Origin of the sequence: Streptomyces sp. NPDC004542 (assembly GCF_040610035.1) — a bacterium.
Lineage (GTDB): Bacteria > Actinomycetota > Actinomycetes > Streptomycetales > Streptomycetaceae > Streptomyces.
The window spans coordinates 57,672-114,256 of sequence record NZ_JBEXLP010000014.1 but is presented as its reverse complement, the minus strand read 5'-3'; the positions used below and the strand labels follow the sequence as shown (position 1 = coordinate 114,256).

Here is a 56,585-nt window from a genome sequence, read left to right as displayed (position 1 = left end):
CGGCCGGCGCCAGACGTACGCGTGGCAGAAGAAGGCCCGCCCCGAGAGCACCACTTGATCCGGCCGGTTCCGGCCCAGGTCACCGGGGCCGGGCTGCCGCACGGGCGCCACGGCAGGTAACCTCCAGCTCATGTCCCGCCATGTCGCCATCGTCACCGATTCAACGGCCTACCTGCCGCAGCGGACGATGGAGCGCCACGGCATCACCGCGGTACCCCTCACCGTGGTCCTCGGCGACCGGGCGCTCGAGGAAGGCACCGACATCTCCACCCGCTCCCTGGCCCAGGCCCTCCAGAAGCGGCGCCCCGTCACCACCTCGCGCCCCAGCCCCCAGGTGTTCGCCGAGACCTACCGCAAGGTCGCCGAGTCCGGCGCGGCCGGCATCGTCTCCCTCCACCTCTCCGCCGAACTGTCGGGCACGTACGACGCGGCGGTGGTCGCGGCACGCGAGGCGCCGGTGCCGGTGCGGGTGGTGGACACCGGCATGGTCGCGATGGCCCTCGGCTTCTGCGCCCTCGCCGCGGCCGAGTCGGCGGAGGCGGGCGGCACCGTGGACGAGGCCGTCACCGCGGCGGAGAAACGGGCCGCGGGCACCTCCGCCTACTTCTACGTCGACACGCTCGACTATCTGCGCCGGGGCGGCCGGATCGGCGCCGCGCAGGCCCTGCTGGGTTCCGCGCTCGCCGTCAAGCCGCTGCTGGAACTGGACGGCGGCCGCATCGAGCTCCTCGAGAAGGTACGGACGGCGTCGAAGGCGATCGCCCGCCTCGAGGAGATCGCGGCCGAACGGGCGGGCAGCGCCGAGGTCGACATCGCCGTGCACCATCTCGCCGCCCCCGACCGCGCCTCCGCCCTCGCCGACCGGCTCCGGGCACGGGTGCCGGGGCTGGCGGACCTGCACGTGAGCGAGGTCGGCGCGGTGATCGGGGCGCACACCGGGCCGGGGCTGCTGGGAGCCGTGGTCTCGCCGCGGTGACCTGTCGTCAGCCGTATCGCTCGTGCGGGTGGCGCGGTTGTCCACAACCGGCGCGTCCTCCACGGAAATCGGGCAAGATCATCGCGAAGTGACGGGATGTCGGATCCTCGTCGCATGGCACTTCGAGCACGCTCCCGCACAGCACCCGCGACCAGCGGCCCCGGTCGGGCCCCCGCTTCCGACGGCCGCGTCCGGTACCGCCGGCCACCCGCTCGCCGCCCCACCCGGCACCACCCCACCCGCCACCACCGCGCACCGGCGGAGGAACTGCGCCGGCGAGCGGAACTGCTCTTCGCCGAAAAATCCCCTCGGCCACAGGAGTCGGGACACGGACCGCCACCGGGCCGGCCACGAGCGGGACAGCCACCAGCGGGCCGGCCACGAGCGGGCCGGCCACGAGCGGGCACGGCGAGCGGGGTGGGCACGACACCTGGCATGACGAGGGCGCCGGGGAGGCGCACCGCACCCGGCATGCGCACGCCGGTAATGCGCACGGCGCCGGTGGTGCGCACGGCGCCGGCCGCCGCGCCCACGGACGCCGTGCGGACCGGCTCTGACGACGAGCGGTCGAGTCCCGACTGGCGAGGACGGGCCGGGCTCGCGCTGCGCGAGCGGATGCCGGTGTGGTTGCAGGCGCGGTGCGGCCTGGAGCGGCGGGGCGTGATCGCGCTCACGGTGCCGCTGGCCGTCGCGGCGTTGTTCGCCGCGCAGCACTTCTGGACAGGCCGCGCCGAGTCCGTCAGCGCACCACAGGTGGTGCGGGCCGAGGCCCCGTACACGAACGACAAGAAGACGGAACCGGCAGGCAGCGGTGGGCACGGGCAGGGCACGCAGACCGCTCCCGGGAGCACCGCCAAAGCCGCCCCGGGCACCGGGACCGAGATCGTGGTGGACGTCAGCGGCAAGGTCCACGACCCCGGGATCCACCGTCTGCCGGCCGGTTCACGGGTCGCCGACGCGCTGCGCGCGGCGGGCGGGGTGCGCCCGGGCACCAGCACCGAGGGACTCAACCGGGCCCGCTTCCTCGTGGACGGCGAACAGGTCGTCGTGGGCGGCCCCGCACCGGCACCGGGCCCCGCACCGGCACCGGGCCCGGCGCCGGGAGCCGGCCCCTCGGCACCGGTTTCCCTCAACACCGCCACCGCGGACCAGTTCGAGTCCCTGCCCGGCGTCGGCCCGGTGCTGGCCCAGCACATCGTCGACTACCGCACCCGGCACGGCGGCTTCCGTTCAATCGATGAACTGCGCCAGGTCAACGGCATCGGCGCCCGGCGCTTCGCCGACCTGCGGAACCTGGTGCGGCCATGACCCGGACACCCACCCGGCCGGCGCGTTCCGGCCCCCTCCCGTCCGCCCGGGCGCCGAGCGAGGCCCCGTCGCCCGACGACGGCCGGCCGGGGCGACTCGTCGCCCGCCGGGCCGTGCACGCCGCCTCCGGGAAGCGACTGGGCGCCGCACACCCCCGACAGGAGGGACCGACGGACCTGCGCCTGGTCCCGCCCGCGCTCGCGGCCTGGGGGACGGCGGCGCTCACGCTGGACATCCCGCCGGCCCGGACCGCCGGCCTCGTGATCGGCTGCCTGGTCACCGGCGTGATCCTGCTGTACGGGCGGTGGACTCAGGCCCCGCCCCGGTCGGCCGCCCGGCCCCGCGTCACGGCCGCCGCCGTACTCCTCTGCGTCGCCGCGTCCGCCGCCTCCGCCGGGGCGCACGGCGCGGACCTGCGGCGCGGGCCGGTGCCCGAGCTGGCCCGGCGGCACGCCACGGTGACCGCCAAGGTCGAGGTCGGATCCGATCCCTGGCTCAGCAGACCCCGGGTCACCGGCGATCACGCGGCCCCGGTCGCCGTGCTCGTCCGGGCGGAGGCGCGGCGGGTCGAGGACGCCGACGGGTCGGTGACGAAGACCCGGACCCCCGTGCTGGTCGTCGTCGACGCGGGCACGCCGGGCCCGCGTCGAGTTCCCGAGGAGCGCGCGACGGGTACGCGGGCGGCCTGGCTCGGCCTGCTGCCCTCGACGCGGATCCGGGTGGACGGGCGACTGGCGCCGACGGCGGGCGGTGACGGGATCGCGGCCGTGCTGCGGGTGCGGGACGGGCAGGTGCCGCAGGTCGTGGGAGGACCGAGCGGGCCGCAACGGCTGGCGGGCCGGCTGCGGGCCGGGCTGCGCGAAGCGACCGACGGGCTGCCGGGTGACGCGCGGGCACTGCTGCCGGGGCTGGTCGTCGGGGACACCTCACGGATCACGCCGGAGCTGGACGAGGCCTTCAAGGAGACGGACCTGGCGCACACCCTCGCGGTCTCCGGCAGCAACCTCACCGTTCTGCTCGCCCTGCTCATCGGGCCGCCCGGGCTGGCCCAGCGGGCCGAACGCCGTGGGCCGGCACCACGCCTCGGTCTTTCGCTGCGGGCGACCGCACTGCTCGCCGCGGCGCTCACGCTCGGCTTCGTCGTCGTGTGCCGGCCGGACCCGAGCGTGCTGCGGGCCGCGGCCTGCGGCGCCGTCGCCCTGCTCGCGCTGGCCACGGGGCGTCGCAGATCGCTGGTTCCGGCACTGGCGACAGCCGTCCTGCTGCTGGTCCTGTACGACCCGTGGCTGGCCCGCAGCTACGGTTTCCTGCTCTCCGTGCTGGCCACCGGCGCCCTGCTGACGCTCGCGCCCCGCTTCGACGCGGCGCTGCGGCGGCGCCGGGTGCCACCGCGGCTCGCCGAGGCGCTGGCCGCCGCTGCCGCCGCACAGGCCGTGTGCGGGCCGGTCGTCGCCGTGCTGTCGGCGCGGGTGAGCCTCGTGGCGGTGCCGTGCAACCTGCTCGCGGAGGCCGCGGTCGCCCCGGCCACCGTCCTGGGCTTCGCGACGCTGGCGACCGCCCCGGTGGCGATGCCGGTGGCGAAACTCCTGGCCCGGCTCGCGAGGTGGCCGGCCGGATGGATCGCGGGTGTGGCACGGGCCGGGGCCGGGCTCCCCGGCGGGGGAGTCGACTGGCCGGCCGGCTGGGCCGGGGCGCTGCTGCTCGCCGTCGCCACGGTGGCGGTGCTGCTCCTCGGGCGCCGGCTGGTGCGGCACCCGTGGTGGTGCGGTGTCTGCGGACTGCTGCTCCTGCTCGCCGTGGTGCGCCCGGCGCCGCTGACCCGAGTGGTCACCGGCTGGCCGCCGCCCGGCTGGCGGCTGGCGGTGTGCGACGTCGGACAGGGCGACGCGACGGTGCTCGCGGCGGGCGGCGGCAGCGGGGTGGTGGTGGACGCGGGTCCCGATCCGGCACTGGTGGACCACTGCCTGCGCAAGTTGGGCATCGTCCGGATCCCGTTGGTCGTGCTGACGCACTTCCACGCCGACCACGTCGCGGGACTGCCCGGGGTGCTGCGCGGGCGGCCGGTCGGCGGGATCGAGACGACGGGCTTCGAAGAGCCCGCCGACCAGGCCGAGTTCGTACGGAGGGAGGCGGCCGCACGGAACATCCCCGTCACCCGCGCGGCCGCCGGCGAACAGCGGCGGACGGGACCACTGTCCTGGCAGGTGCTCTGGCCGCCGCCGCCCGGCCCGGCCGCCCGGGACCCGGACGGGCCGAACGACGCCAGCGTGGCACTGCTCGTCCGGTCGGCCGGGCTGCGGCTGCTGTTGCTCGGGGACCTCGAACCTCCCTCCCAGCGGGCGCTGTTGGAGTCACCGGCGGTGGCCGGGCTGGGCCGCGTCGACGTCCTGAAGGTCGCCCATCACGGCTCGTCCTACCAGGACCCCGACCTGATACGCCTGGTGGCCCCGCGCGTCGCCCTCATCTCCTGCGGCGCGGACAACCCCTACGGCCACCCGGCGCCCGGCACCGTACGGGCGCTGCGGGACGAGGGCGCGGTGGTGCTGCGCACGGACCGGGACGGGGCGCTGGCGGTCGCGGGGACCGGCGGGGCGGACGGGGAGGTGCGGGTGGCGGGAGACTGAGGACATGAACTCCGCACAGGCCGACGCCTACCTCCGCCGCCTCGGGGTCGCGCACCCGGCGCGTCCCACCGCCGAAGCACTGCGTGAACTGCACGAGAGCCATCTGCGGACCGTCCCCTTCGAGAACCTCTCGGTGCACCTCGGAGAGGAGATCGCGCTGGAGGACGAACGGCTCTTGGCCAAGCTGGTGGACGCGCGGCGGGGCGGGTTCTGCTACGAACTCAACGGCGCCTTCGGGTCGTTGCTGACCGCGCTCGGCTTCGGCGTCGCCCTGCTCGCGGCGCGGGTGTACGGGGACGGGGAGCGGCTCGGTATCCCGTACGACCATCTCGCGCTGCGGGTGCGGACCGCGGACGGGGGCGACTGGCTGGCCGACGTCGGGTTCGGGGCGCACAGCCACTACCCGCTGAAGCTGGGGGACCGGGGCGAGCAGCCGGACCCCGGCGGCACCTTCCGGATCGCCCCGGCCGGCCCGGACCCGGCCGGGGTGCGCGGGGGCGCCGACCAGGACGGGGCGGCGGACCTCGACGTCCTGCGGGACGGCGCGCCCCAGTACCGCCTGGAGACGCGGCCCCGGGCTCTCGGCGACTTCGCTTCGGGGGCCTGGTGGCACAGCACCTCGCCGCGGTCGCACTTCACGCGGTCCCTGGTGTGCTCACGCAGCACGGAGGACGGGGGACGGATCACCCTGAGCGGCCGCAGGTGGACGGTGACCGCCGCCGACGGGACACGGGAGGTGCGTGAGCTGGAGTCGGACGAGGAGGTGCTCGCGGTGTACCGGGAGCGGTTCGGGATCGAGCTGGCCACCGTGCCGGCCGTGGGGGTGCCCGCCGTGCGGGAGCCGGCCGCGGGTCGCGGAGAATGACACCGTGAGCGATGTGAGACATGTGCTGGTGCTGCCCGACCGGGAAGCGGCGGAAGAGGTGGCGCGGGCGCTCGGAGAGCGGTTCGGGGTCGCGGAGGAGCCGGAGCTGGTGCGGGAGGCCCTGGCCGGCGAGGACGACGCCGAGGACGCCCAGTGGCTCGTCGTCCTGCGGGACGAGCGGGAGCGACTGGATCCGCGGGAGCTGGACGCGCTGGCGGGGGAGTGGGACGGCTGGCGGGAGGAGCCGTAGTCCCGCGGGGCTCGTCGTCCGGGCCCGGGTGCCGTCCGCGGCGGCGTGCCGTCCGGCCGGGGGCGGCTGCGCGTATCGGTGTCAGTGGCGCGTGGGATGCTTGTCGCGATGGCCAGGAAGACTGCGAACGACGACCCTCTCGCCCCGGTGACCCTTGCCGTCGGCCAGGAGGACCTCCTGCTCGACCGTGCCGTGCGGGAGGTGGTGGCCGCCGCCAGGGCCGCCGACGCCGACACGGACGTGCGGGACCTGACCCCGGACCAGGTGCAGCCCGGCACGCTCGCCGAGCTGACCAGCCCGTCGCTCTTCGCGGAGCGCAAGGTGGTGGTCGTACGCAACGCGCAGGACCTGTCGGCCGACACGGTCAAGGACGTGAAGGCGTATCTCGGATCGCCCGCCGAGGAGATCACCCTGGTGCTGCTGCACGCGGGTGGCGCCAAGGGCAAGGGACTGCTCGATGCCGCGCGCAAGGCGGGGGCACGGGAGGTGGCGTGCCCGAAGATGACCAAGCCGGCGGACCGGCTGGCGTTCGTACGCGGGGAGTTCCGCGGGTTCGGGCGGTCGGCCACGCCCGAGGCCTGCCAGGCGCTGGTGGACGCGATCGGGAGCGAGCTGCGGGAGCTGGCGTCGGCGGTGGCCCAGTTGGTCGCCGACGTCGAGGGGACGATCGACGAGGCCGTCGTCGGACGGTACTACACCGGGCGGGCCGAGGCCTCCAGCTTCACGGTCGCGGACCGGGCGGTCGAGGGGCGGACGGCGGAAGCCCTGGAGGCGCTCAGATGGTCGCTGGCGACCGGGGTGGCGCCGGTGCTGATCACCAGCGCGCTGGCCCAGGGCGTACGGGCCATCGGCAAGCTGTCGTCGGCCCGCGGTGGCCGGCCCGCCGACCTCGCCCGGGAACTGGGCATGCCGCCCTGGAAGATCGACCGCGTGCGGCAGCAGATGCGCGGGTGGACCCCGGACGGGGTGTCGGTCGCCCTGCGGGCCGTGGCCGAGGCGGACGCGGGCGTCAAGGGCGGCGGGGACGACCCGGAGTACGCGCTGGAGAAGGCGGTCGTCACGATCGCGCGCGCGGCCCGTTCCAGAGGACGCGGCCAGTGAGCCGGCCGGACTGAGGGCGACTCAGCGGCACGGCACGCCGAAGGCCCCGTCGCGCCCCCTGGGGAAGGGGGAGCGACGGGGCCTTCGGTTCAGACGGTCGGATCCGCGCCCGCGTGGCGAACGCAGGCCGCGCGCGGACCCTGGGGGGCCGGTCGGGAGCGGATGAGAGAGGGCCCGCTCTGGGTCCTTCCGGCGGTCAGATCAAAGAAGGGGTTCAGCCCTGGAGGGTCGCGACCTTGGCAGCCAGCGCCGACTTCTTGTTGGCGGCCTGGTTCTTGTGGATGACGCCCTTCGAGACGGCCTTGTCGAGCTGGCGCGCGGCAGCGCGCTGGTACTCGGTGGCCTTCTCGACGTCACCCGCGGCAGCGGCCTCACGGGCCTTGCGGATCGCGGTCTTCAGGGAGGACTTGACGGCCTTGTTGCGCAGCCGGGCCTTCTCGTTGGTCTTGATCCGCTTGATCTGGGACTTGATGTTCGCCACGAATGAGCCTTTTCAGGTTCTGGCACGGGGCCGCGAAGGTCCCGTGCCGGTGATTTCTTGGGTTGTGCCTCGCGTTGAGAGGACATGAGACACAGCCGCCCACCCTACCAGCGGCCCGGCGAGTGGCCCAAACCGGTCGCCGGTCCCCGCCCGTGGGACCATGGAGACTACGTATCGATCCGACCCGAGGCATAAGGCGCCTCAAGAGACAGGACCCTGCGTGCCCGCGACCCCTAACCATGTGCCCGAGCCGAGCCGTACCGACCCGGCTCTGATCCGCAACTTCTGCATCATCGCGCACATCGACCACGGCAAGTCCACGCTCGCCGACCGGATGCTCCAGCTGACAGGTGTGGTCGAGCAGCGGCAGATGCGTGCTCAGTACCTCGACCGGATGGACATCGAGCGTGAGCGCGGTATCACGATCAAGTCCCAGGCGGTGCGGCTGCCGTGGGCTCCCACCCACGACCCCGGCAACACGCACATCCTCAACATGATCGACACCCCGGGGCACGTCGACTTCACCTACGAGGTCTCGCGGTCGCTCGCCGCCTGCGAGGGGACCGTCCTCCTCGTGGACGCCGCCCAGGGCATCGAGGCACAGACCCTCGCCAACCTGTACCTGGCGATGGAGAACGACCTCACCATCATCCCGGTGCTGAACAAGATCGACCTGCCGGCCGCCCAGCCGGAGAAGTTCGCCGAGGAGCTCGCCAACCTCGTCGGCTGCGACCCGGACGACGTGCTCAAGGTCTCCGCCAAGACCGGCCTCGGCGTGGAGGCGCTGCTCGACGAGGTCGTCGCCGAGATCCCCGCCCCGGTCGGCGTCAAGGACGCCCCCGCGCGCGCCATGATCTTCGACTCGGTCTACGACTCCTACCGCGGCGTCGTGACGTACGTCCGCGTGATCGACGGGCAGCTCAACAAGCGCGAGCGCATCAGGATGATGTCCACCGGCGCCACCCACGAGCTGCTCGAGATCGGCACCAACTCGCCCGAGATGCTCCCCGCGGACGGCCTCGGCGTCGGCGAGGTGGGCTACCTGATCACCGGTGTGAAGGACGTCCGCCAGTCCAAGGTCGGTGACACCGTCACCAGCCAGGCCAAGGGCGCGACCGAGGCGCTCGGCGGTTACAAGGACCCCAAGCCGATGGTCTTCTCCGGTCTGTATCCGCTGGACGGCTCCGACTACCCCGAGCTGCGCGAGGCCCTCGACAAGCTCCAGCTCAACGACGCCGCGCTCGTCTACGAGCCGGAGACCTCCGCCGCCCTCGGCTTCGGCTTCCGCGTCGGCTTCCTCGGCCTGCTGCACCTGGACGTGATCCGCGAGCGCCTGGAGCGCGAGTTCGGGCTCGACCTGATCGCCACCGCCCCCAACGTGGTCTACCGCGTGGTCATGGAGGACGGCAGCGAACACACGGTCACCAACCCGAGCGAGTTCCCCGAGGGCAAGATCAGCGAGGTGTACGAGCCGGTCGTGCGGGCCACCGTCCTCGCGCCCACCGAGTTCATCGGCTCGATCATGGAGCTGTGCCAGACCCGGCGCGGCACCCTCCTCGGCATGGACTACCTCTCGGAGGACCGGGTCGAGATCCGCTACACGCTGCCGCTCGCCGAGATCGTGTTCGACTTCTTCGACCAGCTGAAGTCCAAGACGCGCGGCTACGCCTCGCTGGACTACGAGCCCACCGGCGAGCAGACCAGCTCCCTGGTCAAGGTCGACATCCTGCTGCACGGCGACAAGGTGGACGCGTTCTCCGCGATCACCCACCGGGACCAGGCGTACGCGTACGGCGTGCGGCTCGTCGCCAAGCTCAAGGAGCTGATCCCGCGGCAGGCCTTCGAGGTGCCGGTGCAGGCCGCCATCGGCTCGCGGGTCATCGCCCGCGAGACCATCCGCGCCATCCGCAAGGACGTCCTCGCCAAGTGCTACGGCGGTGACATCTCCCGCAAGCGGAAGCTGCTCGAGAAGCAGAAGGAAGGCAAGAAGCGGATGAAGATGGTGGGTTCCGTGGAGGTTCCGCAGGAGGCCTTCATCGCGGTCCTGTCCAGCGATGACAGCGCGGGTTCGGCCAAGGGCAAGAAGTAACCGCCGGTAATAACGGCCGGCGTCCGCGAAACAGGTGCAACAGGGGCTCGTCGCACGAAAGTGTGGCGGGCCCCTGCGCGTGCGTAGCGTCGCCATCTGTGGGAAGTGACATGCCGCCGCCTCTTACGCGTCGGCCCGTAGCGCTTTACTCTGATCCCTGCTCGATAGTTACTCGCGAGTTAAACAACTGGCCGAACCATCGCCGTGAGTCACCCAAGCCGCACCTGCCAGCCGCACCGTCGCGGGCCCCGGAGGATGTCGTGAGCGACACACAGACACTGATCGAGAACCGTCCGCCGTCCGTCGCGGCCCTCTTCCTGGAGCGCGTGGACGCCACCCCGGACGCCGAGGCGTACCGCTACCCGGTGCCGCCGGCCTCGGGCCAGGGGCCCGACGACTGGAAGTCGCTGAGCTGGGGACAGACCGCCGAGCGCGTCCACGCGATCGCGGCCGGCCTCATCGAGCTGGGCGTGCGGCCGGAGCAGCGGGTGGCGCTGGCCTCCTCGACCCGGGTCGAGTGGATCCTCGCCGACCTGGGCATCCTGTGCGCCGGGGCGGCCACGACCACGATCTATCCGCAGACCAACGCCGACGAGTCGGCCTTCATCCTCTCCGATTCCGAGAGCCGGGTGCTGATCGCGGAGAACGCCGGCCAGCTCGCCAAGGCCGTCGAGAAGCGCTCCGAGCTGCCCGAGCTGCACCACGTGGTGGTCATCGACCCCGCCGGCGTCGAGACCGGCGACTGGGTGCTCACCCTCGCCGAGCTCGAGGAGCGCGGGGCCACGTACCTGGAGAAGCACCCCGAGCTGATCAAGGAGCGGGTCGGCGCCATCACCAAGGACCAGCTGGCGACGCTGATCTACACCTCCGGCACCACCGGCCGCCCCAAGGGCGTCCGCCTGCCGCACGACAACTGGTCGTACATGGCGAAGGCGATCTCCGCGACCGGGCTGATCAGCTCCGAGGACGTGCAGTACCTGTGGCTGCCGCTCGCGCACGTCTTCGGCAAGGTGCTCACCTCCGGGCAGATCGAGGTCGGGCACGTCACCGCCGTCGACGGCCGCGTCGACAAGATCATCGAGAATCTGCCGGTGGTGCGGCCGACCTACATGGCGGCCGTCCCGCGCATCTTCGAGAAGGTCTACAACGGCGTCGCCGCCAAGGCCCGGGCCGGCGGACCCGCCAAGTACAAGATCTTCCAGTGGGCCGCCGGGGTCGGCCGCGAGTACGCCAAGGTCACCCAGGACAACTTCCGCCGCACCGGCACCCACTCCGCGCCCCTCGGCCTCGCCGCCCAGCACAAGGTCGCCGACTCGCTCGTCTTCGCCAAGATCCGCGAGGCCTTCGGCGGCAGGCTGCGGGCGTGCGTGTCCGGGTCGGCCGCCCTCGCCCCCGAGATCGGCTACTTCTTCGCCGGCGCCGGCATCCACATCCTGGAGGGCTACGGCCTCACGGAGTCCTCGGCCGCCTCCTTCGTCAACCCCGGCGAGGCGTACCGCACCGGCACGGTCGGCAAGCCGCTGCCCGGCACCGAGGTGCGCATCGCGGACGACGGGGAGATCCTCCTGCGCGGCCCGGGCATCATGCAGGGCTACCACGGGCTCCCCGAGAAGACCGCCGAGGTCCTGGAATCGGACGGCTGGTTCCACACCGGTGACATCGGCGAGCTGTCGCCCGACGGCTACCTGCGCATCACCGACCGCAAGAAGGACCTGATCAAGACCTCGGGCGGCAAGTACATCGCGCCCGCAGAGGTCGAGGGCCAGTTCAAGGCCGTGTGCCCGTACGTCTCCAACATCCTCGTGCACGGCGCCGACCGGAACTTCTGCACCGCCCTCATCGCCCTCGACGAGCCGTCGATCCTCGAGTGGGCCAAGGAGAACGGGCTCGGCGGCAAGCTGTACGCCGAGGTCGTCGCGGCCCCGGTCACCGTCGAGATGGTCGACGGCTACGTCCGGCAGCTCAACGCCGGCCTCCAGCGCTGGCAGACCATCAAGAAGTTCCGCCTCCTGCCGCGCGACCTCGACGTCGAGCACGGCGAGATCACCCCGAGCCTGAAGCTGAAGCGGCCGGTGGTGGAGCGGGAGTACAAGCACCTGATCGACGAGATGTACGCGGGCTCGCGCGAGGCCTGAGCCCGGCGGCACGGGCGGTGCCCCACGGGACACCGCCCGCCCGCACGGAGCTCGGATGCTCGGAATCGTTCCGTTTTCTGTCCGTCTTCGCGTGCAAGCGTGCCCGTGTTGTCACCCATGGCGGCCCACTTCGGTAACTCGGCGCTTATGGACGCAGTCGGTCTGTCACCCTGTTCGCAGTCATCGAGACGTATTCGTCTGACGTTCGTCCGATCTGCTCGGGGAGTCGGCCATGGGCGCCATACCGACGCAACGGGAGACCGTCTCCCGTGTCTCTGATGTGCCCGCACACGGGGACGCGGGGGAGCGTGCGGCGGTTCGCTCGGTTCTCCCGGGCAGCCCTCTCGCGCCCGGATCCGCCCGCGCGCTGCTGCGCGCGGCGCTCACCGAGTGGACCGGCCTCGGCCTCACGCCCTCGCAGCGGCTCGTCGACGACGCCGTCGTGGTGGTCAGCGAACTCGTCACCAACGCCGTCGTGCACGCCGGCACCGATGTCGAGCTGACCTGCCGGCTGGAGGAGAGCGGCGCGCTCGTCGTCGAGGCCTGCGACCACCACCCCTCCCGGGCCCCGCGCCGGGGCGGCGCCGAAACGCCGTACGAGCCCCCCGACTACGGGCGCGGCCTGCGCCTGGTCGCCACGCTCGCCGAGGCCTGGGGCGTCACCTACCGCACGGGTGTCAAGACGGTCTGGGCGCGCCTGCCCGCCGAGGACCGGCCGGCCGCCGAGGAGCCCGAGGCGCACGCCGCGGCAGGCGGGGCGGCGGCCGCCGACATCCTCGCCCACGAGCCGCCCCCGCTCTCCGCCGCACTCGAGCAGGGAGACCCCCACCGCGCCGAACGCGACCGCGAATGGCTCGGCCACGGCGCCCTGTCCTTCCTCGCCGAGGCCTCCGACCTGCTCGCCGGGCAGCTCGACGAGAACCTCGTCGCCGCGCTCGCCGGACAGCTGCTCGTGCCCCGGCTCGCCGACTGGTGCGCGGTGTGGCTGGAGGACGAGTCGACCGGCCGGTGGGGGCCCGCCCGAGCGGGCGGGCCCGACAGCGGCGGAGCCTGGGGCGACGGGACGGGGGCGCCGGGACCCCGGCTGGCGCGGGTGTGGCACGGCAGCGAGAACCGCAACGAGGAGCTGCGCCGCGCCCTGGAGAAGGACCCGCCGTGCCCCCGGGACGGCTTGCGGTCCGGCCCCGAGCCCTACCCCTGGCCCGGCGAGGCCCTCGGCCCGCACGGCACGGACGGCACCGCGCTGGCGTACCGGCTGATCGCGGGCGGCCGTCCGCTGGGCACGCTGGTGATCGGCCGGTGCGGGCCCCTCGCCTTCCCCGACGAGATCACCGGACTGGTCGAGGACCTCGGCCGCCGGGTGGCACTGGCCATCGGCGCGGCCCGCCAGTACGCCCGCCAGGCCACCATCAGCGCCGTCCTCCAGCGCGGGCTGCTGCCCGGGGCGGTCGCCCAGATCCCCGGAGTGAGCAGCGCGCTCGTCTACGAGCCGTGCGACAAGGGCGGCCCCAGCGGCGACTTCTACGACCTGTTCCCGGCGGGCGACGGCCGCTGGTGCTTCGCGGTGGGCGACGTACAGGGCAAGGGACCGGAGGCCGCCGTGGTGATCGGCCTCGCCCGCCCCTGGCTGCGGCTCCTCGCCCGCGAGGGCTACCGCGTCGCCGACGTCCTCGACCGCCTCAACCAGCTCCTCCTGGACGACGCCACCGAGGCCGCCGACGCCGCCGCCCGCGCCCTGGTCGCCGCCGGCGGCCGCCCCGTCGCCCCCGGCGACGGCCCGCAGACCCGCTTCCTCTCTCTCCTCTACGGCGAGCTCGCCCCCTTCGACGGCGGCGTCCGCTGCACCCTCGCCTCCGCCGGGCACCCCCTGCCGCTGCTCCTCGGACCCGACGGCCGGGTCCGCACGGTCGCGAAGCCACAGACGCTCCTCGGGGTCGTCGAGGACGAGACGTACACCAGCGAGACCTTCGAGCTGCGTCCCGGAGACACCCTGCTGTGCGTCACGGACGGGGTGACCGAGCGGCGCGACGGCTCCCGCCAGTTCGACGACGGCGACGGGCTCGCGCGGGCCCTCGAGGGGTGCGCGGGGCTCGACGCCGAGCAGGTCGCGGAGCGCATCCGCCGGCTGGTGCACGAGTTCGGCGGCGGGGCGCCCGAGGACGACCTGGCGCTGCTGGTGCTCCAGGCGGAGTAGGGCGACCGGCGGAGACGGTCCCGGCGGGCGGGAGGAGACGGTCCGGGCGTGCGGGACAATGGAGGGCATGCCCTCCGCACTCCCCGACGGCGAGCCCGTCCCCGCCGACGGCGCCCTGCCCGCGTCCGCGCTCGCCGGGGCCGCCGACCGCCCCCTCGGCTTCTACCTGCACGTCCCGTACTGCGCGACCCGCTGCGGCTACTGCGACTTCAACACCTACACCGCCACCGAGCTGCGCGGCACCGGCGGCGTGCTCGCCTCCCGCGAGAACTACGCCGACACCCTGACCGACGAGGTCCGCCTGGCCCGCAAGGTGCTCGGCGACGACCCGCGCGAGGTCCGCACGGTGTTCGTCGGGGGCGGTACGCCCACGCTGCTGGCCGCCGACGACCTGGTACGGATGCTGGGGGCGATCCGGGACGAGTTCGGCCTGGCGGCGGACGCGGAGGTCACGACCGAGGCGAACCCGGAGTCGGTGGACCCGGCGTACCTGGCGCGGCTGCGGGAGGGCGGCTTCACCCGGATCTCCCTCGGCATGCAGAGCGCGAAGCGGCACGTGCTGCGCGTGCTCGACCGGACGCACACCCCGGGCCGGCCCGAGGAGCGCGTGGCTCAGGCGCGCGCGGCGGGCTTCGAGCACGTCAACCTGGACCTGATCTACGGCACCCCCGGTGAGTCCGACGACGACTGGCGGGCCTCGCTCGACGCGGCCCTGGGCGCCGGCCCGGACCACATCAGCGCGTACGCGCTGATCGTCGAGGAGGGCACCCAGCTCGCCCGCCGCATCCGCCGGGGCGAGGTCCCGATGACCGACGACGACGTCCACGCCGACCGCTACCTGATCGCGGAGGAGCGGCTGTCGGCGGCCGGCTTCGAGTGGTACGAGGTCTCCAACTGGGCCGGTTCCGAGGCGGGCCGCTGCCTGCACAACGAGCTGTACTGGCGGGGCGCCGACTGGTGGGGCGCGGGACCGGGGGCGCACTCGCACGTGGGGGGCGTCCGCTGGTGGAACGTGAAGCATCCCGGGGCGTACGCGGCGGCGCTGGCGTCGGGCCGCTCGCCGGGCGCCGGGCGGGAGCTGCTGTCCGACGAAGACCGGCGGGTGGAGCGGATCCTGCTGGAGCTGCGGCTGCGGGAGGGGGTGCCGCTGTCCCTGCTGAAGGAGGACGGGCTGGCGGCTTCACGGCGGGCGCTGGGCGACGGGCTGCTGGAGGCGGGGCCGTACGAGGAGGGGCGGGCGGTGCTGACGCTGCGGGGGCGGCTGCTGGCGGACGCGGTGGTGCGGGACTTGGTCGACTGATCACTCCGGCGAGTGAATCCCCCCGGAACGCCGGTTCGGTCCCTAACCTGGTTCGTAGGCTGCCGCCAACAGGACGCGGCGGATGTGGAGGCCACGGAGATGACCGCTGTGGACGAGCGTGGGATGACCAGGTTCTTCGAGGAGTTCGAACCTCCGGAGGGCGTCAAGGTCGAGCTTCTTCGGGGAGAAATCGTGATGATGGCCGCTCCGGATCTGGTGCACAACCGGATTGTGGAGGAGGTGCAGGACCAGATCCCGCGCAAACGCTGGGCACGGCTTCAGACGACGGACGTGGACATCATCAACGAGGCCAGCGAGCCCATTCCGGATCTGGTGGTCATTCAACGCGGCGTCGCCCCGGACTCGGGGCGCCTGCTGCCGTCGCAGTTGATCACGTTGGTGGTCGAGGTGGTCTCCAAGACGAGCGTCGACCGGGACTACGGCGTCAAGCGTTCCGTCTACGCGGCAGGCGAGATCCCCGCTTACCTGATCATCGACCCGATCATGGCACACTGCGTCCTGCTCACGGAGCCCGTAGGCATGGGGGACGAGGCCGACTACCAGGCCCAGAGGATCACCCGATTCGGCGCTGCACTCCCGCTGGAATCACTCGGCGTCGAGCTGGACACCACCGAATTCGGCACCTACAAGGGCGTCAGGCCCCACCGCTACCCGTGACGAAGTCGATCAGCTCCTCCACCCGCCCCAGCAACTCCGGCTCCAGGTCCTTGTAGGAACCCACCCGCGCCAGGATCGCCTGCCACACCGCTCCGGTGTTGTCCGAAGGCCACCCCAGCGCCCGGCACACCCCCGTCTTCCAGTCCTGGCCGTGCGGCACCTGTGGCCAGCCCGGAATCCCCAGGGCCGACGGCTTCACCGCCTCCCAGATGTCGATGTACGGGTGGCCGACCACCAGCGCGTGCTCACTGGTCACCGACTGCGCGATCCGCCACTCCTTCGTGCCCGGGACCAGGTGGTCCACCAGGACACCCAGCCGCGCGTCCGGCCCCGGCCCGAACTCGGCCACGACGGCGGGCAGGTCGTCCACGCCCTCCAGGTACTCCACGACCACGCCCTCGACGCGCAGGTCGTCGCCCCACACCTTCTCGACCAGTTCCGCGTCGTGCCGGCCCTCGACGTAGATGCGCCCGGCACGGGCCACGCGCGCGCGTGCGCCCGGGACGGCGACCGAACCGGAGGCGGTACGGGTGGGACGTACCGGAGCCGACGACGCCGGCCGCACCAGCGTGACCACCCTGCCCTCGAGCAGGAACCCGCCCGGTTCCAGCGGGAACACCCGGTGCTTGCGGAAGCGGTCCTCCAGGGTCACCGTGCCCGCCTCGCAGCGGATCACCGCGCCGCAGAAGCCGGTGCCGGGCTCCTCGACCACCAGACCGGGCTCCGCGGGCACCTCCGGGACGGGCTTGGGTTTCTTCCAGGGAGGGTTCAGATCGGCGGGATACTGGCGCATTCGGATGACGATAGGAGAAGCCGTACCGCCATCAGGGCGACACGCCGAAACGCGCCGCCAGCTCGTCGCGTTGCCGCCGCACGAACGCCGCGTCCACCACCGCTCCGTGACCGGGCACGTACAGCGCGTCCTCGCCGCCGAGGTCGAGCAGCCGGTCGAGGGCGGCCGGCCAGTGGGACGGTACGGCGTCGGGGCCGGCCTGGGGATCGCCGGACTCCTCGACCAGGTCGCCGCAGAACACCACCTCGGGCTCGCCGGGGACCGAGCCGGGAACCAGCACCGCCAGGTCGTGGGCGCTGTGCCCCGGGCCGACGTTGGCCAGCAGCACCTGTCGTCCGTCGCCCAGGTCGAGGGTCCACTCGCCCGAGACCAGGTGGCGGGGCAGAGGGAGGGAGTCCACCGCCTCGTCCGCCTCCGCCACCGGCAGGCCCTGCCGGACGGCGTCCAGGCGGAGCTCCTCGCGCTCGTGCGTGAGCACGGTGTCCATGCCCACCGCCGCGAAGATCTCCGCGCCCGCGAAGGCCGCCGCGCCCAGCACATGGTCGAAATGGGGGTGGGTGAGCGCGAGATGGGTCACACGGCCCCCGGCCAGCTCCTGCGCCTGTGCGCGCAGGCGCGCGCCTTCGGCGAGACTCGACCCGGCGTCCACCACGAGCGCCGTACCCTCGCCGAGGACCAGTCCCGTGGTGCAGTCCCAGCGCGGCAGCCGGCACCGTCCGACCCCCGCGGCCACCCGCTCCCACCCCAGCTCTTCCCAAGCAACCGTCATACCGCGACGCTAGCGGGGAACGGTCCCACCCGGGCGCGGCGGCACGATCCGGCCTTGCCCGGGGTGTACCCCACGGCCGTACACTGGGCCGGGGAATGCTGGCACTCGCGAGCGCAGAGTGCCAGGCGAAGGACCCGAGGACCGCAGGGGACGATGTGCTGGAGGTGCGCGCGGATGCTGAGTGAACGCAGGCTGCAGGTGCTGCGCGCCATCGTCCAGGACTACGTCGGCACCGAGGAGCCCGTCGGCTCGAAAGCGCTCACCGAGCGGCACAGCCTCGGCGTCTCCCCGGCCACCGTCCGCAACGACATGGCGGCCCTGGAGGACGAGGGGTACATCGCCCAGCCGCACACCAGCGCGGGGCGCATCCCCACCGACAAGGGCTACCGGCTCTTCGTCGACAAGCTCGCGGGCGTCAAGCCGATGACCGGCCCCGAGCGGCGGGCGATCCAGAACTTCCTCGACGGCGCCGTCGACCTCGACGACGTCGTGGCCCGCACGGTGCGGCTGCTCGCGCAGCTGACCCGGCAGGTCGCGGTCGTGCAGTACCCCTCGCTGACCCGTTCGACCGTGCGGCACGTGGAGCTGCTCTCGCTCGCCCCGGCGCGCGTGATGCTCGTGCTGATCACGGACACCGGCCGGGTCGAGCAGCGGATGGTCGACTGCCCCGCCCCCTTCGGCGAGGCGTCCCTGGCGGATCTGCGCGCGCGGCTCAACAGCCGGGTCGCGGGCCGCCGGTTCACCGACGTGCCGCGGCTGGTCGAGGACCTCCCGGAGGGCTTCGACCCGGAGGATCGCGGTACGGTCTCCACCGTGCTCTCCACCCTGCTGGAGACACTGGTCGAGGAGAACGAGGAGCGGCTGATGATCGGCGGTACCGCCAATCTCACCCGCTTCGGACATGACTTTCCCCTCACCATCCGGCCGGTGCTCGAGGCGCTCGAGGAGCAGGTCGTCCTGCTCAAGCTGCTGGGCGAGGCCAAGGATTCGGGCATGACCGTGCGCATCGGGCACGAGAACGCCCATGAGGGACTCAACTCCACCTCGGTGGTGTCGGTCGGCTACGGTTCGGGCGGCGAGGCGGTTGCCAAGCTCGGCGTGGTCGGACCGACCCGCATGGACTACCCGGGAACGATGGGAGCGGTACGCGCAGTGGCACGGTACGTCGGACAGATCCTGGCGGAGTCGTAAGTGGCCACGGACTACTACGCCGTTCTCGGCGTGCGCCGCGACGCGTCGCAGGAAGAGATCAAGAAGGCCTTCCGCCGGCTCGCACGCGAGCTGCACCCGGATGTCAATCCTGATCCCAAGACGCAGGAGCGGTTCAAGGAGATCAACGCCGCCTACGAGGTGCTGTCGGACCCGCAGAAGAAGCAGGTCTACGACCTCGGCGGCGACCCGCTCTCGCAGGCCGGCGGCGCCGGCGCGGGCGGCTTCGGGGCGGGTGGCTTCGGCAACTTCTCCGACATCATGGACGCCTTCTTCGGCACCGCGTCCCAGCGCGGCCCGCGTTCGCGGACCCGGCGCGGCCAGGACGCGATGATCCGTATCGAGGTCGAGCTGGACGAGGCGGCCTTCGGCACGACCAAGGACATCCAGGTCGACACGGCGGTCGTCTGCAACACCTGCAACGGCGAGGGCGCCGCGCCGGGTACGACCGCCCAGACGTGTGACATGTGCCGCGGTCGCGGTGAGGTCTCCCAGGTCACCCGGTCCTTCCTGGGCCAGGTCATGACCTCCCGCCCCTGTCCGCAGTGCCAGGGCTTCGGCACGGTGGTACCGACCCCGTGCCCGGAGTGCGCCGGCGACGGCCGGGTGCGCTCCCGCCGCACCCTGACGGTCAAGATCCCCGCCGGTGTCGACAACGGCACCCGCATCCAGCTCGCCGGCGAGGGCGAGGTCGGACCGGGCGGCGGTCCCGCCGGTGACCTGTACGTCGAGATCCACGAACTCCCGCACAGCACCTTCCAACGGCGCGGCGACGACCTGCACTGCACGGTCACCATCCCGATGACCGCGGCCTCCCTCGGCACCAAGGTGCCGCTGGAGACGCTGGACGGCATGGAAGAGGTCGACATCCGCCCGGGCACCCAGTCCGGCCAGTCGATCCCGCTGCACGGCCGGGGCGTCACGCACCTGCGCGGCGGCGGCCGGGGCGACCTCATCGTCCACGTCGAGGTCCAGACCCCGACCAAGCTCGACCCCGAGCAGGAACGGCTCCTGCGCGAACTGGCCAAACTCCGCGGCGAAGAACGCCCACAGGGCCAGTTCCAGCCGGGGCAGCAGGGGTTGTTCTCGCGGTTGAAGGACGCGTTCAACGGGCGGTGAGGTGAGTCCGGGTGAGGGTGCGGCTCGTTCTGCCGGGGGTCCGGGGGTGGTCCCCCGGGTGGGCGGGGTCAGCCGGGGCAGCAAGGGTTGTTCTCGCGGTTGAAGGACGCGTTCAACGGGCGGTGAGGCCCGCGTTTACGGTGCCTGACCGCCGACAATTCCTCTGGCATATGTCAGAGGAAGCCCGGATTCGGACTTGTTCGGAGGACGTGACAACATGCCGTCATGTCCTCCGCACTGACCGATCTCGTTCCTCATCCGATCGTGCAGGCCCCCATGGCCGGCGGGGTCTCCGTCCCGCAGCTCGCCGCCGCCGTGTCGGAGGCGGGCGGTCTGGGGTTCCTCGCCGCCGGGTACAAGACCGCCGACGGCATGTACCAGGAGATCAAGCAGCTGCGGAGCCTGACCGGCCGTCCCTTCGGCGTGAACCTCTTCATGCCGCAGCCGGAACACCCCGATTCCGGTGCCGTGGAGGTCTACGCCCACCAGCTGGCAGGCGAGGCCTCGTGGTACGAGACCGAGCTCGGCGACCCGGACAGCGGCCGGGACGACGGCTACGACGCCAAGCTCGCCGTGCTGCTGGACAACCCGGTCCCGGTGGTCTCGTTCCACTTCGGCGTGCCGAGCCGGGACGCGCTCGACTCGCTGCGCCGCGCCGGAACCCTCACCCTGGTCACCGCGACCACCGCCGAGGAGGCCGTCGCGGTGGAGCGGGCCGGCGCCGACGCGGTCATAGCGCAGGGCGTGGAGGCCGGCGGCCACCAGGGCACCCACCGGGACATCCAGGAGAACGACGGCTCCGGCATCGGCCTCCTCGCACTGATCACCCAGGTCCGCGAGACCGTGGGCATCCCGATCGTCGCCGCCGGCGGCATCATGCGCGGCAGCCAGATCGCCGCGGTCAGGGCGGCCGGCGCGAGCGCGGCCCAGCTGGGCACCGCGTTCCTCGCCACCCCCGAGTCCGGCGCGAAGGCCCCGCACAAGCAGGCGCTGACCAACCCGCTGTACGCCCGCACCGAACTGACCCGCGCGTTCTCCGGCCGCCCGGCCCGCGCACTGGTCAACCGCTTCGTGCGCGAGCACGGCCCGTACGCCCCCGCCGCCTACCCGGAGGTCCACCACCTCACCTCGACGCTGCGCCTGGCCGCCGCCAAGGCCGGTGACGCGCAGGGCATGGCGCTGTGGGCCGGCCAGGGCCACCGGATGGCACGCGAGCTGCCGGCCGGGCAGCTGGTCGAGGTGCTGGCCGCCGAGGCCGAGGCGGCGACGGCGGCGCTGGCCCAGGGCGGTGCCCGGTGACCGCGCCGGTCTTCGTGGTCGACTCCCTGGAGGGCGTCGGCCCCGGCTCGGTCATCGACGTGACGGGCCCCGAAGGGCGGCACGCGGTCTCCGTACGGCGGCTCCAGCCCGGCGAGCACGTGGTGGTCACCGACGGGCGGGGCCGGGGGGCGGCCGGGGTCGTCCGCAGCGCGGCGGGCAAGGACCATCTGGTCGTCGAGCCCTTCGAGTTCCCGGTGGAAGCCGAGCCCAGCCCGCGTATCACCGTCGTCCAGGCCCTGCCCAAGGGCGACCGCGGTGAGCTCGCCGTGGAGACGATGACCGAGACCGGTGTCGACGCGATCGTGCCCTGGGCGGCGTCCCGCTGCATCACCCAGTGGAAGGGCGAGCGCGGCCTGAAGGCGCTCGGCAAGTGGCGCGCCACCGCCCGTGAGGCCGGCAAGCAGTCCCGGCGGCTGCGCTTCCCGGACGTCGCGGACGCGGCGACGAGCAAGCAGGTTGCCCAGCTTCTCGCCAAAGCCGACTTCGCCGCCGTCCTGCACGAGGACCGGGACTACCCCAGCGAGCCGCTGGCCACCGCCCAGCTCCCCGCCGAGGGCGAGATCGTGCTGGTCGTCGGCCCCGAAGGGGGCGTCGCCCCGGAGGAGTTGGCGCTCTTCGGGGAAGCGGGCGCGAAGGCGTACCGGCTCGGGCGTACCGTACTGCGTACATCGACCGCCGGGACCGCGGCGGCGGCCCTGCTCCTGGGCCGTACCGGCCGCTGGTCCTGACCGCTGGGGGAAGACCGTGGAACTCGCCCACGTACGGCTGCTGGTCAGCGACTTCGCCGCCTGCTACCGCTTCTACGCCGAGGTGCTCGGCCTGAAGCCGCAGTCCGGCGCGGCCTCGGGACCGTACGAGAAGTTCAGTCCCGCCACCGGCTCCGCCGGGATCGCGCTGCAGGACCGCTCGATGATGGCCGAGGTCCTGGACGAGCTGGGCGACACCGCGACCGGCCACCGCTCCCTGGTGGTCCTGCGCGTCGACGACCTCGACGCCTACTGCGCGGAGATCACCGGCCGTGGCGCCACCCTCCTGCACGGCCCGGCCCCCATGACCGAGCGCATGCGGGTCGCCCACCTCAAGGACCCGGAGGGCAACGTGGTGGAACTCCAGCAGTGGCTGCTGCTGCGCACCTGACCGGTCCCCGCGCACCGGGACGGCCCGGGGACCTCGACGGGCACCGGAGCGCCACTCGAAGGTGAGGCACCCGAACACTCGAGTGGCCATATGCGCCCTACCGCCCCGCCCGCGGCGGTGGCACGCTGCCCTGCATGGGGGCTTTCAGGCACATGCGCAACCGGCCCCGCCGGACGCGGGCGGCGGCCGTGGCGGGGCTCGCGGCGGTCGCCGTGGGCGGCGTCGTGGCGTGCGAGCCGACCGATCTGAGTTCGGCGTCGGTGGCGTACACGACGGACCGGACCGCGACCGCGGAGCTGAAGCGGCAGCACGTGAACGTGCGGTGGCTCACCTGCACGGGCGGCTACGGAGGCAAGGGCTACACCCCGGGGAAGACACCGTCACCGAGCGAGAGCACCGTCGTCACCGTCGACTGCCGGGGACAGACCGACGACGGACGGAAGATCACCGTCACCGGCAAGGTCACCAAGGCCGTCGACGGGGCGTGCGTGCGCGGCGACCTGACCGCGAAGGTCGGCGGCAAGGAGGTGTTCCACGTGGACGGGCTGGGCAACTGCGACGCCACACCCGGCCCCGCGTACACCCCGCCCGTCACCTACCGGCCCTCGGACGGGCAGCCCCGCCCCACCGTCACCGTCACGGTCACCAGGACCATCTGGTGCAAGGGCGATCCGACCTGCTGGCCCGTCGAGGGCAAGTGATCGGAAACCGGACCCGCGGACGCCGTGCGCTGCGTAGGGTGATCGGGTGACCCAGGGCGCATCCACCACCACAGCGGCAACCTCGGCCTACCTCCGATTCCCGCACGTGCACGGCGGGTTGGTCGCCTTCACCGCGGAGGACGACGTGTGGCTCGCCCCGCTCGACGGCGGGCGGGCCTGGCGGGTCAGCGCCGACAACGTACCGGTGACCCACCCGCGGATCTCCCCCGACGGCACGACGGTCGCCTGGACCTCCACCCGCGACGGCGCCCCCGAGGTGCACACCGCCCCCGTCACGGGCGGCCCGGCCAAGCGGCTGACCCACTGGGGGAGCTGGCGCACCCAGGTGCGCGGCTGGACGCCCGGCGGGCAGGTCCTGGCGCTCAGCACCCAGGGCCAGGCCAGTCTGCGCCGCAGCTGGGCCCGCGCGGTCCCGCTCGACGGCGGACCCGCCGCCACCCTGCCGTACGGGCCCGTCGGGGACGTGGCGTACGGTCCCGCCACGGTGCTGCTGTCCGCGCCGATGGGCCGCGAGGCCGCCTGGTGGAAGCGCTACCGGGGCGGTACGGCGGGCAAGCTGTGGATCGACCGGGACGGTCACGACGGAGAAGGAGCCGGCGAGTTCGTGCGGCTGCACGAGGAACTCGACGGGAACATCGAGTACCCGGTGTGGACGGGGGAGCGCATCGCCTTCCTCTCCGACCACGAGGGCACCGGAGCGCTGTACTCCTCCCTCGCCGACGGCTCCGACCTGCGCCGGCACACCCCTCTCGGGGGCTTCTACGCCCGGCACGCGGCAGGCGACGGCACCCGCGTCGTCTACACCTGTGCCGGTGAGCTGTGGCTCCTGGACGACCTGGACGGCGCCGAGCCGCGGCGGCTCGACATCCGGCTCGGGGGGCCACGCGTGGACCTCCAGCCGTACCCGGTGAACGCCGGCCGCTGGTTCGACTCCGCCGCTCCCGACCACACCGCGCGCGGCAGCGCCGTCGAGGTGCGCGGCGCCGTCCACTGGGTCACCCACCGCTCCGGTCCCGCCCGCGCGCTCGCCGCCCAGCCGGGTGTCCGGGCCCGGCTGCCGCGGGCCTTCCGCGCCGAGGGCGAGGAGTGGGCGGTGTGGGTGACCGACGCCGAGGGCGATGACGCCCTGGAGTTCGCCCCCGCCACCGGACTCGCGCCCGGCGCCACCCCCAGACGGCTCGCCGCCGGCCGGCTCGGCCGGGTCCTGGAGCTCGCCGTGGCCCCCGACGGCAGCCGGGTCGCCGTCGCCGCGCACGACGGACGGCTGCTGCTCGTCGAGCGGGACAGCGGCGAGGTCCGCGAGGTCGACCGCAGCGAGGACGGCGAGGTCTCCGGACTGGCCTTCTCCCCCGACTCGGCCTGGCTCGCCTGGTCCCACCCCGGCCCCCGCCCCCTGTCCCAGCTGCGGCTCGCCCACACCACCGACCTGTCGGTCACCGACGCGACCCCGCTGCGCTTCCAGGACTACGCGCCCGCCTTCACCCTCGACGGCAAGCACCTCGCCTTCCTCTCCACCCGCGCCTTCGACCCGGTCTACGACGAGCACGTCTTCGACCTGGCCTTCGTGGTCGGCTCCCGCCCCTACCTGATCACCCTCGCCGCCACCACCCCCTCGCCGTTCGGCCCGCAGCGGCACGGCCGGCCCTTCGACGCGCCCGACAAGGACGAGACCCCGGACAGCGAGGGCACCCCGACCACCCGGATCGACCTGGAGGGGCTCGCCGACCGGATCGTGCCCTTCCCGGTCGAGGCCGCCCGCTACTCCAACCTGCGCGCCGCCAAGGACGGGGTGCTGTGGCTGCGCCACCCGGTGCGCGGCGTCCTCGGCGCCTCCCGGGCCACCCCCGAGGACCCCGACCCCAAGACCGAACTGGAGCGCTACGACCTCGTCCAGCAGCGCATCGAGCACCTCGCCTCCGACGCCGACCACTTCGAGGTCAGCGGCGACGGCAAACGTGTCCTGCTGTGGACCGACGGCCGGCTCCGGGTCGTCCCCAGCGACCGGCGCGCCTCCACCGACGACGACGGCGACACCTCCGTCACCGTCGACCTCACACGGGTCAGGCAGACCGTCGACCCGGCCGCCGAGTGGCGCCAGATGTACGACGAGACCGGCCGCATCATGCGCGACCACTTCTGGCGGGCCGACCTCGGCGGCGTCGACTGGGACGGCGTCCTCGACCGCTACCGCCCGGTGCTGGACCGCATCGCCACCCGCGACGACCTCGTCGACCTGCTCTGGGAGGTGCACGGCGAACTCGGCACCTCGCACGCGTACGTCACGCCGTACGGCGCCCACGGCGGCGGCCCCCGCCAGGGCCTGCTCGGCGCCGACATCTCCCGCCACGAGGACGGCAGCTGGCGCATCGACCGCGTGCTGCCCGCCGAGACCTCCGACCCCGACGCCCGCGCCCCGCTCGCCGCGCCCGGTGTCGCGGTGCGCGCCGGGGACGCGATCGTCGCCGTGGCCGGGCACCCCGTCGACCCGGTGACCGGCCCCGGCCCGCTGCTCGTCGGTACGGCCGGCAAGGCGGTCGAGCTGACCGTCTCACCGGCCGGCGGCGGCGAGCCCCGGCACGCGGTGGTGATCCCGATCGCCGACGAGGAGCCGCTGCGCTACCACGCCTGGGTCGCCGGCCGGCGCGCCCACGTCCACGAACTCTCCGGCGGCCGGCTCGGCTACCTCCACGTGCCCGACATGCAGGCCCCCGGCTGGGCCCAGATCCACCGCGACCTGCGGGTGGAGGTGGCCCGCGAGGGGCTCGTCGTCGACGTCCGGGAGAACCGCGGCGGCCACACCTCCCAGCTCGTCGTCGAGAAACTGGCCCGGCGGATCGTCGGCTGGGGCCTGCCGCGCGGCCGGCGGCCCTACAGCTACCCGCAGGACGCGCCCCGGGGCCCGGTCGTCCTGGTCGCCAACGAGTTCTCCGGCTCCGACGGCGACATCGTCAACGCGGCGATCAAGGCGCTCGGTATCGGCCCGGTCGTCGGCACGCGCACCTGGGGCGGCGTCATCGGCATCGACAGCCGCTACCACCTGGTCGACGGCACGCTGATCACCCAGCCCAAGTACGCGATGTGGCTGGAGGGTTACGGCTGGGGCGTGGAGAACCACGGCGTCGACCCGGACGTGGAGGTGGTCCAGCGCCCGCAGGACTGGGCCGCCGGCCGTGACGTCCAGCTGGACGAGGCGGTGCGGATGGCGCTGGCCGCGCTGGAGGATAACCCGGCGAAGACCCCGCCGCCCCTGCCGCAACCGGACTGACCCCCGGGGTCGATACGATGCCCCGGTACTGGATCACCGGCGTGAGGAGGCACACGCATGGCAGGGCAAGAGGGCGGCGCGCCGCAGGACGACTGTCTGTTCTGCAAGATCGTCGCGGGGCAGGTCCCGGCGACGATCGTCCGTGAGACCGAGACCACCGTCGCCTTCCGGGACATCAACCCCCAGGCACCCACCCACATCCTGGTGATCCCCAAGGCGCACTACCGGGACGCCGCCGCGCTCGCCGCCGCCGCACCGCAGCTCGCCGCGGACGTCCTCGCCGAGACCCAGGCCGTCGCCGACGAGGAGAAGCTGGAGAGCTACCGCACCGTCTTCAACACCGGCACCGGCGCCGGCCAGACCGTCTGGCACGCCCACGCCCACCTCCTCGGCGGCCGCGGCCTCGAGTGGCCCCCCGGATAGGCAGCCGTGTCCGTACGCGAACTGGTCGTCCTCGGCACCGCCAGCCAGGTCCCGACCCGGCACCGCAACCACAACGGCTATCTGCTGCGCTGGGACGGCGAGGGCATCCTGTTCGACCCCGGCGAGGGCACGCAGCGCCAGATGCTGCGCGCCGGGGTCGCCGCGCACGACCTGAACCGGATCTGCGTCACCCACTTCCACGGCGACCACTCGCTGGGGCTCGCCGGGGTCATCCAGCGCATCAATCTGGACCGGGTCCCGCACCCGGTCACCGCCCACTACCCGCGCTCCGGGCAGCGCTTCTTCGACCGGCTGCGGTACGCGACGGCCTACCGGGAGACGGTCGACCTGACCGAGGCACCGGTCGACGCCGACGGCGACCTCGCGGTGACCGCCTCGTACACCCTCCGGGCGCGCAGGCTCTCCCACCCCGTGGAGTCCTACGGCTACCGGCTCATCGAGCCCGACGGGCGCCGCATGCTGCCCGAGCGGCTCGCCGCGCACGGCATCAAGGGGCCGGACGTGGGCCGCATCCAGCGGGAGGGGACGCTGGGCGGTGTCGCCCTCGAGGACGTCAGCGAGGTGCGGCGCGGGCAGCGGTTCGCGTTCGTCATGGACACCCGGCTGTGCGACGGGGTGCACGCGCTCGCCGAGGGCTGCGACCTGCTGGTCATCGAGTCGACCTTCCTCGACGAGGACCAGGAACTCGCCGACGAGTACGGCCATCTGACGGCCGGTCAGGCAGCGCGCGTGGCCCGGGACGCCGGTGTGCGCCACCTCGTCCTCACCCACTTCAGCCAGCGGTACTCGGAACCGGACGAGTTCGAGCGGCAGGCGCGGGCGGCCGGCTTCGAGGGTGAGCTGACCGTGGCGCACGACCTCCAGCGGGTGCCGGTTCCGAAACGCCGGTAAAACGGCCGTACGATGCTTTGATGCCCCTCCCTAAAGCAGAACTGCACCTCCACATCGAAGGCACCCTCGAACCCGAGCTGGCGTTCCGGCTCGCCGAGCGCAACGGCGTCACCCTGCCGTACGCGGACACCGGCGAGCTGCGCGAGGCGTACCGGTTCGAGGACCTCCAGTCCTTCCTGAACCTGTACTACGAGCTGATGGCCGTCCTGATCGACGAGCAGGACTTCGAGGACCTCGCGAACGCCTACCTCGAGCGCGCCGCCGCCCAGGGCGTGCGGCACGCGGAGATCTTCTTCGACCCGCAGGCGCACCTGGAGCGCGGCGTGCCCATGGGGGTGATCGTCGAGGGGCTGTGGCGGGCGCTGGGCCGCTCCGAGGAGAACCACGGCGTCTCCACCAGGCTCATCATGTGCTTCCTGCGGGACAAGTCCGCCGAATCGGCGCTGCTCACCCTGGAGATGGCCGAGCCCTACCTCGACCGGATCACCGGGGTCGGCCTCGACTCGGCCGAGGTCGGCAACCCGCCGGTGAAGTTCCGCGAGGTGTACGAGGCCGCCGCCGCGCTCGGGCTGCGCCGGGTGGCGCACGCCGGTGAGGAGGGCCCGCCGGAGTACATCACCGAGGCGCTGGACGTGCTCGGCGTGGAGCGCGTCGACCACGGCCTGCGCTGCGTGGAGGACCCGGAGCTGGTCGCCCGGCTGGTCCGCGACCGGATCCCGCTCACCCTGTGCCCCCTGTCCAACGTCCGGCTGCGCGCCGTCGACGTCCTCGCCGCGCACCCGCTGCCCGCCATGCTCGACGCGGGCCTGCTCTGCACGGTCAACTCCGACGACCCCGCCTACTTCGGCGGCTACGCCGGCGACAACTTCCGTGCCGTCCGCGAGGCGCTGGGCCTGACCGACGACCGCCTGCGCGAACTGGCCCGGAACTCCTTCCTGGCGTCCTTCCTGGACGACGACGAGGAGCTCCGGGCCCGTTACCTCGCGGAGGTCGAGGCCTACGAGTTCGGGGACGCCGTGTCGTAGGCCCGGCGGGCCGGGACGGCCGCGGTGTCCACCGGGACCTCCACGACCTCCACCGTCGCGGCGACCGGCAGCGAGCGGCGGGTCGCGCGCAGCGCCACCGCCGTCATCGGCGCCGCGACCAGCAGCAGCCCGACGGCCAGCACCTCGCCCATGACGGGGAAACCCGCCCGCGCGGACAACAGGCTGCCGGCCAGCGGACCCGCCGCCGTGCCCAGTGAGCCGGCGGAGCCGGCCAGGACCGCCCAGCGGCCGCGCGGGTCGAGCGAGGCGGCGAGGCCGATCAGGTACGACAGCACGACCGGGTAGAGCGCGTTCCAGGCGATCTCGCCCGCCGCGAAGGTCGGCAGGTCCCTCGCCGAAGCGCTGAGCGCGATGCAGACGGCGATGAGTGCCGTACCGGCCCCGATCGGCAGGGCCCGGCCGAGTCGCGGCCCGAGCGCACCCGCCCCGACGACCCCGAGCAGCCCGGCGCCGAGCGCGACCGCGAACACCGCGCCCACGGTCACCTCGGTGAGGTGCGCCTGGACCAGGCCGATCCGGCCGCTGACGCCCCACAGGGCGTTCTGGGCGAGGGACCAGCAGGGCATCGCGGCGGCGAGGAGCAGCCCCGAGCGCCGGTGGGGGAGGGGGCCCCGGGCGAGGTGACCGCGGGCGGCGGCGGGCGCGGACAGGCGGCCGGTGAGCGGCCACACCGCGAGCGCGGCGAGCGCGATCGCGGCCAACGGCTGCCCGTGGCCCGCGCCGAGGTGCGGGACCGTCAGGTACACGGCTCCCGCGAGGCCGGAGACCGCGAGCAGGCCGAGCGTGGTGACCCGGTGCGGATCCCTCTGGGCGGCGATCGCGGTGGCGGCGACCGCGGTGACCGTGCCCGAGCCGAACCCGCCGAGGACCGCGCCCGCCACGACGGCCGGTACCGCCCCGGTGAGCGCGGCCCCGCCGTAGCCGAGGACGGCCAGCGCCAGCCCGGCGCGGGCGAGCGCGCGGGCCCCGGTCCGCTCCACCCTGGACGCCAGCAGGAACCCGGCGGTCGCCGAACTCAGCAGCAGCGCACTGCCGACGGCTCCGGCCTCGGTGGCGGTCAGGGGCAGCCCCGCGTCCAGTCTGCCCACGACGGTGGGCAGGAGGTACGGGGCGAGGTAGCCGGCCGCGAAAAGGGCGACGAGGGGCCAGGGTGTGGTGCGGGGGGAGGACACGGGCGTTCCCAGGGCATGCGGAAGGAGCGGCTCAAGAAAGGGGAGTGGGCGCAGGCCGTCGACGGACAGGAACGCGCGAGCAAGTTGTATCAAGCACGCGGTTGCGGATAAAGCGCGGGTTGCGTGATGTGAGTCACGTTCAGTTTGGTGTGGAGCAAGCCGGGTATGAGCGATCGTCCTCCCTGCAGGGTGACGCGTCGTGCGCCGGTTCCGGTTTCTCAGGGTCGGTCAGGGCAGCAGGGAGGTTCCCGTGGTCCGGGCGAAGTGGACTGCCAGGTCTGCCTGGTCCGGGTTGCTGATGCCGTCGCGCTGCAGTGCGGCCAGAGCCGTCCTGCACAGTTCGACGCAGGTCTCGGACAGCGGGGTGGCGACGTTCTGGGAGTGGGCCAGGCCGAGCGCGGTGCTGATGTCCTTGACGGTCAGCGGCAGTGAGAATCCGACGTTCCGCCCTCCGTCGAGGATCTGCGGCTCGACCTTGACCTCGGTGGACTGGTTGCGGCCGGTGGACTGGTTGATGACGCCCAGCATCACCCGCGGGTCCAGCCCGAACCTCTTCCCCACCGTCAGGACTTCGATCGCACCGACCAGTCCGATCGCGGAGAGCAGGTTGTTGAGCGACTTGAGGGCGTGCGCGGAGCCCGCCGGGCCCACGTACGTCACCGAGGTGCCCATCGTCCGCAGAATCGGCAGAGCACGCCGGCAGCCGGTTTCCGTGCCGCCCATCATGATCGTGAGTGTGCCGTCGACCGCCTTGCGGGGACCGCCGGACACCGGGGCGTCGACCACGGTGACGCCCCGGCCGGCCAGGGCGTCGGCATGGGACGCGGTGGCCTCCGGGGAGGACGAGCCCATGTCGATGAGCAGCGTGCCGGGCCTGAGGGCGTGGGCCAGGGAGCCCGGGGCGTCGACATCGCCCAGCACCTTCGCCACGATCGCGCTGTCGGGCAGCATCAGCACGACCACGTCGGCGGCGGCCGCCTCTGCTGTACTGGCCAGTGGCATGGCACCGGTCTCCTCGGCGACACCGCGTACGGCATCGGCATCAACGTCGAAGACCGACAGTGCGGCACCTGACGCGGCGAGGTTGCGCACCATGGGATGTCCCATCGTGCCGAGTCCGATGAAGGCGATCTTGTCCATGGCTGCTTCCTGTGAAGGGTGAAGGGTGCGGGGTGACGGGCGACGGGTGACGGGTGACGGGTGACGGGTGACTGTCCGGCAGGGGGCGCACGCGCTCAGGACCGGCCGGGGACCGGAAAGCCGGAGGCCGGCCCCGGCTCCGCCCGGGGCCTGTCGTGTGGATCACGCCTGGCTCGCGGGGTCTGGCATCGCTCCCCCGCTCTCGGCTTCGCTCGAGCGGGAGGCGGCCCCCACCGCCTGAACGGCGGGGCGGGTACGCCCCCACACAGCTGACCCCGCTCCCCGATCCGGCCTGATCAGAACGGAAGACCCTAGGTGCTCTGGCCGTTCCCGCCCTCGTGTACCCGCACCGTCGGTTCCAGGCCGTCGGCGTCGACGACCTCGCGCCAGGCCTCGAAGCCGGCCTGGAAGGCGACGACGCCGGCCTCGGGCAGCGAGATCTCGATGGCCTCGAGGATCTCTCGAGGGGTCACGCCCAGGTCGAGGGCGACCCGGATGTGGCTCTGGATGTGGCCCTTGGAGGCGCGCATCACCGTGAGACTGACGATGAAGATCAGCTCCTTGGTGCGGTGATCGAGCGTGCGCTGGTCGAGATAGGCGGCCGCCACCAGATCGTTGGCGGCCTGGAGGACGGGGAAGTCCTGCTTGGCCATCACTTTGTGGTAGTCGAGGACGTAGCCGCGTGTGCGGGCCATGTCGTCGATGTAGGCCTGGGCGTCGGTGGACATGATGAACTGCCTTTCCTTGCCGCGGGTCGAGGGTCGGGAATCGGAGCGAGCGGAGAGAGCCGGGCGGCGACGGCCCATCGGCGCGCGGAGCCGGCTGACGGCCGTGTCAGCCGCTCGTGGTGCCGGCGAACGAGGCGACGACGGCCGCGGCGATGGCCGCGCGCTCCGCCATCCCGGAGAGCGAGATGTGCTCGTGTCGTGCGTGGGGTCCGCCGCCGACCGCGCCCATTCCGTCGAGGACCGGGACACCGAGTGCGGCCGCGAAGTTGCCGTCGCTCCCGCCGCCGACGGAGATCTCCCCGAGTTCGATGCCGATGCTCCGTCCGGCGACCGCGGCAAGCTCGTACATCTGTACGGTCAGCGGTCCCCGTTCCATCGGCGGCCGGTTCCACTCCCCGTCGATGGTCAGCCGGGCCCGCCCGTTCGCCGGCTTCAGGTCTGCCAGTGCCGCGTCCACGCGTGCCATCTCGGATGCCGAGGTCACGCGGACGTCGATGTCCGCCTCGGCCGATCCGGCCACCACGTTGGACCGCGTACCGCCCGAGACCACACCGACGTTGACGGTCGTGCCCGCATCGAGGTCGGTGAGGGCGTGCAGGCCGAGGACGGCCCGGGCCAGCTCGTCGACGGCGCTGACGCCCTTCGTGTAGTCGGCGCCGGCATGCGCCTCGACGCCGCTGAGCCGCAGGGTGAAGCGGCCGACACCCTTGCGGGCCGTCTTGATCCGGCCCTGCTCGCTGGGCTCGAAGACGATGACGGCGTCGGCGTCCCGGCAGGCGTCCTCGATGACGGGGCGTGCCGCGGGACTGCCGATCTCCTCGTCTCCCGTGAACAGCAGCCGGATGCGAGGACGGGCCAGCGACGCCTCCTTCAGGGCCCGCAGGGCCCAGACGGACTGGATGAGACCGGCCTTCATGTCGTAGATCCCGGGCCCGGTCGCGTGGTCGCCGTCGATGGCCAGGGGCCAGTCCGCCAGCGTTCCCTTCTCCCACACGGTGTCGTAGTGGCAGACGAAGGTGATCAGCTTCTCGGATTCTCCCGCGTACTCGCTGATCAGGATGTCGCCGTAGCGGCCGCCCGGGGAGCGGTGGCGGCTGTCGGGCTTGCCGAGCATCGCGTCGGACCAGGTCTCGAGCCACTCGAGTGCTTCGTCGAGGAGGGCCTTGTCGGTGCTCGGCGTCTCGAGGTTCACGAGGGTCGTCAGGTCGTTCACGATGCTGTCGTGACGGTCCTTGAGCCAGGCGAACAGGGCCGGCGTGTCGACCGCTGCCACGGCGGTGCCGCCGGGCAGGGCGCTGAGCTTCTCGTGACTCATGGCTGTGCCTTCCTGGCTGTGTCCGCCAGTTCGTCCAGGGTCGATTCGGTCATCGCGCGCACTCCCGTCTCGACCTCGCGCAGCGCCCTCAGGGTGGCGGCGAGGACCGGTACCGGCCGGTTCTGGGCGGCGGCGTGGCGGAGGACGGCGTCGTACTGTGCCGGGACCTCGGTGGCCCGCTTGCGCACCGCGATGTCCCGCCATATCCCGCTGCGGTTCTTCGTGAGCGTGCGCATCCAGGCCACGAGCCGGTCGGTCGCCGCGTCCGCGGCGCGTTCGTCCGCGTCAGGGGCGTAGGCGTCCGGCTCGAAACCGTCGAAGCCCATCAGAGTGATGCCGGCACCGGCGGCGACGGCGCAGACGTCCCGGGCCACGCCGTGCATGACGGGCCGGTGGCGGTCGACGAGGTCCGCCATGGGCGCGTCCGCGAGGGACGTGGCGGTGAGCATCGCTCCGTAGGCGAGCTTGGCCCACAGGTAACCGGAGATGTTGCTCGTGGTCCGTACCGGCCCCCAGCCCGAGAGATCGGCGGCCAGCCGGTCGACCCGGGGGGTCGGGGCGCCGTCGAGCTCACCGAGCACGAGGGCGCCCGCGCCGCCGTCCCGGACGACTCCGGGACGGATCACGTCGGCGTTGAGGTTGACGAAGGCGCCGACGGTCCGCGACCGGCCGAGGACGGTCGCGATGCGGTCCTCGTTGAGGCCGTTCTGCAGGGACACCACCCACCCCGCCTCGTCCAGGCGGGGCTCCAGCCACTCGACCGCACTGCCCGTGGCCTGTGCCTTCACCGCCAGCAGCACCCGGTGGAGGCGGCCGTCGAAGTCGTCGGGATGGACGGCCGGGATGCGCTGCTTCCGCGTCCCGGGGGCGAGTACCAGGCCGTTCGCCGCGATGGCCCCGACGTGCGCGCGGTCCGCGTCGATGATCTGCACGTGGTGTCCCGCGCGCGACAGGTGGAAGGCGAGCGTTCCACCTATCGCGCCGGCACCCACGACGGTGTAGGAGGTCATGCGCTCGCGGCCTGGCGGTCCGCCGCCCACTGCAGCGGTAGCTGGGTGGTGCCGGCGGTGGACCCGCCGTCCACCCGCAGGATCGAGCCCGTGCAGAAGTCGGCTTCCGGACCGGCGATCCAGAACACCGCCCGCGCGATGTCGAGGGGCTTGCCCCGCCGTCGCGCCGGGTTCGGGGACACGAGTTCGGCGTACTCGGGTGTCACCGGGTTGACGGGGCTGTCGACGTCGACGAAGCCGGGGCTCACCGCGTTGACGCGGATGTCGGGGCCGAGTTCCACGGCGGCGGCCCGGGTGAGCATCTCGACGGCCGCCTTGGAGGTGCAGTAGTGGGAGGCACCGGGGCGTGCCCGGGTCGCCGCGCCCGAGCTGATGTTGACGACCGATGCGGGGCGGCCTTCGGACCGTGCGCGCCGGCCCAGCGCGGCCGTGGCGAGCATGGGAGCGCGCACGTTGACCGCCTGCACCCGGTCCCACATGTCGGCCGTCATCTCCAGGAAGGGTGTGGACGGGACGAGCGCGGCGCAGTTCACCAGGACGTCGACGGGGCCGATGCCGTCCCAGGCCTCGTCCACGAAGGAGGCCGACGCGTCGGGATCGGTGAGGTCGGCGACCAGGGTGCTGCCGGACAGCGGGGCGAAGGCCGCCTCCAGGGCGTCCTTGCGGAAGTCCACTCCGGTCACCCGGTCACCGCTGCGCGCGAAGACTTCGGCGATGGCGGTACCTATCTTGCCGGCGGCGCCGGTGACGACCACGTGGCGGTTGCCGGGGGTCATGAGAGCTCCTTGTCCTTGGTTTCGGGCAGAGTGGCGAAGAAGACCGTTCCGATGGCGGCCGCGATGGCCACGTACAACCAGACGAACCCGCTGAGACCGTGGGCGAAGAGGCTGGTCATGATGTAGGGCGCGGTGCCGCCGAAGGCGGCGACGGCGGCGGCGAAGCAGAGTGCCGTGCCCGTGGTGCGCACCTCGACCGGGAAGAGCTCGCTGTAGGCGGCCGCGATGATGGCGGAGTCGCATGCCAGGAGCAGTACGCCGATGAGCTCGATGACCAGGAGCACCCAGAAGTCGGCGCTGAGGAAGTGGAACGCCGGCCAGGGCAGCACCATGAAGCCGACGCTGAACACCAGGAAGAACGGCTTGCGGCCGATACGGTCGGACAGGCGGCCGACGAACGGAAGCGTGACGCAGTAGACCGCCAGGGCGATGCTGTTGGCGAGCAGGGCCTGATCCAGCGGTATGCCCTGGGTGGTGTGGGCGTACACCGGCATGTACGTCAGCCACATGTAGTTGACGACGGTGGCCGGGATGGTGATGCCGAAGGCCCGCAGGGCCGCCTTGGGGTGGTGCCGGAACAGGTCGACGATGGGGTGGGCGCGCTTCTGTCCGGTGGTCTCCTGCGCCTGGGTGAAGTGCTCGGTCTCCGGCACCCCGTTGCGCAGCCAGATTCCGACGAGCCCGAGCACCCCGCCGATGACGAAGGCCAGGCGCCAACCCCAGGAGTCCAGTGCCCCGGCTGAGAAGGTCGCGGTCAGGACGGTGCCCAGGAGCGAGGCGACGAGCAGCCCGGCGCCGGTGGAGACCTGCTGGAACGACCCGATGAACGCGCGCCGGCCGGTGGGGGCCGACTCCACGAGGAAGGTCATGGAGCTGCCGGCTTCACCGCCTGCGGAGAACCCCTGGACGAGCCGGGCGACGACGAGGACGATCGGCGCCGCCACACCGATGGTCTCGTAGCCGGGACACAGGCCGATGACGAACGACGCGCCCGACATCAGCAGGACGGTCAGCGTGAGGATGCGCTTGCGGCCGACACGGTCGGCGAGGACACCGAGCACCGCCCCGCCCACCGGTCGCATCACGAAACCGACGGCGAACACCACGAGCGTGGCCAGGACGCCGGCGATCGGGTCGTCCGAGGGGAAGAAGTGCGGCGCGAACACCGGGGTGAAGGTCGCGAACAGCGCCCAGTCGACGTACTCGACCAGGTTGCCGATCGAGCCGGCGAGGACGCGTCTGCGCTGTGCGGCGGTGAGGCCACGGGTACCGGACACTTCGGGGGTGGCGGTGGCGGGGCTGGTGATCTCGGTCATCGACTGCCTCCTGTGAGTGGACCCTCGACGGCGTTCTCGGTCACGTGGTCCACGACCTGGCCGTGGGTGGCGTACCACACGCCGTCGTGACCGTTGATGTGGCGCAGCAGCTCTTCCAGCGCCCACATCCGGGAGCGGTGCCCGATGACGTGGGGATGGCAGATGAGCTGGAAGACGCCGCCCTCGGCGTAGGCCGCGTCGAATTCGTCGATGAGGATCGTGATCCACTGACGCGGCGGCGTGTACGGGCGCAGGGAGCCGTAGCGGTCCATCGAGAAGTACGGCGCGTCGTCGCGGATCCACTCCATGGGGAGTTCGACGATCCCGCTGGGCTCACCGTTCTCGAGGATCTCGTACGGCCAGTCGTCCGCCATCAGGGAGGAGTCGTAGCGCAGGCCGACCTCTCGGATGATCGACAGCGTCGCCTCGGAGAAGTCGGCACTCGGCGTCCGGATACCGACCGGACGTTGGCCGCTCAGCCGCTCGACGGTGTCCATGCTGCGGTGAGCCAGCTCCCGCTCCTCGGCTTCCGGCAGCAGCAGGTTGCGCTCGTGGATCCAGCCGTGCGCTCCGATCTCGTGGCCGGCCGCCGCATAGGCCTTGATCTCCTGAGGGTGCAGGAGAGCCGACACCGCCGGCATGAAGAAGGTGGCCGGAACATGGTGGCGCTCGAGCAGATCGAGGATCCGGGGAGCACCTGCCCGCGAGCCGAACTCGCCGCGGGCCAGGGAGCCGACGCCCGTGTCACCGTCCCGCAGCGGAATGGTCTCGTGGTCGGGGTCGAAGGAGAGCGCCACCGCGACCTTCGCACCACCGGGCCAGCTCGCCGGAGCGAGCCGGCGTCCCGCACGGATCTTGTTGACATGATTCAGCCAGGTCTCGTCGGACCACTTCCACGGACTGCTCTCACTCATATGTGTTCCTCCGGCGGAGTAGTTGGGGGATCTGCGGCCATCGAGGGGCCGACGTGAGTGAACTGGGAGCGGCGTCAGATGGAGGTTGCTGCCATCCAGCCAACGCAAGTGGCGTTTGATTGCGATGGGGAGAGTTTTGGTGAGGCGCAGACCCACTGTCAATACTCGAGTGACGTTTAATTGCTGGCGGCTCAAGGATGGCGGGAGGCGTGTAAACGTCGCGAGTCGACACGGGTTCGCCCGTGTCACGCGCGGGGGAGTGTGCCGGTCCGCAAGGCCGAAAAACGCCGACCGGCCACCCGCTGTGCGGACGGCCGGAACGAGGAGCGCCCCTGTGGGGAGCGAAGGCGGTAGTTCAGGTGATCGATCAGAGATTGTTGAGCAGGATTATTGAGCAGGGCATGACAAAAATGCACCGGGCTGCTGCCCGGTGGGGAGGAGGCGGGAGCCGTCTCCTCCGGGTGCCGGGCCTCGCTCCGTCGGGCCGCCGGAAGCTACTGGGCCAAGCCGCGTACGGCCTCGGCCACGTGATCCGGCCTGCTGGGGATACCGCCCTCCAGGAGGTCGATCCAGGCGCGCTTCAGCGTGGTCACGTGCGGGGTTATCTCGCTGACGCGCACTCCCTTCAGGCTGCCCAGCACGTCCGCCTCGAAGGCGTACAGCTCGCTGTTGTGCCGCAGGTGCGCGCCGGCGCAGATGTTGAGCCGCCCGGTGGTCACCCAGACGAACTTGACCGAGGGGTGGCCGACCAGCTGCTGGGCGACGTCCTCCAGTGCCCCGCTGTCGACCGAGAGCCAGATGAGGATCTCGGTCGCGAAGCCCAGCAGTGCCGGGTGGATCACCGTCCGGAAGTACACGCACCCTTCGGAGACCAGCCGTTCCAGCCGGCGCGCCGCCGTCGACTCGCTCGTGCCGGCCTCCTGTGCGAGCTGCTTGACGGTCTTCCTGCCGTTCTCGCCGAGCGCCGCCAGGATCGCGAGATCCACGTCGTCGAGGGCCAGCGGTTCCCGCCAGTAGCGCTCGACCGTCGGATCACCGCCCTCGGGACGCAGCAGGGTCACCGACTCCGGCGCGAGCAGGTTCTCCTCCCACGCCCGGGTCGAGTGAAAGGTCCGCATCACGGTCAGCGTCTCCGTGGACGTGACCACATCGGCGCCCGGAAGGTCGCTCGAGAGCAGCCGGGCCAGATTGCGGTGCGCGCCGACGACGAACTCGGCGACGATGTCCGCGGAGCCGGCCAGTGTGGTCGCGTAGCGGACCTGCCGGTGCGCGCGCACCTCGGCACTGAGCCGTTCGCGGAAGGCGGGAGGGCACGTCATCCGCGTCAGCACGGGTACGCCCAGGCCGCAGCGGAGGGTGTCCACGAAGCCGATGACGCGCACCACGCCGGAGTCGCACAGGTGCCGGCCCCGCCGGACCACGGTGGACTCGCTGCTGCCCAGAGCCTTCGCGATGTCCTTCCACTGGGCGCGGCCATTGAGCTGGAGCGCCGCGATGAGCCTGCGGTCGAACTCGTCCAGGATGAGGGAAGACTGCACGGCATGAGTTTTCTTGGGTGATGCGCTCACTGTCAAACCCGGCGCGGCGGAATGTTGCAGAGCGAGGTCACAAGGCCCGGTGGTACTGGGCCGGCCAGCTGACGGTGGGGGCGGTGTCGCGGGCTCGCAGGGGCCAGTAGGGGTCGCGCAGCAGCGCCCGTCCGATGAGCACGGCGTCCGCCGAGTGGGCGATCACGGACTCCGTCTGCTCCGGTTCCGTGATCAGCCCGACCGCCGCCACCGGCAGCCCGGAGGCGGCACGGAGGGGGCGGGCGAACGGCACGTTGTAGAGCGGCTCGGTCATCCGCGGTCCGTCGTGCACCAGGGCGCCGGAGGTCACGTCGAGCATGTCGACACCCAGATCGGCGAGCTCCTTGGAGAAGACCTCGGCCTCGTCGACGGTGATTCCGCCGTCCACCCAGTCGGTGGCGGTCACCCGGACGAGCAGCGGCTTGCTCTCGGGCCATGCCGCCCGCGCGGCGGCGATGGCGCGCAGCGGGAACCTCATCCGGTTCTCCAGGCTGCCGCCGTACCGGTCGGTGCGCGTGTTGGCCAGGGGGGAGAGGAACTGGTGCAGCAGGTAGCCGTGCGCCGCGTGCACCTCGGCGACGTCGTAGCCGGCCTGGTCGGCGAGCCGGGCCGCCCGCGCGAACGCCTCCTCGAGCTCGTCCAGGTCGGCCTCGGTGGCCTCCCGGGGCGTGGTCAGGTCGCTGAACGGGATGGCGGACGGGGCGACCGGAATCCAACCGCCGTCCGCCACGCCGACGGGGCTCTGCTGTCCGCGCTGCTCCCACGGGCGCATGTGCGAGCTCTTGCGGCCCGCGCACTGCAACTGAACGGCGGGTACGGCCCCGTGCTCGCGGATCAGGTCGGTCAGCCGCCGGTGGCCGGCGACCTGTTCCTGCGTGTACAGGCCCAGGTCGGCCGAGGTGGTGCGCTGCCCGGCGGACACGGCGGTCGATTCCACCATGACCAGGCCGGCCCCGCCCACGGCCCGGGAGGCGTAGTGGACCAGATGCCAGTCGGTGGGCACCCCGTCGGGGCCGGCCGAGTACTGGCACATGGGCGACATCCAGATCCTGTTCGGTACGTCGATCTCCCGCAGCCGGATGGCCTCGAAGGCCCTGCTGGTGTCGGTGGTCTGCGTCATCCGTAACCCCTCAGATGCAATTCAACTTCATCGGACGCGTTGACATTGGCATTGTAGGCCACACACACTGCTTCTATGCAAGCATCCGTCACGGACCCCCGGACTTCCGGCTCTGGTCCCCACACGGAGGAGAAAAGGTGGACTCGGTGAAACTCAGGCGTGTGGACGACCAGATCCGGTTCGGTCTCATGTGGTTCAACTCGCAGACCCCCTACGCCACGTCCCGCGTGACGGCGGAAGCCAACCCGGACGTGCTCGACGTCAACGTGCAGATGGAGCTGGCCCGCACGGCGGAGCAGGTGGGCTTCGACTTCCTCTTCTACGCGGACGGCTACATAGGACACGGTGAGGCCAACGCGCGGATCGGACACGGCGAACCGCGCCTCTCCGCTCCCGTCTGGGCCCCGGTGGCCATGATGGCGACCAGCCACATCGGCGTGGCCACCACCTTGCACACGCGATACCTGCCGCCCGCGGTGATCGCCCGGCTCGGCGCCAACCTCGACCGCCTCAGCGGCGGACGCTGGGCCTGGAACATCGTTCCCGGCACCAAGGACGATCCGCTCATCGGCCTCCCGCCGCTCGAACACTCCCAGCGCTACGCCCACGCCGCCGAGGCGGTCCGTGCCGTCAAGGCCATCTGGGACGCCGGTGACGGGGAGGTCGACTTCGAGGGTGAGTTCTACCGGTTCAAGGGGAGCATGATGGGCCCCCGGCCGGTGCAGAAGCCGTACCCCCTCCTCTTCAACGCGGGCGTCTCACCCGCCGGCCAGGATCTCATCGCCTCCGAGTGCGACTACGGCTTCTTCGCCGTCGTCGACGACCTCGACAAGGTGCGGGGCCCCGTCGAGCAGTTGGCCGCCCGCGCCGAGCGCCACGGCCGCGACCCCCTGGAAGTCAATCTCGTGGGCTCCATCGGCATGGTCGTCGGCCGGACCGGCGAGGAGGCGCGGGAACGCCTTGAGTGGATCCGCGACAACCTGGACATGGAAGCGGCGCGCGGCTGGGCGCACTCCTTCCTCGTGCGCAGCAAGACCTACCAGGACACCCACCAGGGAGACGTCGACGAGGTCGCCCGCAGTGTGGGCATCGCCGCGGGCAGCACGGTGCTGGCCGGCACCGCCGAGGAGGTCGCCGAGCAGCTGCTGCACATCCACCGCAGCACCGGGCTCCGAGGATTCCAGATCCTCCCCCTGATGTGGTCGGTGGAGGAGCTCAAGGCCATCGGTGAGGTGTTCCCCCACCTCGCCAAGGCCGGCGTGTGGACCGCGCCGGAAGACCGGGGATGGAGCTGGTGACCACGATGACGACGACGATGACCACCGAGTTCGACCAGCGCACGCTGCGGACCCTGTTCGGACGCTTCCCCTCCGGCATCGTGGCGATCTGCGCGCACGTCGACGGCGAGCCCGTCGGCATGGCGGCCAGCTCCTTCACCTCCGTCTCGCTCGATCCGCCCCTGCTGTCGGTCTGCTTCTCCCACACCTCCTCGACCTGGCCCCGGCTCCGTCGGGCTCCGCGCCTCGGGATCAGCGTCTTCGCCGCGGACCAGGAAGCCCACGTACGGCAGCTCTCGGCCAAGTCGGGCGACCGTTTCCAGGACCTGGACCACCAGCGGACCTCCCAGGGCGCCGTGCTCCTGGCGGGCGCCGCGGCCTGGTTCGAATGCGTGCCTGAGACGGAACTGGAAGGCGGCGACCACGCCGTCGCGCTGCTCAGGGTGGCCGCCGCACGGGCCTTCCCCGACGTCGCGCCGCTCATCTTCCACGACAGCGGCTTCCACGCCATCAGCGCGTCCAGCGCCTGACCGGCACCGCGCTTCCGCACCGTACGGTGAGTCAGGACAACCCCAGGAAAAGGAGGAGTCGATGCGCGCCGCCCAGTTCGACCGACTCGGACCGCCCGAAGTGCTGCACGTGGTCGATGTTGCCGTTCCCGAACCCCGGCCGGACGAGGTCGTGGTGCGTGTCGCGGCCGCCGGCCTCAACCCGGCCGACCTGAGCGTCCGTTCCCGTGTCCGCTCCTACGGCGCACCGATCACGTTTCCCGTACGGCCCGGCTGGGACCTCGCGGGAGAGATCGTCGCCCTGGGGTCCGGCATCAGCGACTGGGCGGTCGGCGACCAGGTGTTCGGCTTGGCCGGATTCCCCGACCCCGCGGGAACCCACGCCGAGTTCGCGGCGGTCCCCGGCAGCCAGCTGGCCCCCCGGCCCGCCGGCCTGAGCGACACGGAATCGGGCGCTCTTCCGCTCGTGGGCCTCACGGTTCTCCAGGCCTACGCGTACGCGGGTGGCATCAAGGCGGGTGAGAGGGTCTTCATCGACGCGGCGGCCGGGGGGGTGGGGCACGTCGCGGTACAGGTGGCGAAGGCATCCGACGCGGTGGTGGTGGGAACGGCGACGCAGGCCAAGCACGACTTCGTCCGTGGACTGGGTGTCGACGAGGCCGTCGACTACACCACCGTGCGGGACCCGTACGCCGCCGCGGGCCCTCTCGACCTGATCCTCAGCAGCCGCTCGTCCGCCTCCATCCAGCAGGCGATCGCGGCGCTGCGCCCCGGAGGCCGGCTGGTCTCCATCGTCGGCGCGGTCGACGAGGAGGCCAGGGCCGCGGCGGCCCGGCACGGTGTCCAGGCCGACAACATGATCGTCCACCCGGACGCGGCCGGACTCCGCGAGCTGGCGTCCCTGGTCGACCGGGGTCTGCTGACCGTCACGGTCGGCCAGGTCTGGAACCTGGAAGACATCCGGAAGGCGCACGAGGCGATGGAATCCGGGCGAGCCGTCGGCAAGATCGCGCTCGTCCCGTAGGGGGGCATCACGCACTCCGGTCCGGCGCCCGGCCCGCGCTAGCGCCAGTCCACCGCCCCGCCCGCCGTGGGCGCCACCGTCTCGATCTTCGCCCTGATCTCCCGCATCACCGCCACGATCCGCTCCTCGTGCCCCGGTGTCAGCCGGGCGACCGGCACCGAGCAGCTGATCGCGTCCTGGGCGGGGGAGTCGTAGCGCAGGGCGAAGCCGAAACCGACGATGCCGACGACGCCCTCCTCGCGGTCGACGGAGTAGCCGCGGGCCCGGGTCTCGGCGAGGTCGGCCGCCAGGGACTCCCGGCCGGTGTGGGAGTTGGGCGTCAGCGCCCGGTAGGGCCCCTCGGGCAGCTCGCCGTCCGGGCGTTCCGCGAGCAGCGCCTTGCCGAGCGCGCCGGCGTGCGCGGGCAGCCGCCGCCCCACCCGGCTGATGGTCCGCAGGTATTCGTGCGACTCGCGCGTCGCCAGGTACGCCACGTCCCGGCCGTCCAGCCGCCCCAGGTGGATGGTTTCGCCGAGCGCGTCGGACGCCTCGTCGAGGAAGGGGCGTGCGGCGCGCACCCGCGGGTCGGAGTCCAGGTAGCCGGTGCCGGTGAGCAGCGCGTGGATGCCGATGCCGTACAGGGATCCCGTGACGTCCGTGCGTACCCAGCCCCTGCCGATGAGGGTCTGCAGCAGCGCGTACATCGAACTGCGCGGCACGCCGAGCTCGTCCGCCAGTTCCTGCAGCCGCGCCGGACGGTCACCGCGTGCGGCGAGCACCTCCAGCAGCTCGACCGTCCGTGCCGCGGACTTCACCTCGCGGACGCCCCCTGTCTCCATGGAGCGATGGTAGGCGGGGTGAGCCGGCCCATTGACGGTCGCCGTTCACCTATCTAATCTCCATCTTCATACATGGATAACGTCTACATGGGGAGATGTTGCGGGTGACGACGACGGCGAACCGGCTGCGGACCGGGATGGCGAACGGGGTGCTGTCCTTCCCGCTGACGAGCTTCCACGCGGACGGCTCCCTCGACCCCGACGGCTTCCGCGCCCATGTCGCGGCCCGGGTCGCCACCGCGCCCGGGGCCGTCTTCCCCGCCTGCGGCACGGGCGAGTTCTTCTCACTGGACGAGGACGAGTACCGCCAGGTCGTCTCGATCGCCGTCCAGGAGGCCGCGGGCCGCGTGCCCGTCGTGGCCGGCGTCGGATACGGCTGGGCGCAGGCCGTGCGGTTCGCGCGCATCGCCGAGGAGGCCGGCGCCGACGCGCTCCTCGTCCTGCCCCACTACCTCGTCGCCGCCCCGCAGACCGGGCTGGCCGCCCAGCTGGAACACATCGCGGCCCGCACCCGGCTGCCGCTCATCGCCTACCAGCGCGGCCAGGTGGCCTTCGGCGTCGACGCCTTCCGGCGGATCACGGCGATTCCCGGCGTCATCGGGCTCAAGGACGGCCACAGCGACCTCGACCGCCTCCAGCGCCTCACCCTGGCCGCCCCCGAGGACTTCCTGTTCTTCAACGGAGCCGCCACCGCCGAGATCCAGGCCCGTGCCTACGCCACCGTCGGGGTCCCCGCCTACTCCTCCGCCGTGCACGCCTTCGCCCCCGAGATCGCCGACGCCTTCTTCACCGCGCTGCGGGACGGCGAGCACGGCACGACCGACAAGCTGCTGCGCGACTTCTACGTCCCGCTCGTCGAACTCCGCGACCGGGTGCCCGGCTACGCCGTGTCGCTGGTGAAGGCGGCGGCCCGGCTGCGCGGCTGCCCGGTGGGTCCCGTGCGCGCCCCGCTCACCGACCCCTCGGCCGCCGACCTGGCCGACCTGAAGACCCTGCTCGCCGCCGGACTCGACCTCGTAGGAGCCACCCTGTGAACCTCGCCATCACGGACGTGCGGCTGACCCCGATCCTGGTCTCCGACCCGCCCCTGCTCAACACGCAGGGCGTGCACCAGCCGTACACGCCCCGGCTCGTCGTGGAGGTCGTGACGGCCGACGGGATCACGGGCGTCGGCGAGACCTACGGCGACACCAAGTACCTGGAACTCGCCCGCCCGTTCGCCGACGCACTGGTCGGCCGGCAGGTCAGCGACCTGGGCGGCCTCTTCACCCTCGCGGACGAGGTGTCCGTCGACGCCTCCCGGGTCTCCGGCCAGGTCGACGTCGGCGGGCTGCGCGGGGTGCAGACCGCCGACAAGCTGCGGCTGTCCGTCGTCTCCGGCTTCGAGGTCGCCTGCCTCGACGCCCTCGGCAAGGCCCTCGGCCTGCCGGTGCACGCGCTGCTCGGCGGGAAGCTGCGTGACACGGTCGAGTACAGCGCGTACCTGTTCTACAAGTGGGCCGCCCATCCCGAAGGGGTCCCGGCGGAGACGGACGACTGGGGCGCCGCCGTCGACCCGGCCGGAGTCGTCGAGCAGGCCCGGAAGTTCAAGGAGCGGTACGGGTTCACCTCCTTCAAGCTCAAGGGCGGTGTCTTCCCGCCCGACGAGGAGATCGCGGCCGTACGGGCGCTGGCCGAGGCGTTCCCCGGGCACCCCCTGCGGCTGGACCCCAACGGCGCCTGGTCCGTGGAGACCTCGCTGAAGGTGGCCGAGGAGCTCGGGGACGTCCTCGAGTACCTGGAGGACCCGGCGCTCGGCACCCCCGCCATGGCCGAGGTGTCCGCCGGGACCGATGTGCCGCTGGCCACCAACATGTGCGTGACGACGTTCGCCGAGATCAAGGAGGCGTTCGCCAAGGACGCCGTCCAGGTCGTCCTGTCCGACCACCACTACTGGGGCGGCCTGCGCAACACCCAGCAGCTCGCCGCGATCTGCCGCACCTTCGGCGTCGGGGTGTCCATGCACTCCAACACCCACCTGGGGATCAGTCTGGCCGCGATGACCCACGTCGCGTCCACCGTCCCGAACCTCCACCACGCCTGCGACTCGCACTACCCCTGGCAGTCGGAGGACGTGCTCACCGAGCGGCTGACCTTCACCGGCGGCCGGGTCACCGTGCCGGACGCACCCGGGCTCGGCGTGGAACTCGACCGGGAGAAGCTGGCGTTCCTGCACCGCCGGTGGGCGCAGGACGACGGCTCGCTGCGGGACCGCGACGACGCCGCGGCGATGCGCGTCGCCGACCCGCGGTGGGTCACGCCGTCCGTGCCGCGCTGGTAACGGGGAGCGGTCGGTCACCCGGCGGCAGGGCACCCGCCGGGTGTGCGAAGTGGTGCACACTGGCCAGATCCGCACCACGTCAGGGAGCGCCATCGTGACCGCGTCCAACGCGTTTGCCGGATTCGCCGGAGAGGAACGGGAGCACCTCGGAGAGGCCCCGCACGCCCACGCCCACGTCGACCCGCTCGCCGCCGTGCGCTCGTCGGCCGACCCGCCCTGGGACGTCTACCTCACCGGCACCGTCTTCCTGGACATCATCTTCACCGGGCTCGACACCGCCCCGGTGCGCGGCACCGAGTCCTGGGCGCGCGGCATGGGGTCGAGCCCCGGCGGCGTCGCCAACATGGCCACGGCGCTGGCCCGGCTGGGCCTGCGGACATCGCTCGCGGCGGCCTTCGGGGACGACCACTACGGGGAGTACTGCTGGGACGCGCTCGAACAGGGCGAGGGCATCGACCTCACCCCCTCCCGCACCGTCCCCGGCTGGCACTCCCCGGTGACCGTCTCCATGGCCTACGAGGGCGAGCGCACGATGGTCTCCCACGGCCACGAACCGCCCCCCGAGGAGCCCGCCCCCGACTGCCCGCCCCGCGCGCGGGCCGCCGTCGCCTCCCTGGTCCCGGGCCGGCGGGCGCACTGGATCGCCCAGGCGGCGAGCGAGGGCACCCGGATCTTCGCCGACGTGGGCTGGGACGACACCGGCGCGTGGGACCTGTCCGGACTGGCCGACCTGGAGCACTGCGAGGCGTTCCTGCCGAACGCCGAGGAAGCGATGCGCTACACGGGCGCCGACTGCCCGCGCGCGGCGGCCCACGCCCTCTCCGCGTACGTACCGGTGGCGGTGGTCACCCTCGGCGCGGAGGGCGCGTACGCGGTGGACCGGCGCACCGGCGAGAGCGCCGAGGTGCCCGCGATCGCCGTCGAGGCCCTCGACCCCACCGGTGCCGGGGACGTCTTCGTCGCCGGTTTCGTCACCGGCACCCTGGCCGGCTGGCCCCTCGCCGACCGCCTCGCCTTCGCGGGCCTGACCGCGGCCCTGTCGGTCCAGGAGTTCGGCGGCTCCCTGTCGGCCCCGGGGTGGGCGGAGATCGGCGCCTGGTGGCGCCAGGTCCAGTCGGCACCCGGCCAGGACCCCGCGGCCCTGCGCCGCTACGCGTTCCTGGCCGGCCTGGCCCCTCGGGAGCCGCTGACGGCGTGGCCGCGGCGCAGGGCGGTGCCGACGATCGGGTTCGGCCGTTCGGCGTGACGGCGGCTCCGGCGCCTTTGCCGGCCTGCCCGGCCCGGCCCGGGTGGCGTGGGCGTCGGCGGCGGTCGGCCGGTTCCGGGCCGCGGGGGGCACGCGCCGGGGTGTGGTGGCAGACCGGGTTCGGTCGTTCGGCGTAACGGCGTCCCGGCGCCTTTGCCGGCCTGCCCGGCCCGCACCGGGCCCCTGCGGCCGGCGTCGCCCGGCCCGTCCGGGACGCCCCCTCTGGCGAAAACCCCTGCGGCGTTGTCAGCCCGCCGTCGTACTCTTGATAACGCGAGGCCGCCCTCAGCTACGCGGCCGTGACGAGGAGGAACCGCAGGCCTTAAGCGCCGGCCCATGACTCAGACACCCACAGCTCACACCCCCGCGCAGGAGCAGGCGAAGGCGCAGATCACCGTCCCCGCCCAGCACCCCATGGTGACCGTACTGGGCTCCGGCGACTCCCTTCTGCGCGTGATCGAGAAGGCCTTCCCGGCGGCCGACATCCACGTCCGGGGCAATGAGATCAGCGCGGTCGGCGACCCGGCGGAAGTCGCCCTCGTCCAGCGCGTGTTCGACGAGATGATGCTGGTGCTCCGCACCGGGCAGCCGATGACGGAGGACGCAGTGGAACGCTCGATCGCCATGCTGAAGGCGAGCGAGGCCGGTACGAACGACGGGCAGGAGACCCCGGCCCAGGTACTGACCCAGAACATCCTGTCCTCGCGCGGCCGCACGATCCGCCCCAAGACGCTGAACCAGAAGCGGTACGTCGACGCCATCGACAAGCACACCATCGTCTTCGGTATCGGCCCCGCCGGCACCGGCAAGACCTACCTGGCCATGGCCAAGGCGGTGCAGGCCCTGCAGTCCAAGCAGGTCAACCGCATCATCCTGACCCGCCCGGCGGTCGAGGCCGGCGAGCGCCTCGGCTTCCTGCCCGGCACGCTCTACGAGAAGATCGACCCCTACCTGCGCCCGCTCTACGACGCGCTGCACGACATGCTCGACCCGGACTCGATCCCGCGGCTGATGGCCGCCGGGACCATCGAGGTCGCGCCGCTCGCCTACATGCGCGGCCGCACCCTCAACGACGCCTTCATCATCCTGGACGAGGCCCAGAACACGAGCCCCGAGCAGATGAAGATGTTCCTCACCCGCCTCGGCTTCGACTCGAAGATCGTGATCACGGGTGACGTGACCCAGGTCGACCTGCCGAACGGCACCAAGTCCGGTCTGCGGCAGGTGCAGGAGATCCTCGAGGGGCTCGACGACGTCCACTTCTCCCGGTTGTCGTCGCAGGATGTCGTACGGCACAAGCTGGTCGGCCGTATCGTCGACGCGTACGAGCAGTACGACAGCAAGCACGGCACGGAGAACGGCGCGCACAAGGGCCAGAACCGGGGCAAGGCCGGGCACAAGGGGAAGTAGAGACCACGCACCACCATGTCGATCGACGTCAACAACGAGTCCGGAACCGAGGTCGACGAGCAGGCGATCCTCGACATCGCCCGCTACGCGCTCGCGCGGATGCGCATCCACCCGCTCTCCGAGCTCTCGGTGATCGTCGTGGACGCCGGCGCCATGGAGCAGCTGCACATCCAGTGGATGGACCTGCCCGGGCCGACCGATGTCATGTCCTTCCCGATGGACGAACTCCGGCCGCCGGGCAAGGACGACGAGGAGCCTCCGCAGGGACTCCTCGGTGACATCGTGCTCTGCCCGGAGGTCGCCGCCAAGCAGGGCGCGGAGGCGCCCACGCAGCACTCCATGGACGAGGAGCTCCAGCTGCTCACCGTCCACGGCGTGCTGCACCTGCTCGGGTACGACCACGAGGAGCCCGACGAGAAGGCCGAGATGTTCGGCCTCCAGGCCGCGATCGTGGACGGCTGGCGCGCCGAGCAGGGCCTGACCGGGCCGTCCCCGGCGCCGACGGTCTCGTAAGCGCGGCCGATGAGTCCTCAGATCGTCCTCGGCGCGATCGCCCTGGTCGTCGTCGCCTGGCTCGCCGCCTGCGCGGAGGCGGGCATCGCGCGGGTCTCCAGCTTCCGGGCGGAGGAGGCGGTGAAGTCCGGGCGGCGCGGCAGCGCCAGGCTCGCCCAGGTCGCCGCCGACCCCACCCGCTACCTCAACGTGGCCCTGCTGGTCCGCGTCGCCTGCGAGATGGCGGCCGCGGCGCTGGTCACGTACGCCTGCCTCCAGGAGGTCCACGGCACCGCCCAGGCCCTGCTCGTCGCGATCGGCGTCATGGTCCTGGTGTCGTACGTCGCGGTCGGCGTCTCCCCGCGCACCATCGGCCGCCAGCACCCGCTGAACACGGCGACGGCGGCGGCGTACGTCCTGCTGCCGCTGGCGCGGATCATGGGCCCGGTCCCGTCCCTGCTGATCCTCATCGGCAACGCGCTCACCCCCGGCAAGGGCTTCCGCCGCGGCCCCTTCGCCTCCGAGGCGGAGCTGCGCGCGCTCGTCGACCTCGCCGAGCAGGAGTCTCTGATCGAGGACGACGAGCGCCGCATGGTGCACTCCGTCTTCGAGCTGGGCGACACCCTGGTGCGCGAGGTCATGGTCCCCCGCACCGACCTGGTCGTCATCGAGCGCTACAAGACCATCCGCCAGGCCCTCACCCTGGCCCTCAGGTCCGGCTTCTCCCGCATCCCGGTCACCGGCGAGAGCGAGGACGACATCGTCGGGATCGTGTACCTGAAGGACCTGGTCCGCAAGACGCACATCAGCCGCGACGCCGAGAACGACCTGGTGTCCACGGCGATGCGGCCCGCGTTCTTCGTGCCCGACACCAAGAACGCCGGCGATCTGCTGCGCGAGATGCAGAAGCAGCGCAACCACGTCGCCGTCGCCATCGACGAGTACGGCGGCACGGCGGGCATCGTCACCATCGAGGACATCCTCGAGGAGATCGTCGGCGAGATCACCGACGAGTACGACCGTGAACTCCCGCCCGTCGAGGAGCTCGGCGACGGCCGCCACCGGGTCACCGCCCGCCTCGACATCACCGACCTCGGCGAGCTCTACGGCCTGGAGGAGTACGACGACGAGGACGTGGAGACCGTCGGCGGCCTGCTGGCCAAGGCGCTGGGCCGGGTGCCCATCGCCGGGGCCTCCGCCGAGGTCGAACTGCCGGACGGGCGCACGCTGCGCCTGACGGCGGAGGCGGCGGCCGGACGGCGGAACAAGATCGTGACGGTGCTGGTGGAGCCGGTGGCCCCCGAGGACCCGCCGGAGGACGAGGAGAAGAAACCCGAGTGACGCCCGAGGAACTGCGTGCCCTCTGCCTGTCGTTCAACGCGGCGGTGGAGGACTTCCCGTTCAACCCGGACATCTCGGTCTTCAAGGTGCTGGGCAAGATGTTCGCGCTGAGCTGGATGGACGACCGGCCCCTGAAGGTCAACCTCAAGTGCGACCCCGAGGACGCGGTCCGGCTGCGCACCGAGCACGAGGGCCTGATCGCCCCCGGCTACCACATGAACAAGCGTCACTGGAACACGGTCACCGTCGACGGCGGGCTCCCGGACCGCCTGATCCGGGAGCTCGTCGAGGACTCGTACGACCTGGTCGTGGCCGGACTGCCGCGCGCCGAACGGCTCCGCCTGGACCGCTGCTGAGTCCGTATGCTCGGGGCATGACCGACAGCAACGCGCTTGACCCCGAGGACCGCAAGATCGTCACCCTGGCCCGTTCCGCGCGGGCCCGCAACGGCGTGCCGGAGGGCGCGGCCGTGCGGGACGAGACGGGGCGTACGTATGTCGCCGGGACCGTGGCCCTCGACTCCCTTCGGCTGAGCGCCCTGCGGACCGCGGTCGCGATGGCGGTGGCGTCCGGGGCGAAGTCGTTGGAGGCGGCGGCGGTGGTGACGGAGGCTGACGCGGTCCCGGCGGAGGACCTCGCGGCCGTGCGGGATCTTGGTGGGGCGGGGACGCCGGTGCTGGTGGCCGGGCCGGACGGTGCGGTCCGGCTGACCGCCTCCGCGGGCTGAGGGCCGGGGCCGAGCGCGTGCCGCGGCGGAGGAACCGCTCGGACGGGACGCGCCCGCCGGCACGGGGCGGCGGGCGCTACGTCGTCTCGGCCGCGCCGGGTTCCCCGCCGATGGATTCCTGGTAGACGTCCGCGTAGGTGGGGGAGTCCTTGACCAGGTCGTCGCAGAACGCGGCGACGTCGTTGCCGATGAGTTCCAGCACGCCCCTGCCCGCGGCGACGCCCTCCTCGAAGAAGTCGACGATTCCGGGGAGCAGGGGCCCGTCGGGCAGGCTGATCGGTCCGACCTTGAACAGGTACTTCTGCATCTCCTCGTAGACGATCCGGTAGTCCGGCGGGAGTGCCTTGACCCGAGCCATGTGCGCCCGCCACTGCTTCTTGCCCTCGATGATGTCCTGGATGCTCACGTCAGCCTCCCAGCCGGCTCAGTTTCCGTGCGACGTTCCTGTTCAGCTGTTCGCGCCACCGGTCGCGATAGGTTCGGGCCCCTTCTCCGCCGGCCAGCGCCGCGCAGAAGCCCCGGATGTCGTCGCCGAGCACCTCGTGGACGCTCTGCCCGTCCGCCGCTGCCACTTCGAGCAGCCCCAGGGCGGCGTCGAGGATCGGCATCAGGTTGCGGCCGGTGAAGTCCCCGTAGGGGGAGAGGTGGGCGATGATCTGCCCCCACGCCGCCCGGTAGTCGTCCGGCAGGGCCTCGGCCCGGTCTTCGAACGCCTTCCATTCCCTGGTGAGATCGCTGCCGGTGACCTTCTCCCAGAAGTTCATCGCCCGCCCTCCTTGAGCCTGTCGATGCGTGATGAGACGTACTGCCACTTCGCCCAGAACGTCGCCAGTTCCTCGCGTCCGGCGTCGTTGAGCGTGTAGAATTTGCGCGGCGGACCGACCCCGGACGGCCGTTTCGTCACCTGGACCAGCCCGTTCCTCTCCAGCCGCAGCAGGATGGTGTACACCGTCCCCTCGACGACGTCGGTGAAGCCGAGCTCGTTCAGCCGACGGGTGATGGCGTACCCGTAGGTTTCCTCGCTGCCGATGATTTCGAGCACGCACCCTTCGAGCGTGCCCTTCAACATCTCCGTCAGATCCTCCATCGCGGTGCTCCTCAGTCCACCGGTACTACGTGCTACCGAGTACCACTATACGGTATCACTGAGTAGTAAGGAGGTGATGCTCTCCGCGGCTCGAGAGCAAGTGCTCCAAGGGATGCACCCCCGGGCCACCCGGATCCCCCTCCGCCTGAACCGCCTCGTCCTCGGATGTCGGACGGGGTGAGGCGTGCGGGGGTGGGTCGGGAAGTGAATAGGCCGGAATTCAACCTTGCAAGCGCTTGTCTCCCGCGCATCAATGAGAACCGTCACCTCCGACGGACCGTCAGATACGGCCGCCGTGCAGTTGACCGCACCCATCTGCCGAGCCGACGGCCCGTCGACGTGCCCTCACAGACGACGGGAAGGGAACCCATGCTCATGAGAGGCAAGCGCGCAACCACGGGTGCGGCAATGCTGGTCGGGGCCCTCGCGGTCACCGGACTGGCCTTCGCGCCCACCGCGGCCGCGGTCACCCCGACATCGGCGACGATCAACGCCAGCTGCGGACTGTTCGGCGGTGGGGCGGCGACGCTCACCGCCACGCAGAGCGGCACCTCGGCCACCATCACCCTCTCGTCCACCGCCATCACGACGCCGCTCGCGCTGGCGCAGGACTCGATCACGTCCAAGCTCACGATGGTGAAGGCGAGCGGTGGCACGACCGTCTTCGCCGGGACGAGGAATCCGGCCATGGCCGCCGGTTCCCCCGTCACGGTCGGCCCGCTCAGCGGCACCGTGGCCTCCGGCGACAGTCTGGAGTTCTACGGCGGTTCGCTGCAGATGACCATCTTCGGGATCACCGTCACCTGTACCTCGACGGCGAAGCAGTCGCCCGGCCCGTTCGTGTTCGACTGATGATCGAGTGAGGGGTCTGTTCCGGATGCCGCAGAAACTGATGATCCGTCAGTTTTCTGCGGCATCTGCATTGACTTCTCACGCCCGCTCCACATCAATGGCCCCCTGTCGGCGCAGACGAGCCGCTGCGCCCGCATCCCTCAGGAGGGGGCAAGCATGGGTCCGACACTCCGAAGACCGCGCCGGCGCCGCTGGGCGTCGCTGCTCGCGGTGACCGTGGTCGCGGTCACCGCGGGCGGGGCGCTGGCCTGCCCGGCCGGCGCGGCGGGCACCGACGTGGACTTCGCGACGCACTGCATCCCGCCCGCCATCGCGGGCCTCCCGCCGATCGACGGCACCACCACCGCGAACATCGCGGTGGACAACACCAGCCCCACGGTCGGCGACACGGTCACCGTGACGTACACCGTGGTCACCCCGGCCGCCAACAACCCCACCGACCTGGCCCTGCCCGCCGACATCATGACCCCGACCGGCAAGGTCACCCTCGGCGGCGCGCAGACGGGCGACGTGACGGTGGCGGGGCCGAAGAAGAACGACCCGGTGCCCGGCAAGGGCGTCTTCCCGTCGTTCTCCATGACCGGCACGTTCAAGGTCACGTCGCCGGGCGCGATCACGCTCTCGCCCGGCGACTACAACATCCACACCAGCTACATCCTGGAGCTGGACACCCCGTGCACGGTGACCGACCCGCCCGCGCCGGTCTCCGAGACCGTCACCGCGACGGACTCCACCCCGGTCAACAACCGTGCCATCACGCTGGGTTCGCCCTCCGGGAACCCCGGCGACAGCGTCACCGTCAACGGCACCGGCTTCACGGCGGGCGCGACCGTCACCCTGGCCGGCCGCTCCGGGAGCGCGCAGACCGGGGACACCGCGACCGTGACCGCCGGCACCGGCGGCTCCTTCAGCGGCTCGCTCGTCGTCAACGACAAGGCGACGACCGGGATCGTCGCGTACGAGGGCTCCTCCTGGAGCGCGGAGAAGGGCGCCGGGCCCGCGGCCTACGTCGTGAACGACACCACGCCCGTGCCCGACGGCAGCCAGAAGCTGACGACGACCGTGAAGGCGGGGACGCTGTCCATGTCCCAGGCCGGGGACGCCGTCTCGCTGTCGGCGGTCGACTTCGGCAAGGGCGGGGCGTCGGCCGGCTCCCTGAACACGGTGACCGTCAAGGACTTCCGCGGCGGTCCCGCGGGCTGGTCCCTGACCGGCAAGGTCACCGACTTCACCGGTCCCGGCGGCAGGATCGACGCCGGAAAGCTCAGCTGGACCCCCGCCTGCGCCACCAAGGCGGGCAGCCCGAGCACCTGCAAGGCCGGCTCGGCGGGCACGGTGGGCACCTCGGGAGCGACCCTGGCGTCGACCTCCGACTCCGCCTTCACCGGCGGTGAGTTCACCGTCGACGCCGGACTGTCCCTGGACGTACCGGCGTTCACGCCCCCGGGCTCGTACTCCGGCGTCCTCACCCTCACGCTCAGCTGAACGGACGCGTCACCTCGCCGGTGGCCGGGCGCCCGACCGCACCGGGACCGCACCCGCCCGACCGCCGACCCGACTCAACGCCGCGGGGGTCCGCACCCATGCGCAAGCCGTACGTCCTCCTCCTGCTCCCCGCCCTGCTCCAGGGGCTGTTCCTGGCCGCCGCGACGGTCCCCGCGCACGCCGCCGACAACGGCAGCTGGTCCGTCTACCCCGTCTCCACCCGCGTCGCCGCACGGCCGTACTTCTACCTCTCCGCCGACCCCGGCCAGACGGTCACCGACAAGGTGGTCGTCGCCAACAAGACCGGCGAGCCCCTGACCTTCCGGCTGTACGCGGCCGACGCCTACAACACCGCCCGCGACGGCGGCTTCGCCGTGCGCACGGCCACGGAGCGGATGCGGGGCGTCGGTGCCTGGGCGCGGCCCGCGAAGTCCCGGATCACCGTCCCCGGCCACACGAAGGTCACCGTCCCCTTCACGCTGCGCGTGCCCGAGGGCGCCGAACCGGGCGACCACCCGGGCGCGATCGTCGCGCTGGACGAACACGTCGCCCAGGGCGCCGGCTCCCTCGCGCTCGGGGTGCGGCGGGCCGTCGGCGCCCGGGTCTACCTGCGGGTCGGCGGGCCCACCCTGCCCGCCGTCGCCGTCGAGAACGTGCGCCTCACCCACCACCAGCCGCTCGTCCCCGGCCTCGGCGACAGCACGGCGACCGTCTCCTACACCCTGCACAACACCGGCAACGTCACCCTCGACCCCAAGGTGGAGCTGAGGGCGCGGGGCGTGTTCGGCCGCACGCTGCTGGCCCGCGACCTGACGAGGATCCCCGCCGAGCTGCTGCCCGGGCAGCGGGTGCGGCTCAGCGAACCCTGGCGGGGCGCGCCCCAGCTCGACTGGGGGGACGTGACCCTGACGGCCAGCGCCACGGGCACCCGCGAGTCGGCGAGCGCCTCCTTCCTCGCGCTGCCCTGGCTGGTGGTGGCGGTGGTGTTCGCCGCCGGGGTGGCGGCCGGGGCCCTGTTCAGAGCGCGTCGGGGCCGCGCTCGCCCGTCCGTACCCGCACGACCGTCTCCACGGGCAGTGCCCACACCTTCCCGTCGCCGATCTTCCCCGTCCGCGCGGCCCTGACGACCGCGTCGATCACGTCGTCGGCGAGGGTGTCCTCGACGACGACCTCGATCCGGACCTTGGGCACCAGGTCGACCCGGTACTCGGCACCGCGGTACACCTCGGTGTGGCCGCGCTGCCGGCCGTACCCGCTGGCCTCGGTCACGGTCAGACCGTGCACGCCGAGCTCCTGGAGGGCGGTCTTGACCTCGTCGAGGCGGTACGGCTTGACGATCGCGGTGATGAGCTTCATGCCTGGGTGTCGACCTTCTTGGCGGTGGGGACGGACTGGGACACCGGGGCGCCGTGGCCCAGGACCCCGTGATCGTAAGCCGTCTCGGCGTGCACCGTAAGGTCCAGGCCGGTGTACTCCTGCTCCTCGCTCGCCCGGAAGCCCATCGCCTTGTCGAGCAGCTTGCCGATGCCGTACGTCGCCCCGAAGGCGTAGAGGGCCACGGCCACCACACCGAGCAGCTGCTTGCCGAGCTGGCCGACGCCGCCACCGTAGAAGAGGCCCTCCGCACCGCCGGTCATCGCCTTCTCGGCGAACAGGCCGATGAGCAGGGTGCCGACGATTCCGCCGACCAGGTGGACGCCGACGACGTCCAGGGAGTCGTCGTAGTCCAGCTTGAACTTCCAGCTCACGGCGTAGCTGCACAGGACGCCGGCGGCGAGGCCGACCACCAGGGCGCCCAGCAGGGAGACGGAACCGCAGGAGGGGGTGATGGCGACCAGACCGGCCACGGCGCCCGAGGCCGCGCCCAGGGTGGTGGGGTGGCCGTCGCGCTTCTGCTCGACGAAGAGCCAGCCGAGCAGGCCGGTGCAGCCGGCGGCGAGGGTGTTGAGGAAGGCCGCGGCGGCCAGGCCGTTCGCGCCGAGCGCGGAGCCCGCGTTGAACCCGAACCAGCCGAACCAGAGCAGGCCGGCGCCGAGCACCACCATGGGCAGGTTGTGCGGCCGCATGGAGTCCTTCTTGAACCCGAGCCGCGGGCCGAGGACCAGGCACAGCGCCAGTCCGGAGGCGCCCGAGGCGATCTCGACCGGCATACCGCCGGCGAAGTCGAGCGCGCCGAGCCCGTCCACGATCCAGCCGCCCGGGCCCCACACCCAGTGCGCGAC

Annotated in this window: 55 protein-coding genes (2 of these 55 cut by a window edge); 36 read left to right on the top strand and 19 right to left on the bottom strand. The window is 72.3% G+C overall.

Annotation, left to right across the window (positions count from 1 at the left end; translation table 11 throughout):
• The 7 genes from ABZX30_RS11520 to holA all read left to right on the top strand — a co-directional run.
• Window positions 1-58 carry the final stretch of a hypothetical protein gene (locus ABZX30_RS11520; protein ID WP_355931810.1) on the top strand. Its footprint begins 677 nt before the window's first position, so only the last 58 of its 735 coding nucleotides appear in the window; its start codon lies beyond the left edge, outside the window; its stop codon occupies window positions 56-58.
• Between the two features lie 72 nt (window positions 59-130).
• Complete coding sequence (locus ABZX30_RS11515; protein WP_355931808.1) at window positions 131-976, top strand: DegV family protein; 846 nt, start codon at window positions 131-133, stop codon at window positions 974-976.
• Window positions 977-1,090: 114 nt separating this feature from the next.
• Window positions 1,091-2,284, top strand: a complete 1,194-nt coding sequence (locus ABZX30_RS11510; protein ID WP_355931805.1) for a ComEA family DNA-binding protein — start codon at window positions 1,091-1,093, stop codon at window positions 2,282-2,284.
• A 113-nt stretch (window positions 2,285-2,397) separates the two neighbouring features.
• Window positions 2,398-4,908: a ComEC/Rec2 family competence protein gene (locus tag ABZX30_RS11505; protein WP_355931829.1), complete on the top strand. Its 2,511-nt coding sequence runs from the start codon at window positions 2,398-2,400 to the stop codon at window positions 4,906-4,908.
• A gap of 4 nt (window positions 4,909-4,912) precedes the next feature.
• Entirely contained in the window at window positions 4,913-5,773 is an 861-nt protein-coding gene (locus ABZX30_RS11500) for an arylamine N-acetyltransferase (protein ID WP_355931802.1), read from the top strand.
• 4 nt (window positions 5,774-5,777) lie between these two features.
• Window positions 5,778-6,023 carry a hypothetical protein gene (locus tag ABZX30_RS11495; RefSeq protein WP_355931800.1) on the top strand — a complete coding sequence of 82 codons (246 nt, stop codon included), beginning with the start codon at window positions 5,778-5,780 and terminating at the stop codon, window positions 6,021-6,023.
• A 108-nt stretch (window positions 6,024-6,131) separates the two neighbouring features.
• A complete protein-coding gene (gene holA / locus ABZX30_RS11490) occupies window positions 6,132-7,124 on the top strand; it encodes a DNA polymerase III subunit delta (protein WP_355931798.1) in 993 nt (330 codons plus the stop codon).
• 214 nt (window positions 7,125-7,338) lie between these two features.
• Here the strand turns inward: holA and rpsT are convergent, their stop codons facing one another.
• Window positions 7,339-7,605, bottom strand: coding sequence for a 30S ribosomal protein S20 (rpsT, locus tag ABZX30_RS11485; RefSeq protein ID WP_355931795.1), 267 nt, complete (start codon window positions 7,603-7,605; stop codon window positions 7,339-7,341).
• Between the two features lie 220 nt (window positions 7,606-7,825).
• Here rpsT and lepA point away from each other — a divergent pair, with 220 nt between their 5' ends.
• The 5 genes from lepA (at window position 7,826) to ABZX30_RS11460 (ending at window position 16,001) form a co-directional block, all read left to right on the top strand.
• On the top strand, window positions 7,826-9,694 hold the full coding sequence (lepA, locus tag ABZX30_RS11480) for a translation elongation factor 4 (protein ID WP_355931792.1): 1,869 nt from the start codon (window positions 7,826-7,828) through the stop codon (window positions 9,692-9,694).
• A 260-nt stretch (window positions 9,695-9,954) separates the two neighbouring features.
• Window positions 9,955-11,829, top strand: coding sequence for a long-chain fatty acid--CoA ligase (locus ABZX30_RS11475; protein ID WP_355931789.1), 1,875 nt, complete (start codon window positions 9,955-9,957; stop codon window positions 11,827-11,829).
• A gap of 232 nt (window positions 11,830-12,061) precedes the next feature.
• Window positions 12,062-14,023 (top strand): SpoIIE family protein phosphatase, encoded by a 1,962-nt coding sequence (locus tag ABZX30_RS11470; protein ID WP_355931786.1) that lies wholly within the window; start codon window positions 12,062-12,064, stop codon window positions 14,021-14,023.
• 67 nt (window positions 14,024-14,090) lie between these two features.
• Complete coding sequence (gene hemW, locus ABZX30_RS11465; RefSeq protein ID WP_355931784.1) at window positions 14,091-15,323, top strand: radical SAM family heme chaperone HemW; 1,233 nt, start codon at window positions 14,091-14,093, stop codon at window positions 15,321-15,323.
• Window positions 15,324-15,422: 99 nt separating this feature from the next.
• Window positions 15,423-16,001 carry a Uma2 family endonuclease gene (locus tag ABZX30_RS11460; RefSeq protein ID WP_355931781.1) on the top strand — a complete coding sequence of 193 codons (579 nt, stop codon included), beginning with the start codon at window positions 15,423-15,425 and terminating at the stop codon, window positions 15,999-16,001.
• Here ABZX30_RS11460 and ABZX30_RS11455 read toward each other — a convergent pair.
• Window positions 15,979-16,794, bottom strand: a complete 816-nt coding sequence (locus ABZX30_RS11455) for a DUF3097 domain-containing protein (RefSeq protein WP_355931779.1) — start codon at window positions 16,792-16,794, stop codon at window positions 15,979-15,981. The two genes, ABZX30_RS11460 and ABZX30_RS11455, sit on opposite strands and share 23 nt — an antisense overlap.
• A 31-nt stretch (window positions 16,795-16,825) precedes the next feature.
• Complete coding sequence (locus ABZX30_RS11450) at window positions 16,826-17,563, bottom strand: MBL fold metallo-hydrolase (RefSeq protein WP_355931776.1); 738 nt, start codon at window positions 17,561-17,563, stop codon at window positions 16,826-16,828.
• 174 nt (window positions 17,564-17,737) lie between these two features.
• Between ABZX30_RS11450 and hrcA the strand changes: the two genes are divergently transcribed.
• The 10 genes from hrcA to ABZX30_RS11400 all read left to right on the top strand — a co-directional run bounded on the left by hrcA (window position 17,738) and on the right by ABZX30_RS11400 (window position 28,695).
• A complete protein-coding gene (gene hrcA, locus ABZX30_RS11445) occupies window positions 17,738-18,754 on the top strand; it encodes a heat-inducible transcriptional repressor HrcA (protein ID WP_355931774.1) in 1,017 nt (338 codons plus the stop codon).
• Entirely contained in the window at window positions 18,755-19,891 is a 1,137-nt protein-coding gene (dnaJ, locus tag ABZX30_RS11440) for a molecular chaperone DnaJ (RefSeq protein ID WP_355931773.1), read from the top strand.
• 225 nt (window positions 19,892-20,116) lie between these two features.
• The gene (locus ABZX30_RS11435) at window positions 20,117-21,190 is read left to right on the top strand and encodes a nitronate monooxygenase (protein WP_355931771.1); all 1,074 of its coding nucleotides are present in this window, start codon (window positions 20,117-20,119) and stop codon (window positions 21,188-21,190) included.
• Complete coding sequence (locus ABZX30_RS11430; RefSeq protein ID WP_355931768.1) at window positions 21,187-21,939, top strand: 16S rRNA (uracil(1498)-N(3))-methyltransferase; 753 nt, start codon at window positions 21,187-21,189, stop codon at window positions 21,937-21,939. The genes ABZX30_RS11435 and ABZX30_RS11430 overlap by 4 nt, the downstream gene beginning before the upstream one ends.
• Before the next feature lie 16 nt (window positions 21,940-21,955).
• Window positions 21,956-22,348, top strand: a complete 393-nt coding sequence (locus tag ABZX30_RS11425) for a VOC family protein (RefSeq protein WP_355931765.1) — start codon at window positions 21,956-21,958, stop codon at window positions 22,346-22,348.
• Window positions 22,349-22,482: 134 nt separating this feature from the next.
• Window positions 22,483-23,049: a hypothetical protein gene (locus tag ABZX30_RS11420; protein ID WP_355931763.1), complete on the top strand. Its 567-nt coding sequence runs from the start codon at window positions 22,483-22,485 to the stop codon at window positions 23,047-23,049.
• Window positions 23,050-23,095: 46 nt separating this feature from the next.
• The gene (locus ABZX30_RS11415; RefSeq protein WP_355931760.1) at window positions 23,096-26,335 is read left to right on the top strand and encodes a S41 family peptidase; all 3,240 of its coding nucleotides are present in this window, start codon (window positions 23,096-23,098) and stop codon (window positions 26,333-26,335) included.
• A gap of 57 nt (window positions 26,336-26,392) precedes the next feature.
• On the top strand, window positions 26,393-26,758 hold the full coding sequence (locus tag ABZX30_RS11410; protein ID WP_355931757.1) for a histidine triad nucleotide-binding protein: 366 nt from the start codon (window positions 26,393-26,395) through the stop codon (window positions 26,756-26,758).
• A gap of 6 nt (window positions 26,759-26,764) precedes the next feature.
• On the top strand, window positions 26,765-27,670 hold the full coding sequence (locus ABZX30_RS11405) for a ribonuclease Z (RefSeq protein WP_355931755.1): 906 nt from the start codon (window positions 26,765-26,767) through the stop codon (window positions 27,668-27,670).
• Window positions 27,671-27,690: 20 nt separating this feature from the next.
• Window positions 27,691-28,695, top strand: a complete 1,005-nt coding sequence (locus ABZX30_RS11400) for an adenosine deaminase (protein ID WP_355931753.1) — start codon at window positions 27,691-27,693, stop codon at window positions 28,693-28,695.
• Here the strand turns inward: ABZX30_RS11400 and ABZX30_RS11395 are convergent.
• The 10 genes from ABZX30_RS11395 to ABZX30_RS11350 all read right to left on the bottom strand — a co-directional run bounded on the left by ABZX30_RS11395 (window position 28,668) and on the right by ABZX30_RS11350 (window position 39,775).
• Entirely contained in the window at window positions 28,668-29,888 is a 1,221-nt protein-coding gene (locus tag ABZX30_RS11395) for an MFS transporter (RefSeq protein ID WP_355931750.1), read from the bottom strand. The two genes, ABZX30_RS11400 and ABZX30_RS11395, sit on opposite strands and share 28 nt — an antisense overlap.
• 228 nt (window positions 29,889-30,116) lie before the next feature.
• Complete coding sequence (locus ABZX30_RS11390; protein ID WP_355931749.1) at window positions 30,117-31,028, bottom strand: NAD(P)-dependent oxidoreductase; 912 nt, start codon at window positions 31,026-31,028, stop codon at window positions 30,117-30,119.
• 311 nt (window positions 31,029-31,339) lie between these two features.
• Window positions 31,340-31,756, bottom strand: a complete 417-nt coding sequence (locus tag ABZX30_RS11385; RefSeq protein ID WP_355931746.1) for a carboxymuconolactone decarboxylase family protein — start codon at window positions 31,754-31,756, stop codon at window positions 31,340-31,342.
• Between the two features lie 106 nt (window positions 31,757-31,862).
• Window positions 31,863-33,071, bottom strand: a complete 1,209-nt coding sequence (locus ABZX30_RS11380; RefSeq protein ID WP_355931743.1) for a M20 family metallopeptidase — start codon at window positions 33,069-33,071, stop codon at window positions 31,863-31,865.
• Complete coding sequence (locus ABZX30_RS11375; RefSeq protein WP_355931741.1) at window positions 33,068-34,081, bottom strand: FAD-dependent oxidoreductase; 1,014 nt, start codon at window positions 34,079-34,081, stop codon at window positions 33,068-33,070. Before ABZX30_RS11375 ends, ABZX30_RS11380 begins: the two co-directional genes overlap by 4 nt.
• The gene (locus tag ABZX30_RS11370) at window positions 34,078-34,857 is read right to left on the bottom strand and encodes an SDR family oxidoreductase (RefSeq protein ID WP_355931739.1); all 780 of its coding nucleotides are present in this window, start codon (window positions 34,855-34,857) and stop codon (window positions 34,078-34,080) included. Before ABZX30_RS11370 ends, ABZX30_RS11375 begins: the two co-directional genes overlap by 4 nt.
• The gene (locus tag ABZX30_RS11365) at window positions 34,854-36,173 is read right to left on the bottom strand and encodes an MFS transporter (protein ID WP_355931736.1); all 1,320 of its coding nucleotides are present in this window, start codon (window positions 36,171-36,173) and stop codon (window positions 34,854-34,856) included. The genes ABZX30_RS11370 and ABZX30_RS11365 overlap by 4 nt, the downstream gene beginning before the upstream one ends.
• On the bottom strand, window positions 36,170-37,087 hold the full coding sequence (locus ABZX30_RS11360; RefSeq protein WP_355931734.1) for a polysaccharide deacetylase: 918 nt from the start codon (window positions 37,085-37,087) through the stop codon (window positions 36,170-36,172). Before ABZX30_RS11360 ends, ABZX30_RS11365 begins: the two co-directional genes overlap by 4 nt.
• A 494-nt stretch (window positions 37,088-37,581) precedes the next feature.
• Window positions 37,582-38,625 (bottom strand): Lrp/AsnC family transcriptional regulator, encoded by a 1,044-nt coding sequence (locus tag ABZX30_RS11355; protein WP_355931731.1) that lies wholly within the window; start codon window positions 38,623-38,625, stop codon window positions 37,582-37,584.
• Between the two features lie 67 nt (window positions 38,626-38,692).
• Window positions 38,693-39,775 (bottom strand): NADH:flavin oxidoreductase/NADH oxidase, encoded by a 1,083-nt coding sequence (locus tag ABZX30_RS11350; protein ID WP_355931728.1) that lies wholly within the window; start codon window positions 39,773-39,775, stop codon window positions 38,693-38,695.
• Between the two features lie 146 nt (window positions 39,776-39,921).
• On the opposite strand from ABZX30_RS11350, the gene ABZX30_RS11345 reads away from it, so the two are divergent.
• The 3 genes from ABZX30_RS11345 to ABZX30_RS11335 all read left to right on the top strand — a co-directional run bounded on the left by ABZX30_RS11345 (window position 39,922) and on the right by ABZX30_RS11335 (window position 42,585).
• Window positions 39,922-41,073: an LLM class flavin-dependent oxidoreductase gene (locus ABZX30_RS11345; protein ID WP_355931726.1), complete on the top strand. Its 1,152-nt coding sequence runs from the start codon at window positions 39,922-39,924 to the stop codon at window positions 41,071-41,073.
• Between the two features lie 5 nt (window positions 41,074-41,078).
• Window positions 41,079-41,582, top strand: coding sequence for a flavin reductase family protein (locus ABZX30_RS11340; RefSeq protein WP_355931827.1), 504 nt, complete (start codon window positions 41,079-41,081; stop codon window positions 41,580-41,582).
• 61 nt (window positions 41,583-41,643) lie between these two features.
• Complete coding sequence (locus tag ABZX30_RS11335) at window positions 41,644-42,585, top strand: NADP-dependent oxidoreductase (protein WP_355931724.1); 942 nt, start codon at window positions 41,644-41,646, stop codon at window positions 42,583-42,585.
• A 38-nt stretch (window positions 42,586-42,623) separates the two neighbouring features.
• Here the strand turns inward: ABZX30_RS11335 and ABZX30_RS11330 are convergent, their stop codons facing one another.
• Window positions 42,624-43,403: an IclR family transcriptional regulator gene (locus tag ABZX30_RS11330; RefSeq protein ID WP_355931721.1), complete on the bottom strand. Its 780-nt coding sequence runs from the start codon at window positions 43,401-43,403 to the stop codon at window positions 42,624-42,626.
• Between the two features lie 137 nt (window positions 43,404-43,540).
• Between ABZX30_RS11330 and ABZX30_RS11325 the strand changes: the two genes are divergently transcribed.
• From ABZX30_RS11325 to ABZX30_RS11290, 8 genes are all read left to right on the top strand, one after another.
• On the top strand, window positions 43,541-44,437 hold the full coding sequence (locus ABZX30_RS11325; RefSeq protein WP_355931825.1) for a 5-dehydro-4-deoxyglucarate dehydratase: 897 nt from the start codon (window positions 43,541-43,543) through the stop codon (window positions 44,435-44,437).
• Complete coding sequence (locus ABZX30_RS11320) at window positions 44,434-45,723, top strand: glucarate dehydratase family protein (protein WP_355931719.1); 1,290 nt, start codon at window positions 44,434-44,436, stop codon at window positions 45,721-45,723. Before ABZX30_RS11325 ends, ABZX30_RS11320 begins: the two co-directional genes overlap by 4 nt.
• Window positions 45,724-45,916: 193 nt before the next feature.
• Complete coding sequence (locus ABZX30_RS11315; protein ID WP_355931823.1) at window positions 45,917-46,969, top strand: PfkB family carbohydrate kinase; 1,053 nt, start codon at window positions 45,917-45,919, stop codon at window positions 46,967-46,969.
• A 336-nt stretch (window positions 46,970-47,305) separates the two neighbouring features.
• Window positions 47,306-48,379 carry a PhoH family protein gene (locus ABZX30_RS11310; RefSeq protein WP_355931717.1) on the top strand — a complete coding sequence of 358 codons (1,074 nt, stop codon included), beginning with the start codon at window positions 47,306-47,308 and terminating at the stop codon, window positions 48,377-48,379.
• A gap of 15 nt (window positions 48,380-48,394) precedes the next feature.
• Window positions 48,395-48,892 carry an rRNA maturation RNase YbeY gene (ybeY, locus tag ABZX30_RS11305; RefSeq protein WP_355931716.1) on the top strand — a complete coding sequence of 166 codons (498 nt, stop codon included), beginning with the start codon at window positions 48,395-48,397 and terminating at the stop codon, window positions 48,890-48,892.
• 9 nt (window positions 48,893-48,901) lie between these two features.
• On the top strand, window positions 48,902-50,212 hold the full coding sequence (locus tag ABZX30_RS11300) for a hemolysin family protein (RefSeq protein WP_355931713.1): 1,311 nt from the start codon (window positions 48,902-48,904) through the stop codon (window positions 50,210-50,212).
• On the top strand, window positions 50,209-50,568 hold the full coding sequence (locus tag ABZX30_RS11295) for an MmcQ/YjbR family DNA-binding protein (RefSeq protein WP_355931710.1): 360 nt from the start codon (window positions 50,209-50,211) through the stop codon (window positions 50,566-50,568). Before ABZX30_RS11300 ends, ABZX30_RS11295 begins: the two co-directional genes overlap by 4 nt.
• Before the next feature lie 17 nt (window positions 50,569-50,585).
• Window positions 50,586-50,939 (top strand): cytidine deaminase, encoded by a 354-nt coding sequence (locus ABZX30_RS11290; protein WP_355931707.1) that lies wholly within the window; start codon window positions 50,586-50,588, stop codon window positions 50,937-50,939.
• Window positions 50,940-51,015: 76 nt separating this feature from the next.
• Here ABZX30_RS11290 and ABZX30_RS11285 read toward each other — a convergent pair whose 3' ends face one another.
• From ABZX30_RS11285 to ABZX30_RS11275, 3 genes are read right to left on the bottom strand one after another with little or no spacing between them, the layout of a single operon-like run.
• Window positions 51,016-51,345 carry a DUF1048 domain-containing protein gene (locus tag ABZX30_RS11285; protein ID WP_355931705.1) on the bottom strand — a complete coding sequence of 110 codons (330 nt, stop codon included), beginning with the start codon at window positions 51,343-51,345 and terminating at the stop codon, window positions 51,016-51,018.
• Between the two features lies 1 nt (window position 51,346).
• Complete coding sequence (locus ABZX30_RS11280) at window positions 51,347-51,703, bottom strand: DUF1048 domain-containing protein (RefSeq protein ID WP_355931703.1); 357 nt, start codon at window positions 51,701-51,703, stop codon at window positions 51,347-51,349.
• A complete protein-coding gene (locus tag ABZX30_RS11275; RefSeq protein WP_355931701.1) occupies window positions 51,700-52,026 on the bottom strand; it encodes a PadR family transcriptional regulator in 327 nt (108 codons plus the stop codon). The genes ABZX30_RS11280 and ABZX30_RS11275 overlap by 4 nt, the downstream gene beginning before the upstream one ends.
• Before the next feature lie 375 nt (window positions 52,027-52,401).
• On the opposite strand from ABZX30_RS11275, the gene ABZX30_RS11270 reads away from it, so the two are divergent.
• From ABZX30_RS11270 to ABZX30_RS11260, 3 genes are all read left to right on the top strand, one after another.
• Entirely contained in the window at window positions 52,402-52,878 is a 477-nt protein-coding gene (locus ABZX30_RS11270) for a hypothetical protein (RefSeq protein WP_355931699.1), read from the top strand.
• Window positions 52,879-53,034: 156 nt separating this feature from the next.
• A complete protein-coding gene (locus tag ABZX30_RS11265) occupies window positions 53,035-54,363 on the top strand; it encodes a beta-xylosidase (RefSeq protein ID WP_355931697.1) in 1,329 nt (442 codons plus the stop codon).
• A 98-nt stretch (window positions 54,364-54,461) separates the two neighbouring features.
• Complete coding sequence (locus ABZX30_RS11260; RefSeq protein WP_355931695.1) at window positions 54,462-55,487, top strand: DUF916 domain-containing protein; 1,026 nt, start codon at window positions 54,462-54,464, stop codon at window positions 55,485-55,487.
• Here ABZX30_RS11260 and ABZX30_RS11255 read toward each other — a convergent pair.
• A complete protein-coding gene (locus ABZX30_RS11255; protein ID WP_355931693.1) occupies window positions 55,381-55,719 on the bottom strand; it encodes a P-II family nitrogen regulator in 339 nt (112 codons plus the stop codon). The two genes, ABZX30_RS11260 and ABZX30_RS11255, sit on opposite strands and share 107 nt — an antisense overlap.
• Window positions 55,716-56,585, bottom strand: partial view of an ammonium transporter gene (locus ABZX30_RS11250; protein ID WP_355931691.1) — the 3' portion only. Its footprint extends 465 nt past the window's final position; only the last 870 of its 1,335 coding nucleotides appear in the window; its start codon lies beyond the right edge, outside the window; its stop codon occupies window positions 55,716-55,718. Before ABZX30_RS11250 ends, ABZX30_RS11255 begins: the two co-directional genes overlap by 4 nt.

Excerpts from the sequence above, each read along its gene's own strand:
- ABZX30_RS11515 (WP_355931808.1), top strand. The coding sequence starts at position 131 with ATGTCCCGCCATGTCGCCATCGTCACCGATTCAACGGCCTACCTGCCG.
- ABZX30_RS11510 (WP_355931805.1), top strand. The coding sequence starts at position 1,091 with ATGGCACTTCGAGCACGCTCCCGCACAGCACCCGCGACCAGCGGCCCC.
- ABZX30_RS11500 (WP_355931802.1), top strand. The coding sequence starts at position 4,913 with ATGAACTCCGCACAGGCCGACGCCTACCTCCGCCGCCTCGGGGTCGCG.
- holA (WP_355931798.1), top strand. The coding sequence starts at position 6,132 with ATGGCCAGGAAGACTGCGAACGACGACCCTCTCGCCCCGGTGACCCTT.
- ABZX30_RS11470 (WP_355931786.1), top strand. The coding sequence starts at position 12,062 with ATGGGCGCCATACCGACGCAACGGGAGACCGTCTCCCGTGTCTCTGAT.
- hemW (WP_355931784.1), top strand. The coding sequence starts at position 14,091 with ATGCCCTCCGCACTCCCCGACGGCGAGCCCGTCCCCGCCGACGGCGCC.
- ABZX30_RS11460 (WP_355931781.1), top strand. The coding sequence starts at position 15,423 with ATGACCGCTGTGGACGAGCGTGGGATGACCAGGTTCTTCGAGGAGTTC.
- ABZX30_RS11455 (WP_355931779.1), bottom strand. The coding sequence starts at position 16,794 with ATGCGCCAGTATCCCGCCGATCTGAACCCTCCCTGGAAGAAACCCAAG.
- ABZX30_RS11450 (WP_355931776.1), bottom strand. The coding sequence starts at position 17,563 with ATGACGGTTGCTTGGGAAGAGCTGGGGTGGGAGCGGGTGGCCGCGGGG.
- hrcA (WP_355931774.1), top strand. The coding sequence starts at position 17,738 with ATGCTGAGTGAACGCAGGCTGCAGGTGCTGCGCGCCATCGTCCAGGAC.
- ABZX30_RS11435 (WP_355931771.1), top strand. The coding sequence starts at position 20,117 with ATGTCCTCCGCACTGACCGATCTCGTTCCTCATCCGATCGTGCAGGCC.
- ABZX30_RS11420 (WP_355931763.1), top strand. The coding sequence starts at position 22,483 with ATGGGGGCTTTCAGGCACATGCGCAACCGGCCCCGCCGGACGCGGGCG.
- ABZX30_RS11410 (WP_355931757.1), top strand. The coding sequence starts at position 26,393 with ATGGCAGGGCAAGAGGGCGGCGCGCCGCAGGACGACTGTCTGTTCTGC.
- ABZX30_RS11400 (WP_355931753.1), top strand. The coding sequence starts at position 27,691 with ATGCCCCTCCCTAAAGCAGAACTGCACCTCCACATCGAAGGCACCCTC.
- ABZX30_RS11390 (WP_355931749.1), bottom strand. The coding sequence starts at position 31,028 with ATGGACAAGATCGCCTTCATCGGACTCGGCACGATGGGACATCCCATG.
- ABZX30_RS11385 (WP_355931746.1), bottom strand. The coding sequence starts at position 31,756 with ATGTCCACCGACGCCCAGGCCTACATCGACGACATGGCCCGCACACGC.
- ABZX30_RS11380 (WP_355931743.1), bottom strand. The coding sequence starts at position 33,071 with ATGAGTCACGAGAAGCTCAGCGCCCTGCCCGGCGGCACCGCCGTGGCA.
- ABZX30_RS11375 (WP_355931741.1), bottom strand. The coding sequence starts at position 34,081 with ATGACCTCCTACACCGTCGTGGGTGCCGGCGCGATAGGTGGAACGCTC.
- ABZX30_RS11370 (WP_355931739.1), bottom strand. The coding sequence starts at position 34,857 with ATGACCCCCGGCAACCGCCACGTGGTCGTCACCGGCGCCGCCGGCAAG.
- ABZX30_RS11365 (WP_355931736.1), bottom strand. The coding sequence starts at position 36,173 with ATGACCGAGATCACCAGCCCCGCCACCGCCACCCCCGAAGTGTCCGGT.
- ABZX30_RS11360 (WP_355931734.1), bottom strand. The coding sequence starts at position 37,087 with ATGAGTGAGAGCAGTCCGTGGAAGTGGTCCGACGAGACCTGGCTGAAT.
- ABZX30_RS11350 (WP_355931728.1), bottom strand. The coding sequence starts at position 39,775 with ATGACGCAGACCACCGACACCAGCAGGGCCTTCGAGGCCATCCGGCTG.
- ABZX30_RS11340 (WP_355931827.1), top strand. The coding sequence starts at position 41,079 with ATGACGACGACGATGACCACCGAGTTCGACCAGCGCACGCTGCGGACC.
- ABZX30_RS11335 (WP_355931724.1), top strand. The coding sequence starts at position 41,644 with ATGCGCGCCGCCCAGTTCGACCGACTCGGACCGCCCGAAGTGCTGCAC.
- ABZX30_RS11330 (WP_355931721.1), bottom strand. The coding sequence starts at position 43,403 with ATGGAGACAGGGGGCGTCCGCGAGGTGAAGTCCGCGGCACGGACGGTC.
- ABZX30_RS11325 (WP_355931825.1), top strand. The coding sequence starts at position 43,541 with ATGGCGAACGGGGTGCTGTCCTTCCCGCTGACGAGCTTCCACGCGGAC.
- ABZX30_RS11310 (WP_355931717.1), top strand. The coding sequence starts at position 47,306 with ATGACTCAGACACCCACAGCTCACACCCCCGCGCAGGAGCAGGCGAAG.
- ybeY (WP_355931716.1), top strand. The coding sequence starts at position 48,395 with ATGTCGATCGACGTCAACAACGAGTCCGGAACCGAGGTCGACGAGCAG.
- ABZX30_RS11300 (WP_355931713.1), top strand. The coding sequence starts at position 48,902 with ATGAGTCCTCAGATCGTCCTCGGCGCGATCGCCCTGGTCGTCGTCGCC.
- ABZX30_RS11290 (WP_355931707.1), top strand. The coding sequence starts at position 50,586 with ATGACCGACAGCAACGCGCTTGACCCCGAGGACCGCAAGATCGTCACC.
- ABZX30_RS11280 (WP_355931703.1), bottom strand. The coding sequence starts at position 51,703 with ATGAACTTCTGGGAGAAGGTCACCGGCAGCGATCTCACCAGGGAATGG.
- ABZX30_RS11275 (WP_355931701.1), bottom strand. The coding sequence starts at position 52,026 with ATGGAGGATCTGACGGAGATGTTGAAGGGCACGCTCGAAGGGTGCGTG.
- ABZX30_RS11270 (WP_355931699.1), top strand. The coding sequence starts at position 52,402 with ATGAGAGGCAAGCGCGCAACCACGGGTGCGGCAATGCTGGTCGGGGCC.
- ABZX30_RS11265 (WP_355931697.1), top strand. The coding sequence starts at position 53,035 with ATGGGTCCGACACTCCGAAGACCGCGCCGGCGCCGCTGGGCGTCGCTG.
- ABZX30_RS11260 (WP_355931695.1), top strand. The coding sequence starts at position 54,462 with ATGCGCAAGCCGTACGTCCTCCTCCTGCTCCCCGCCCTGCTCCAGGGG.
- ABZX30_RS11255 (WP_355931693.1), bottom strand. The coding sequence starts at position 55,719 with ATGAAGCTCATCACCGCGATCGTCAAGCCGTACCGCCTCGACGAGGTC.